This window comes from uncultured Flavobacterium sp. (assembly GCF_963922255.1).
In the GTDB taxonomy this organism is placed as follows: Bacteria; Bacteroidota; Bacteroidia; order Flavobacteriales; family Flavobacteriaceae; genus Flavobacterium.
The window spans coordinates 1-57671 of sequence record NZ_CAWUIC010000002.1 but is presented as its reverse complement, the minus strand read 5'-3'; the positions used below and the strand labels follow the sequence as shown (position 1 = coordinate 57671).

At 29.2% G+C, this 57671-nt stretch carries 56 protein-coding genes (1 of these 56 running past the window's edge); 33 read left to right on the top strand and 23 right to left on the bottom strand.

Going from position 1 to position 57671, the window contains the following annotated elements; translation table 11 throughout:
* The 5 genes from AABJ49_RS02330 to AABJ49_RS02310 all read left to right on the top strand — a co-directional run.
* Positions 1-2486: the 3' portion of a class I tRNA ligase family protein gene (locus tag AABJ49_RS02330; RefSeq protein WP_338375781.1), read on the top strand. 505 nt of this gene lie to the left of the window's left edge; 2486 of the gene's 2991 nt are visible here — the last part of the coding sequence; the start codon falls outside the window, past its left edge; it ends in the stop codon at positions 2484-2486.
* Between the two features lie 267 nt (positions 2487-2753).
* Positions 2754-3353: a hypothetical protein gene (locus AABJ49_RS02325; RefSeq protein WP_338375779.1), complete on the top strand. Its 600-nt coding sequence runs from the start codon at positions 2754-2756 to the stop codon at positions 3351-3353.
* Between the two features lie 62 nt (positions 3354-3415).
* Positions 3416-4081 carry a hypothetical protein gene (locus tag AABJ49_RS02320; protein ID WP_338375778.1) on the top strand — a complete coding sequence of 222 codons (666 nt, stop codon included), beginning with the start codon at positions 3416-3418 and terminating at the stop codon, positions 4079-4081.
* Positions 4082-4186: 105 nt separating this feature from the next.
* Positions 4187-4609 carry a hypothetical protein gene (locus AABJ49_RS02315; protein WP_338375776.1) on the top strand — a complete coding sequence of 141 codons (423 nt, stop codon included), beginning with the start codon at positions 4187-4189 and terminating at the stop codon, positions 4607-4609.
* Between the two features lie 77 nt (positions 4610-4686).
* Entirely contained in the window at positions 4687-5376 is a 690-nt protein-coding gene (locus AABJ49_RS02310; RefSeq protein WP_338375774.1) for a zinc metallopeptidase, read from the top strand.
* Positions 5377-5437: 61 nt separating this feature from the next.
* Here AABJ49_RS02310 and AABJ49_RS02305 read toward each other — a convergent pair whose 3' ends face one another.
* Together AABJ49_RS02305 and AABJ49_RS02300 are read right to left on the bottom strand one after the other, a co-directional pair.
* Entirely contained in the window at positions 5438-5908 is a 471-nt protein-coding gene (locus AABJ49_RS02305; RefSeq protein WP_338375773.1) for an Lrp/AsnC ligand binding domain-containing protein, read from the bottom strand.
* 97 nt (positions 5909-6005) lie between these two features.
* Positions 6006-7376, bottom strand: coding sequence for a saccharopine dehydrogenase C-terminal domain-containing protein (locus tag AABJ49_RS02300; RefSeq protein WP_338375771.1), 1371 nt, complete (start codon positions 7374-7376; stop codon positions 6006-6008).
* A gap of 121 nt (positions 7377-7497) precedes the next feature.
* On the opposite strand from AABJ49_RS02300, the gene AABJ49_RS02295 reads away from it, so the two are divergent.
* Together AABJ49_RS02295 and pckA are read left to right on the top strand one after the other, a co-directional pair.
* The gene (locus AABJ49_RS02295) at positions 7498-7881 is read left to right on the top strand and encodes a DUF423 domain-containing protein (RefSeq protein ID WP_338375769.1); all 384 of its coding nucleotides are present in this window, start codon (positions 7498-7500) and stop codon (positions 7879-7881) included.
* Positions 7882-7954: 73 nt separating this feature from the next.
* The gene (gene pckA, locus AABJ49_RS02290; protein ID WP_338375767.1) at positions 7955-9580 is read left to right on the top strand and encodes a phosphoenolpyruvate carboxykinase (ATP); all 1626 of its coding nucleotides are present in this window, start codon (positions 7955-7957) and stop codon (positions 9578-9580) included.
* A 67-nt stretch (positions 9581-9647) separates the two neighbouring features.
* Here the strand turns inward: pckA and AABJ49_RS02285 are convergent, their stop codons facing one another.
* Complete coding sequence (locus AABJ49_RS02285) at positions 9648-10406, bottom strand: uroporphyrinogen-III synthase (RefSeq protein WP_338375765.1); 759 nt, start codon at positions 10404-10406, stop codon at positions 9648-9650.
* A gap of 12 nt (positions 10407-10418) precedes the next feature.
* Positions 10419-11084, bottom strand: coding sequence for a DUF4271 domain-containing protein (locus tag AABJ49_RS02280; RefSeq protein ID WP_338375763.1), 666 nt, complete (start codon positions 11082-11084; stop codon positions 10419-10421).
* A 105-nt stretch (positions 11085-11189) separates the two neighbouring features.
* Here AABJ49_RS02280 and AABJ49_RS02275 point away from each other — a divergent pair, with 105 nt between their 5' ends.
* From AABJ49_RS02275 to AABJ49_RS02265, 3 genes are read left to right on the top strand one after another with little or no spacing between them, the layout of a single operon-like run.
* Complete coding sequence (locus tag AABJ49_RS02275; RefSeq protein ID WP_338375761.1) at positions 11190-11912, top strand: polyprenol monophosphomannose synthase; 723 nt, start codon at positions 11190-11192, stop codon at positions 11910-11912.
* Complete coding sequence (locus AABJ49_RS02270) at positions 11912-13255, top strand: dihydroorotase (RefSeq protein WP_338375759.1); 1344 nt, start codon at positions 11912-11914, stop codon at positions 13253-13255. The genes AABJ49_RS02275 and AABJ49_RS02270 overlap by 1 nt, the downstream gene beginning before the upstream one ends.
* A gap of 6 nt (positions 13256-13261) precedes the next feature.
* Positions 13262-13657, top strand: coding sequence for a DUF4296 domain-containing protein (locus tag AABJ49_RS02265; protein WP_338375757.1), 396 nt, complete (start codon positions 13262-13264; stop codon positions 13655-13657).
* On the opposite strand, the gene AABJ49_RS02260 is transcribed toward AABJ49_RS02265, so the two are convergent.
* Positions 13635-14627, bottom strand: coding sequence for an NAD-dependent epimerase/dehydratase family protein (locus AABJ49_RS02260; RefSeq protein WP_338375755.1), 993 nt, complete (start codon positions 14625-14627; stop codon positions 13635-13637). The two genes, AABJ49_RS02265 and AABJ49_RS02260, sit on opposite strands and share 23 nt — an antisense overlap.
* 85 nt (positions 14628-14712) lie before the next feature.
* Between AABJ49_RS02260 and AABJ49_RS02255 the strand changes: the two genes are divergently transcribed.
* From AABJ49_RS02255 to tyrS, 3 genes are all read left to right on the top strand, one after another.
* Positions 14713-15987: a hypothetical protein gene (locus tag AABJ49_RS02255; protein WP_338375753.1), complete on the top strand. Its 1275-nt coding sequence runs from the start codon at positions 14713-14715 to the stop codon at positions 15985-15987.
* 148 nt (positions 15988-16135) lie between these two features.
* The gene (locus AABJ49_RS02250; protein ID WP_338375751.1) at positions 16136-16687 is read left to right on the top strand and encodes a hypothetical protein; all 552 of its coding nucleotides are present in this window, start codon (positions 16136-16138) and stop codon (positions 16685-16687) included.
* Positions 16688-16830: 143 nt separating this feature from the next.
* Positions 16831-18135, top strand: a complete 1305-nt coding sequence (gene tyrS / locus AABJ49_RS02245) for a tyrosine--tRNA ligase (protein WP_338375750.1) — start codon at positions 16831-16833, stop codon at positions 18133-18135.
* A 70-nt stretch (positions 18136-18205) separates the two neighbouring features.
* On the opposite strand, the gene AABJ49_RS02240 is transcribed toward tyrS, so the two are convergent.
* The 5 genes from AABJ49_RS02240 to AABJ49_RS02220 all read right to left on the bottom strand — a co-directional run bounded on the left by AABJ49_RS02240 (position 18206) and on the right by AABJ49_RS02220 (position 24779).
* The gene (locus AABJ49_RS02240; RefSeq protein WP_338375748.1) at positions 18206-19186 is read right to left on the bottom strand and encodes an acyl transferase; all 981 of its coding nucleotides are present in this window, start codon (positions 19184-19186) and stop codon (positions 18206-18208) included.
* Between the two features lie 166 nt (positions 19187-19352).
* Entirely contained in the window at positions 19353-20165 is an 813-nt protein-coding gene (locus AABJ49_RS02235) for a T9SS type A sorting domain-containing protein (RefSeq protein ID WP_338375746.1), read from the bottom strand.
* Between the two features lie 104 nt (positions 20166-20269).
* Complete coding sequence (locus AABJ49_RS02230) at positions 20270-20608, bottom strand: T9SS type A sorting domain-containing protein (RefSeq protein ID WP_338375744.1); 339 nt, start codon at positions 20606-20608, stop codon at positions 20270-20272.
* Positions 20609-20714: 106 nt separating this feature from the next.
* Entirely contained in the window at positions 20715-21863 is a 1149-nt protein-coding gene (locus AABJ49_RS02225; RefSeq protein WP_338375742.1) for a hypothetical protein, read from the bottom strand.
* Between the two features lie 144 nt (positions 21864-22007).
* Positions 22008-24779 carry a TonB-dependent receptor gene (locus AABJ49_RS02220; RefSeq protein ID WP_338375741.1) on the bottom strand — a complete coding sequence of 924 codons (2772 nt, stop codon included), beginning with the start codon at positions 24777-24779 and terminating at the stop codon, positions 22008-22010.
* Between the two features lie 178 nt (positions 24780-24957).
* Between AABJ49_RS02220 and AABJ49_RS02215 the strand changes: the two genes are divergently transcribed.
* Positions 24958-25641: a response regulator transcription factor gene (locus AABJ49_RS02215; RefSeq protein ID WP_338375740.1), complete on the top strand. Its 684-nt coding sequence runs from the start codon at positions 24958-24960 to the stop codon at positions 25639-25641.
* Positions 25641-26684, top strand: a complete 1044-nt coding sequence (locus tag AABJ49_RS02210; RefSeq protein ID WP_338375739.1) for an ATP-binding protein — start codon at positions 25641-25643, stop codon at positions 26682-26684. The genes AABJ49_RS02215 and AABJ49_RS02210 overlap by 1 nt, the downstream gene beginning before the upstream one ends.
* On the opposite strand, the gene AABJ49_RS02205 is transcribed toward AABJ49_RS02210, so the two are convergent.
* Entirely contained in the window at positions 26667-27710 is a 1044-nt protein-coding gene (locus AABJ49_RS02205) for a glycosyltransferase (protein WP_338375737.1), read from the bottom strand. The two genes, AABJ49_RS02210 and AABJ49_RS02205, sit on opposite strands and share 18 nt — an antisense overlap.
* Positions 27711-27731: 21 nt before the next feature.
* Positions 27732-28550, bottom strand: coding sequence for a UDP-2,3-diacylglucosamine diphosphatase (locus AABJ49_RS02200; RefSeq protein ID WP_338375735.1), 819 nt, complete (start codon positions 28548-28550; stop codon positions 27732-27734).
* Positions 28551-28652: 102 nt separating this feature from the next.
* Between AABJ49_RS02200 and trmB the strand changes: the two genes are divergently transcribed.
* The 7 genes from trmB to AABJ49_RS02165 all read left to right on the top strand — a co-directional run bounded on the left by trmB (position 28653) and on the right by AABJ49_RS02165 (position 33359).
* Positions 28653-29327: a tRNA (guanosine(46)-N7)-methyltransferase TrmB gene (trmB, locus tag AABJ49_RS02195; RefSeq protein ID WP_338375733.1), complete on the top strand. Its 675-nt coding sequence runs from the start codon at positions 28653-28655 to the stop codon at positions 29325-29327.
* 9 nt (positions 29328-29336) lie between these two features.
* The gene (locus AABJ49_RS02190; protein ID WP_338375731.1) at positions 29337-29963 is read left to right on the top strand and encodes a LysE family transporter; all 627 of its coding nucleotides are present in this window, start codon (positions 29337-29339) and stop codon (positions 29961-29963) included.
* A 5-nt stretch (positions 29964-29968) separates the two neighbouring features.
* On the top strand, positions 29969-30304 hold the full coding sequence (locus tag AABJ49_RS02185; RefSeq protein WP_338375729.1) for an MGMT family protein: 336 nt from the start codon (positions 29969-29971) through the stop codon (positions 30302-30304).
* Positions 30305-30427: 123 nt separating this feature from the next.
* Positions 30428-31567, top strand: a complete 1140-nt coding sequence (locus AABJ49_RS02180; protein ID WP_338375727.1) for an Mrp/NBP35 family ATP-binding protein — start codon at positions 30428-30430, stop codon at positions 31565-31567.
* 79 nt (positions 31568-31646) lie between these two features.
* Entirely contained in the window at positions 31647-31886 is a 240-nt protein-coding gene (locus AABJ49_RS02175; RefSeq protein ID WP_338375725.1) for a NifU family protein, read from the top strand.
* An 85-nt stretch (positions 31887-31971) separates the two neighbouring features.
* The gene (locus tag AABJ49_RS02170) at positions 31972-33030 is read left to right on the top strand and encodes an NAD(P)/FAD-dependent oxidoreductase (RefSeq protein WP_338375723.1); all 1059 of its coding nucleotides are present in this window, start codon (positions 31972-31974) and stop codon (positions 33028-33030) included.
* Positions 33030-33359: a ferredoxin gene (locus AABJ49_RS02165; protein ID WP_338375721.1), complete on the top strand. Its 330-nt coding sequence runs from the start codon at positions 33030-33032 to the stop codon at positions 33357-33359. Before AABJ49_RS02170 ends, AABJ49_RS02165 begins: the two co-directional genes overlap by 1 nt.
* Before the next feature lie 36 nt (positions 33360-33395).
* Here the strand turns inward: AABJ49_RS02165 and AABJ49_RS02160 are convergent, their stop codons facing one another.
* Together AABJ49_RS02160 and AABJ49_RS02155 are read right to left on the bottom strand one after the other, a co-directional pair.
* Positions 33396-33743: a DUF6686 family protein gene (locus tag AABJ49_RS02160; RefSeq protein ID WP_338375720.1), complete on the bottom strand. Its 348-nt coding sequence runs from the start codon at positions 33741-33743 to the stop codon at positions 33396-33398.
* A 5-nt stretch (positions 33744-33748) separates the two neighbouring features.
* Positions 33749-34639 carry a DUF6607 family protein gene (locus AABJ49_RS02155; RefSeq protein ID WP_338375718.1) on the bottom strand — a complete coding sequence of 297 codons (891 nt, stop codon included), beginning with the start codon at positions 34637-34639 and terminating at the stop codon, positions 33749-33751.
* A gap of 113 nt (positions 34640-34752) precedes the next feature.
* Here AABJ49_RS02155 and AABJ49_RS02150 point away from each other — a divergent pair, with 113 nt between their 5' ends.
* The 3 genes from AABJ49_RS02150 to AABJ49_RS02140 are packed head-to-tail and all read left to right on the top strand — an operon-like array spanning position 34753 to position 38465.
* Positions 34753-36864: a TonB-dependent receptor gene (locus AABJ49_RS02150; protein ID WP_338375716.1), complete on the top strand. Its 2112-nt coding sequence runs from the start codon at positions 34753-34755 to the stop codon at positions 36862-36864.
* 20 nt (positions 36865-36884) lie between these two features.
* Positions 36885-37991: an HmuY family protein gene (locus AABJ49_RS02145; RefSeq protein WP_338375714.1), complete on the top strand. Its 1107-nt coding sequence runs from the start codon at positions 36885-36887 to the stop codon at positions 37989-37991.
* Between the two features lie 15 nt (positions 37992-38006).
* A complete protein-coding gene (locus AABJ49_RS02140; RefSeq protein ID WP_338375712.1) occupies positions 38007-38465 on the top strand; it encodes a DoxX family membrane protein in 459 nt (152 codons plus the stop codon).
* Positions 38466-38517: 52 nt separating this feature from the next.
* Here AABJ49_RS02140 and AABJ49_RS02135 read toward each other — a convergent pair whose 3' ends face one another.
* A complete protein-coding gene (locus AABJ49_RS02135; RefSeq protein WP_338375711.1) occupies positions 38518-39420 on the bottom strand; it encodes a metallophosphoesterase in 903 nt (300 codons plus the stop codon).
* 115 nt (positions 39421-39535) lie between these two features.
* Between AABJ49_RS02135 and AABJ49_RS02130 the strand changes: the two genes are divergently transcribed.
* A complete protein-coding gene (locus AABJ49_RS02130; protein WP_338375710.1) occupies positions 39536-40384 on the top strand; it encodes a carboxypeptidase-like regulatory domain-containing protein in 849 nt (282 codons plus the stop codon).
* On the opposite strand, the gene AABJ49_RS02125 is transcribed toward AABJ49_RS02130, so the two are convergent.
* The 7 genes from AABJ49_RS02125 to AABJ49_RS02095 all read right to left on the bottom strand — a co-directional run bounded on the left by AABJ49_RS02125 (position 40381) and on the right by AABJ49_RS02095 (position 46026).
* The gene (locus AABJ49_RS02125) at positions 40381-41163 is read right to left on the bottom strand and encodes a DUF3050 domain-containing protein (RefSeq protein WP_338375708.1); all 783 of its coding nucleotides are present in this window, start codon (positions 41161-41163) and stop codon (positions 40381-40383) included. The genes AABJ49_RS02130 and AABJ49_RS02125 overlap by 4 nt on opposite strands.
* A 171-nt stretch (positions 41164-41334) precedes the next feature.
* Positions 41335-42513 carry an acyl-CoA dehydrogenase family protein gene (locus tag AABJ49_RS02120; RefSeq protein ID WP_338375706.1) on the bottom strand — a complete coding sequence of 393 codons (1179 nt, stop codon included), beginning with the start codon at positions 42511-42513 and terminating at the stop codon, positions 41335-41337.
* 253 nt (positions 42514-42766) lie between these two features.
* Complete coding sequence (locus AABJ49_RS02115) at positions 42767-43897, bottom strand: hypothetical protein (RefSeq protein ID WP_338375704.1); 1131 nt, start codon at positions 43895-43897, stop codon at positions 42767-42769.
* Between the two features lie 52 nt (positions 43898-43949).
* Complete coding sequence (locus AABJ49_RS02110) at positions 43950-44375, bottom strand: hypothetical protein (protein WP_338375702.1); 426 nt, start codon at positions 44373-44375, stop codon at positions 43950-43952.
* 60 nt (positions 44376-44435) lie between these two features.
* Positions 44436-44669, bottom strand: a complete 234-nt coding sequence (locus tag AABJ49_RS02105; RefSeq protein WP_338375700.1) for a hypothetical protein — start codon at positions 44667-44669, stop codon at positions 44436-44438.
* Positions 44670-44673: 4 nt separating this feature from the next.
* Positions 44674-45399 carry a hypothetical protein gene (locus tag AABJ49_RS02100; RefSeq protein ID WP_338375698.1) on the bottom strand — a complete coding sequence of 242 codons (726 nt, stop codon included), beginning with the start codon at positions 45397-45399 and terminating at the stop codon, positions 44674-44676.
* A 54-nt stretch (positions 45400-45453) separates the two neighbouring features.
* Positions 45454-46026: a hypothetical protein gene (locus AABJ49_RS02095; RefSeq protein WP_338375696.1), complete on the bottom strand. Its 573-nt coding sequence runs from the start codon at positions 46024-46026 to the stop codon at positions 45454-45456.
* A 539-nt stretch (positions 46027-46565) separates the two neighbouring features.
* Here AABJ49_RS02095 and AABJ49_RS02090 point away from each other — a divergent pair.
* From AABJ49_RS02090 to AABJ49_RS02060, 7 genes are all read left to right on the top strand, one after another.
* Positions 46566-48188, top strand: a complete 1623-nt coding sequence (locus AABJ49_RS02090; protein ID WP_338375694.1) for a helix-turn-helix domain-containing protein — start codon at positions 46566-46568, stop codon at positions 48186-48188.
* Positions 48189-48315: 127 nt separating this feature from the next.
* Complete coding sequence (locus tag AABJ49_RS02085) at positions 48316-48525, top strand: hypothetical protein (protein WP_338375693.1); 210 nt, start codon at positions 48316-48318, stop codon at positions 48523-48525.
* Between the two features lie 8 nt (positions 48526-48533).
* Positions 48534-50204, top strand: a complete 1671-nt coding sequence (locus AABJ49_RS02080) for a S8 family serine peptidase (RefSeq protein ID WP_338375691.1) — start codon at positions 48534-48536, stop codon at positions 50202-50204.
* 2 nt (positions 50205-50206) lie between these two features.
* Positions 50207-52375: a lantibiotic dehydratase family protein gene (locus AABJ49_RS02075; protein ID WP_338375689.1), complete on the top strand. Its 2169-nt coding sequence runs from the start codon at positions 50207-50209 to the stop codon at positions 52373-52375.
* Positions 52376-53221 (top strand): thiopeptide-type bacteriocin biosynthesis protein, encoded by an 846-nt coding sequence (locus tag AABJ49_RS02070; protein WP_338375687.1) that lies wholly within the window; start codon positions 52376-52378, stop codon positions 53219-53221.
* 13 nt (positions 53222-53234) lie between these two features.
* A complete protein-coding gene (locus AABJ49_RS02065) occupies positions 53235-55433 on the top strand; it encodes a peptidase domain-containing ABC transporter (protein WP_338375685.1) in 2199 nt (732 codons plus the stop codon).
* An 87-nt stretch (positions 55434-55520) separates the two neighbouring features.
* Positions 55521-56846, top strand: a complete 1326-nt coding sequence (locus tag AABJ49_RS02060) for an HlyD family efflux transporter periplasmic adaptor subunit (protein ID WP_338375683.1) — start codon at positions 55521-55523, stop codon at positions 56844-56846.
* Here AABJ49_RS02060 and AABJ49_RS02055 read toward each other — a convergent pair.
* Positions 56821-57528: a methyltransferase gene (locus tag AABJ49_RS02055; protein ID WP_338375681.1), complete on the bottom strand. Its 708-nt coding sequence runs from the start codon at positions 57526-57528 to the stop codon at positions 56821-56823. The genes AABJ49_RS02060 and AABJ49_RS02055 overlap by 26 nt on opposite strands.
* Positions 57529-57671: the final 143 nt, after the last annotated feature.

The window sequence follows — 57671 nt, the reverse complement described above, 5'->3', positions numbered from 1 at the left end:
ATGCCAATGTAAATGCAGTTTGTGATGACAATATTGTTTCTTTTTCGTCAAGTGAATGGAACGCTTTTTCATCAGAAGAACAACAAAAAATACTTTTACAATACAGATTAACTTATTTAGCAGAAACCGAAGTAAACTGGTGTCCAGTATTAGGAACGGTTTTAGCCAATGACGAAATTGTAAACGGAGTTTCAGAACGTGGTGGTCATCCTGTAATTCGTAAGAAAATGACGCAATGGTCGATGCGAATTTCAGCTTATGCAGAACGATTATTACAAGGTTTAAACGAAATTGATTGGACAGAATCGCTAAAAGAATCGCAAAGAAACTGGATAGGAAAAAGTGTAGGAGCAATGGTTTCTTTCAACGTGAAAAATCACGATGAAGTAATTGATGTTTTCACAACTAGACCTGATACAATCTTCGGAGTAACATTCATGACTTTAGCACCAGAACACGAATTGGTTGCTCAAATCACAACTCCTGAACAAAAAGCAGCTATTGAGGCTTATGTAGAAGCCACTGCAAAACGTTCCGAAAGAGAAAGAATGGCAGATGTAAAAACCATTTCTGGAGTTTTCACAGGAGCTTATGCTGAACATCCTTTTACGAAAGAACCAATTCCAGTTTGGATTGGAGATTACGTTTTAGCAGGTTATGGAACAGGTGCAGTTATGGCTGTTCCCTGTGGTGACGAACGTGATTATGCTTTCGCGAATTTCTTCAAAGGAACAAACGGAATGCCTGAAATCAAAAACATTTTCGACCAAGATATTTCTGAAGAAGCTTTTGGAGCCAAAGAAGGTTTCAAATTGGTAGATTCTGATTTCTTAAACGGTTTAGGATATAAAGAAGGAACAAAAAAAGCCATTGAAGCTTTAGAAAACATAAAACAAGGTAACGGAAAAACAAATTACCGTTTGCGTGATGCTGTTTTTTCTAGACAAAGATATTGGGGTGAACCTTTTCCTGTTTATTATGTAAACGGTTTACCACAAATGATTGACAAAAAACACTTGCCAATTGCCTTACCAGAAGTTGAAAAATATTTACCAACAGAAGATGGACAACCACCTTTAGGAAATGCTATGGTTTGGGCTTGGGATAGTGTTCAGTGTTCAGTAGTTAGTAATCAGTTAATAGATAACAAAACTATTTTTCCTTTGGAACTGAATACAATGCCTGGTTGGGCTGGTTCTTCTTGGTATTGGATGCGTTATATGGATGCACACAATGAAGAAGAATTTGCCAGCAAAGAAGCCTTAGACTATTGGCAAAATGTAGATTTATACATTGGTGGAAGCGAACACGCAACAGGACATTTATTATACGCTCGTTTTTGGAACAAATTCTTAAAAGACAGAGGTTTCGCACCTACAGAAGAACCGTTCAAGAAATTGATTAATCAAGGAATGATTTTGGGAATGAGTGCTTTTGCTTACAGACTGACTTTTAGCTTTAATTCAAATGAAAAAATCATAGAAGACAACCCAAATTCTTCTGAATATTTTAAATCAATTTTTGTGTCTAAAAATATTTCAGATGATGAAATAAAATCGAGATTATTAGAGTTGATTAAAAGTGATAAGGATTTTGATTTTTTAAATAATCAGCTGAAGAAAAATAAAGTAGATTCTAATGTGAATATTTTTAAATATCCTATTCACGTTGATTTAGCTGTTATAAACGATATCACTAATGAATTAGATATTAAAAAATTCAAAAATCATCCATTATATGTTGATTATAAAAATGCTGAATTCATTTTAGAAGATGGAAAATACATCGTTGGTCGTGAAGTTGAAAAAATGTCTAAATCAAAATACAATGTAGTCAATCCAGATGAGATTTGTAATGAATATGGAGCTGATACTTTACGTTTATATGAAATGTTTTTAGGACCATTAGAACAAGCAAAACCATGGAATACTGCTGGAATTACAGGAGTTTTTGGTTTCCTAAAAAAATTATGGAGATTGTATTTTGATGATAATGGTTTAAATGTAACCAATGACGAACCAACTGCAGAAATGTACAAATCACTACACAAAACCATCAAAAAAGTTACAGAAGATATAGAGAATTTCTCGTTCAATACTTCGGTTTCCCAATTCATGATTTGTGTAAATGAATTAGCGACTTTAAAATGCCATCATAGAGCAATTTTAGAACCATTGGCAATCGTAATTTCTCCGTATGCACCACATATTGCAGAAGAATTGTGGAAACAATTAGGTCATGGAGGTTCAATAGCAACGGTAGAATTTCCAATTTTTGAAGAAAAATATCTAGTAGAATCTGAAAAAGAATATCCAGTATCTTTCAATGGAAAAATGCGTTTTACCATGAAATTACCTTTGGATTTAACTCCAAAACAAATTGAAGAAATCGTAATGGCAGACGAAAGAACCATTGCCCAATTAGCTGGAAATACACCTAAAAAAGTAATCATAGTTCCAGGAAAAATTATAAATTTGGTAGGATAGTTTCTTTTTAAAATCCAATTCTAAAACACAAAATCCCAAATGTTATTTTAAAAATAATGTTTGGGATTTTTTTATACTATTGATTTTTTCATTAAGTTTACTTGTTAAAATGCGTTTTTAAATAAAAAAAGCATTAAAAATCGTTAAAAACTTATATTCTATACAATAAAATCAAGTTTTTTACTTTACTATTTATAAGTCAAATCAAAACGGCACATTTTTGATTTTAACTTCAACACAATTTTTTTAAAACTAATCTAAAAAAACATGAAAAGAATAAAACAAAATTCAATTCTAGCATTCTTTATTTTGTGCACTTCAATAATTGCATTGCAAGCACAAGAAAAAAGTAACAAACTGACCAATGATTTAAATAATCTAATCGATAAATCTAATAGTTTCCAAGATTATAAAGTAATAAAAAAGGCATCAATTACAAATTTTCAAGCTTCATTAAATAGCTACATTAAGCAAGAACAAAGTATTCAAACGAATCTTGAAAATCAAATAAATGCTAATAATAAGGAAATTAAAGCTCTAGAAAAAGAGTTGAAAACCATTAAAAGTACCAATGAAAAATTAGCAGCAGAAAAAGCAAACATTAATTTTTTAGGATTTTCTATAAGTAAGGAGAGTTATTCAATCGCAATGTGGGCTTTGTTTCTTGGAGCATTAGCAGCAGCTGTGATTTTATTTTTGAGTTTTAAAAGAGCTAATAAAGTCACCAAAGAATCAAAATCATTATTAGCTGATTTAGAAGAAGAATATCAAAACTACAGAGGAGTTTGTGTGGAAAGAGAGCAAAGTTTAAGAAGACAACTTTTTGATGAGGTAAAAAAAAGCAAGGATCTTAAAAATGTTTCTTAAATGTAAATTAATTTGGCAGAATATTTGATAAGATTGCTACTTATAAATTTAAAAACTTTTTTATGAAAAAAATTATTTTTGTTTTGTTGTTAACTTATGGTTTTCAATCGTTTGCTCAGTCGGATAATGACTCAAATGAAAAAGTTGATGTTGATTTTTATTTTGGAATTGGTGCTCAAGTTCAAAGTAAATACGATTTAAACGATAAGCTAAAAGCCGCTAATTTGCCTGAACTAAATCAAACCATGCCAGAACTTCAAGTGGGTATGAATGTTTTTGGAGAAAAGCTTTCAGGTGATGCTGAATTTGGATTCTTGTTTTCAAAAAATGATAAAGGTAATTCAGAAAATCAAAACATTGGATTTACTTCTAGATTAAGAGTACATTATAATTTTATTAATGCTGAAAAAGTTGCTTTTACTGGAGGTTTAAATTTTGCCGCAACAGGTTCTGAAATTGATATTTATAATAAGAATAACGTCATTGATTTAAATGATTTGGAACCGTTAAATAATAGTGGACATGTTTCGTTAAGAAACCAAGTCTTTTTTGCTGGGCCATCTGTTTCGTTGTATTTATTAAAGAATAAGTCAACTAAAATAAGAGTCAATTTAGGATATGAAGTTGCTTTCACAAATGGGAAGTGGAAATCTGACTTTGCATCAGTTGACAACACCGTTAAAGAAAAAGGAAATAATAGATTTGTATTTGGAATTTCATTTTTATAAAAACACACAACAATATGACTTTAACCCAAATTTAGATGAGTTTGGGTTTTTTTGTAACTTTTTTTAAAATTTACGTATAATAAGTATAACTTAAAACTAATAATAATGAGAAGAAACTATAGTGGTTTGATTTTGGGAATCGTATTTTTTGTATTTATTTTAATTGCTTCAATGATGTTTGGCTTGCCAAGATATAATGTTTGGCAACAAGAAATGGCTGGAAAAGCTGAAATGGCAAAAGCAGAACAAAACCGAAGAATTTTAGTGGAAGAAGCTAAGGCTAAATTAGAAGCTGAAAAATTAAATGCCCAAGCTGAAATAGAAAGAGCAAAAGGGATGGCAGAAGCGATGAAACTTGAAAATGGTACTTTAAGTGAAACTTATAATCAATATTTATTTATTAGAACATTAGAAAAAATTGCAGATAAAGGAGATTTGCCGCAAATAATTTATGTGCCTTCAAACGGATTGTTACCAGTTATGGATGTGAATAAAGGGGTTAAGTCATCGGTAAAAACAAATCAATAAACGTCATTTTGTCATTTTAAAAGATTGGAACATAATTTGATATTTATTTTGTAACTTTAATTTTTAAAAATATAAAAATGGGATTAGGATATTTAATTATAATAGGAGCTATTTCTTTAGTAAGTTGGCTTGTAAGTTCTAAACTTAAAAGTAAGTTTGAATTTTATTCAAAAGTGCAATTAAGAAACGGAATGAGTGGTGCAGAAATTGCTGAAAAAATGTTGGCTGATAATGGAATTAGAGATGTAAGAGTTATTTCTACACCAGGAAGATTAACAGACCATTATAATCCAGCTGATAAAACTGTAAATCTATCTGAAGCTGTTTACAATCAAAGAAATGCTGCTGCTGCTGCTGTTGCTGCACACGAAGTTGGTCATGCCGTACAACATGCTCAAGCTTATAGTTGGCTAACAATGCGTTCTAAAATGGTTCCAATGGTTAATATTTCATCAAAATTATCGCAATGGGTAATTTATGGTGGATTAATATTAATGGCAGTTTCAAGTTTTGGAATCTATGTAGCAGTTGCAGGTTTAGTTTTAATGGGAATTGCGACTTTATTTAGTTTTGTTACTTTACCTGTAGAATATGACGCAAGTAACAGAGCATTAGCTTGGTTAAAAGGCAAAAACATGGTAAGTCAAGAAGAATATGCTGGAGCAGAAGATGCTTTAAAATGGGCTGCTAGAACTTATTTAGTGGCTGCTTTAGGTGCTTTAGCTTCATTAATTTACTTTGCTTATCAGATTTTAGCAAGAAGATAACCGATATAGTATTAAAAGTAAAAATCCGTTTCATGCTTATTGAAACGGATTTTTTTTATTATTACAACTGAATCTGTCTTTCAATTTGTTGGTCTAAAGAAATAAAAGTTTCTGTTCTTGAAACTCCTTCAATAGTTTGAATTCTTTTGTTTAACATTTGCATTAAATGTTCATTATCTCTACAAATAATTTTTATTAAAACACTCCAATTTCCGGTTGTGTAATGACATTCTAAAACTTCAGGTATTTTTTTTAATTCGCGAACAGCATCACTATTATTGGCAGCTTTTTCTAAATATATTCCAACGAAAGCTACAGTTGTGTAACCCAAAACTTTATTATTGACAATAAATTTTGAACCAGAAATAACACCAGCTTGTTCTAGTTTTTTTAAGCGTTGGTGAATAGCAGCACCAGAAATTCCAACCTTTTTAGCAATTTGAAGAATGGGTTTCCTGGCATCTTCCATTAGGTCGCGAAGAATTTCTTTATCTATTCCATCAATTTCAATTTGTAAGTGGTTTACTTTCATCTTATTTAAATTAGGAAGTAAAAATACAAATTAGATTTAAAATTTTAATAAAATTTTAAAAACAAAGCAATTCTTCATTCAAAGAATGTTCTGCTCTTCATTTTTTTATGTTCAAAGGATTGTATCCTAAATATGGAACTACAGTTTCTTTGAAATTCACACCATAATCTTCCAATTCTTTTAATATTGGTAAATAAATTTCTTTAGTAATTGGCATTTGAACACCATAAGTCGTGATTTCTTTGTTTAATATTTTCAATGTCGAAATTGCAACAGGTAAACCTACAGTTTTTGCCATTGAAGTATAAGTTTGATCATCACCTAAACAAACCATAGTGGCATCTATTTGATGTTTTTCACCGTTTAATTCATAGCCAAATTTATGATACATTACAATCATATCTTTGTCTTGAGGTTGTAAAGTCCATTGTTCAGTTAAGATTTTTTCTAAAATTTGAGCTGGAGTTGCATTTTTAAGACCAACTTTTTTATCAGCATTAAAAATATCTAATTCAACTAATTTATCCCAAATGATATCATCTTGTTCAATTTTTTGGATGTAACGTAATTTAATTTCAACTGTATCTGTTGGATGATAAGGTAAAAATGAATTGGTAAAATCCCTATAACTCATGTTTTCTGAATTCTCAATAGTATATGAGTCATCTGTCATTCCAAGTTGAACCAAAACATCCCAAGCACGAGAAAATCCTACTCTTCTCATAGTTCCTCTATAAACGGTCAAAGCATTGTCTAAGCCGTATACGCTTCTATATTTTAAAGAATCTCTATTGGCATAAGCTTCAAAACGTCCAAAGCCTTCTACTTCTAGGAATTCTGTTCTTCTAAATAATTTGTTGTAAGGAATATATTTATAGGTTCCTTCTTGAATAAATTTGGCTACACCACCTTGACCAGCTAAAACAACATTTCTTGGATTCCAAGTGAATTTGTAATTCCATAAATTAGTATCAGATTCTGGTGCTACTAATCCTCCACAAAAAGATTCAAATAAAATAACATTTCCACCTTTAGCTCTGATTTCGTCTAAAACTTTCATGGCACTCATATGGTCAATTCCTGGATCAAGTCCAATTTCGTTCATGAAAACTAAGTTGTTTTTTTTTGCTTCTGCATCTAATTCTTGCATCGCAGGACTTATATAGGAAGCTGTAACCAAATGTTTTTTAAATGAAATACAATCTTTAGCAATTTCAATATGCAGATGAGCTGGTAACATGGAAATTACTATATCAGCTTTTTCAACTGCTTTTTTTCTTTCACTTTCATTGAATATGTCTATTGCAATAGGTGTTGCGTTTTTATGATTATTGGTTTTATTTTTGGCCAAATCAATATTTAAATCAGCAATTGTTAAATGAAGATTTTCTGACTCAGATTTATCTAAAAGGTATTTTATTAAGGAAGAAGCCGATTTACCAGCACCAAAAAGCAAGATGTTTCTCATAGCAAATGTTATAAATATCACACAAATCTACACAATTGTTATATTTTTTAAAAGAATTTTATGATTTATATCACACTTCACAAGGATTTGATTTTATACCTTTGTACTATAAAATGATGTTATGTCGCAAAAGATAATACTTACCGCACTGATTATAGGAGCTTTGGCAATAGTTTTAGGAGCATTTGGAGCTCATGGCTTAAAAAAGTTTTTAACGGTTGAACAATTAAATTCCTTTGAAATAGGAGTTCGTTATCAAATGTATCATGCATTATTTTTGTTATTTGTAGCTCAGACAGGTTATGTTACAGATAATCAGAAAATGGTTGTTTTTTTGTTGACTTTGTTTGGAATACTCTTATTTAGCGGTTCAATCTATTTATTAGCTACTTCGACAATCACAAACATTAAAGCAAAATTTCTCGGACCTATAACTCCAATAGGAGGTTTACTGTTAATATCTTCATGGATTTACCTATTTTATTGCATTATTGCTAAAAAATAGTTTTAAAAGACAATATATAAAATAATATTTTTAATTTTGCATTCTCAACTAGAAGCAACATAACTAAATTTTTATGAATTCAAACACTCAATTTACGAAAACGATTTCGTTAGAAAAATACGGTATTAATAATGTAAATGAAATAGTTTATAATCCATCGTATGATCAATTATACAATGATGAATTAGATGCTAACTTAAAAGGATTTGAAAGAGGTCAATTATCAGAACTTGGAGCTGTTAATGTGATGACTGGTGAATTTACAGGTCGTTCTCCAAAAGATAAGTATATTGTAAACGATAGTGTTACTAAAGATACTATTTGGTGGACGTCTGACAAAGCAGCAAATGACAACAAGGGTATTTCTCAAGATACTTGGAATGCTTTGAAAGAAAACACAGTTAAGCAATTATCTGGAAAGAAATTGTATGTAATCGATGCTTTTTGTGGTGCCAATGAAAACACACGTTTAAAAGTTCGTTTCATCATGGAAGTTGCTTGGCAAGCACATTTTGTAAAAAATATGTTTATCAGACCCACTGAAGAAGAATTAGAAAACTATGGTGAACCTGATTTCGTAGTAATGAATGGTTCTAAAACATCATTTAAAGATTATGCGGCTCACGGATTAAATTCGGACGTGTATGTAGCTTTTAATCTTACGGAAAAAATCCAATTAATTGGTGGAACTTGGTATGGTGGAGAAATGAAAAAAGGATTATTCTCTATGATGAACTATTATTTGCCATTACAAGGAATTGCTTCAATGCATTGTTCTGCGAATAAAGGAAAAGATGGAGATGTAGCTGTTTTCTTTGGTTTGTCAGGAACAGGAAAAACAACTTTATCAACTGATCCAAAACGTGAACTAATTGGTGACGATGAGCATGGATGGGACAATGATGGTGTTTTTAATTTTGAAGGAGGTTGTTATGCAAAAACAATTGATTTAAGCAAAGAAAACGAACCAGATATTTTTGGTGCAATTAAGAAAGATGCTTTATTGGAAAACGTTACACTTGATGAAAATGGTAAAATTGATTTCAAAGATGGTTCTGTAACTCAAAACACAAGAGTTTCTTATCCAATTAATCATATTCAAAATATTGTTAAGCCAGTTTCAAAAGCAGGTCATGCAACAAAAGTTATTTTCTTAACGGCAGATGCTTTTGGAGTTATGCCTCCAGTTTCTAAATTAACACCAGAACAAACTAAATACTACTTCTTATCTGGATTTACGGCTAAATTAGCTGGAACAGAAAGAGGTGTAACTGAGCCACAACCAACTTTTTCAGCTTGTTTTGGAAAAGCATTCTTGTCACTTCATCCAACAAAATACGGTGAAGAATTAGTTAAGAAAATGGAACAAAATAATGCTAAAGCTTATATGGTTAATACAGGTTGGAACGGAACAGGCAAACGTATTTCAATTAAAGATACTAGGGCGATTATTGATGCTATTTTAGATGGTTCTATCGAAAAAGCAGAAACTAAAATGATTCCTGTATTTAATTTTGAAGTACCAACTACATTACATGATGTTAATTCTGCTATACTTGATCCAAGAGATACATATGAAGATGCTTCAGTTTGGACAGATAAAGCTACAGACTTAGCAAAACGTTTTATTGCTAATTTTGAACAATATACAGATAATGAAGAAGGTAAAAACCTTGTAAATGCTGGACCAAGAGTTTAGTAAAATATCTCAAAACAAAAAAGCCTTTCAATTTGAAAGGCTTTTTTTATGGGACAAAAAGAAATAATTATTTTCCTTTATTAACTTCTGTAATGTATTTTTCTAATGCACCTGTCATAGAAGGTGTTTCTGGTGCTGGTGCAAAAATATCTATTCGCAAACCTCTATCAATTGCCTCTTTCTTAGTTGTAGCTCCAAAAACAGCAATACGAGTGTTGTTTTGTTTAAAATCTGGAAAGTTTTTAAACAACGATTGAATTCCTATAGGACTAAAAAACGCTAAAATATCATAATAAACATCTTTCAAGTCTGATAAATCACTCATAACAGTTTTATAAAAAACACCCATTGTCCAGTTTAACTTTAAACCATCTAAAACTTGAGGAACATCATCATTTAAATTATCTGGAGCAGGTAATAAGAATTTTTCGTCTTTATATTTTTTAAAAATTGGTGTTAAATCAGCAAAATCTTTTTGACCTACATAAATTTTACGTTTTCTATACACTACATATTTTTGTAAATAAACAGCAATAGCTTCAGACTGACAAACATATTTTAAATCTTCAGGCACTTTGTAACGCATTTCTTCAGCAATTCTAAAAAAATGGTCAATAGCATTTCTACTGGTTAAAATAATGGCAGTATAGTTGTTTAAATCTATTTTTTGCTGTCTTACGTCTTTAGCAGAAACACCTTCTACGTGAATAAATGTTCTAAAATCTATTTTCACTTTCAACTTTTGTTGAAGGTCAAAATATGGAGAATTTTCTACTTTAGGTTCTGGTTGAGAAACTAAAATTGTTTTAACTTTTAAGTTTGACATATGCAATCTTATCTATTTTTTTGTAAACCAATGATATAGTAAATAATAAGGTCCTATTTCAAGGGTGCAAAGATATAAAATAAAATAAAATATTCTACTTAGAATTAGCTTTTGATAGGTGAGAATTGATAAAAAATAAAAATAAATCATCCCAATGCCTATGATTGCTAGGAATACTGAGATTATTCCTACGCTTAAAAAATTGTTATAATAAAGTAAAATTACTATTGGAAGGAAAATAAGCCCAATATATGTCCTAAAAGTTACTTTTTTTAGGTTGAAAATTTCTAAAAATTCTTCAATATCAAAAATATTTGCAACAATTTTCTCAATGTAAAATTTTATTAAAATAGCCACAAACAATGTTGTAAATATTTGGATAAAAGTAATCCAATTTGATTTTGTAGTAAAATCAAAATAACTCAATACAATTTGTATTAAAAAAGAAAATGAAATTAACTGTACAAAAAATAAAGAAATCGTAAAAGCACTATATAAATTAGAAGTGTCTTTGTATGTTGAAGTGTATTTTTTAGAAAAAGGCAATCTCAAAAATTCACTAAACTGAACTTCAGAAAGTGATTTTACAATTGCAATCACAACAAAGCATAGAACAAACAGAAAGGTTGCCCAATCTTTGTTTTCAATTATTCGTTCTTGTAATTGTAATGCTATCATAATAATGTGTAAAATTACAAAATTAACTTGATTTGAATTATTATAATTTTATTAATAAAAAATATATTTAAAAAGGTTTACTTTTGTAGAAATTAATAAGTCAAAATGGACAAAAGGATTGTCATAATTCCCACATACAACGAAATAGAAAATATCGAAAGCATCATAAATGCAGTGTTTCTTCTAAAAAATACGTTTGATGTGCTTATTGTTGACGACAATTCTCCTGATGGAACGGCAAATAAAGTTAAAGAAATACAAGCTCAATTTCCAGACAGACTTTTTATAGAAGTAAGAGAAAAAAAATCTGGATTAGGAACAGCATATGTACATGGATTTAAATGGGCGTTGGCAAATAATTATGATTATATCTTTGAAATGGATGCTGACTTTTCACATAATCCAAATGATTTAGAAAAGATATTTGATGCTTGTTTGGAAGGAGCAGATTTGTCAATTGGTTCTAGATATTCAAAAGGAGTTAATGTGGTAAATTGGCCTTTAAGCAGGGTTTTGTTGTCTTACTTTGCATCAGTGTATGTGCGGTTAATTACAGGCATGAAAATTGCTGATGCTACTGCTGGTTTTGTTTGCTATAAAAGAAATGTTTTGGAAGTTATTAATTTAGACAAAGTCAAATTTATCGGATATGCTTTCCAAATAGAAATGAAATACAGAGCTTTTGTCAAGAATTTTAAGATAGTTGAAGTTCCAATTATTTTTACAGATAGAACAAAAGGACAATCAAAAATGAGCGGAAGTATTATTAAAGAAGCTGTTTTTGGAGTAATATTACTAAGAATAAAAAAAATATTTAATACATTATAATGAGTTCAGTTTTAATAAAAAACGCTAAAATAGTTAACGAAGGTCAGATTTTTGAAGGAGATGTTTTGGTTGAAAATGAATTTATTGTTGAAATCGCCTCACAAATAAGTTCAAAATCTTCACAAACAATTATTATTGATGCAGAAGGAAACTATTTGTTGCCAGGAGTCATTGATGATCAAGTTCATTTTAGAGAACCTGGATTAACCCATAAAGGAAATATTGAATCAGAAAGTAGAGCAGCTGTTGCAGGAGGAATTACTTCATTTATAGAACAACCGAACACTGTTCCAAATGCAGTTACACAAGAATTATTAGAAGATAAATATCAAATTGCTGCCAAAACATCGTATGCGAATTATTCGTTTATGATGGGTGGAACAAATGATAATTTGGAAGAAGTTTTAAAAACAAATCCAGAAAATGTAGCTGGAATTAAATTGTTTTTAGGTTCTTCAACCGGAAACATGTTAGTTGATAATCCAGAAGTTTTAGAAAAAATATTTTCATCAACCAAAATGTTAATTGCCGTTCATTGTGAAGATGAAGCAACTATTAAGGCAAATACAGAAAAATACAAGGCTGAATTTGGTGAAGATATTCCAATGAAATATCACCCATTGATTAGAAGTGAAGAAGCTTGTTATTTGTCGTCTTCTAAAGCCATTGAATTGGCAAAAAAAACTGGAGCAAGATTACATGTTTTTCATTTATCAACCGCTAAAGAAATGGATTTATTTACTAATAAAATCCCTTTAGAAGAGAAAATGATAACGGCAGAAGTATGTATTCATCATTTGTGGTTTACTGATGCAGATTATGAAACAAAAGGCTCATTTATAAAGTGGAATCCAGCTGTAAAAACTCAAAAAGATAAAGATGCCTTATGGGAAGCTTTATTAGATGACAGAATTGATGTAATCGCTACAGATCATGCTCCTCATACTTTAGAAGAAAAGAAAAACACTTATTTAAAAGCTCCTTCTGGTGGACCATTAGTACAGCATGCTTTAGTTGCTATGTTTGAAAAACATTTAAAAGGAATGATTTCGATAGAAAAGATAGTAGAAAAAATGTGCCACAATCCAGCTAAAATTTTTAAAATAAGAAAAAGAGGTTTTATCAAAGAAGGATATTATGCAGATTTAACGATCGTTAATTCACATTCACCTTGGAATGTGCAAAAAGAAAATATTTTAGCAAAATGTGGTTGGTCTCCTTTTGAAGGGACTAATTTCAAATCGCGAATAATGCATACTTTGGTTAATGGTATAATAGTTTATTCTAATGGAAAAGTAGCGAAAGGAAATTATGGACAGCGTTTACTCTTTGACAGAAAATAGTTTAGTATGAAAAAATTAGTGTTTCTATTTATTTCAATAATATTTTTATCCTGCAACAACAAACCTGTTTCAAAGCCAGATAATTTGTTGAGCAAGGAAGTAATGGAAGATATTATATTTGATTTGGCAATTTTACAAGCAGCGGAAACATACATGCCACAAAAATTAAGTGACAAAAAAATTGTTTCAGAAGAATATATTTATAAAAAATATGAGATAGATAGTGCTACTTATTTTCAAAACTATAAGTATTATGCATCTGATATCAAAAACTTTAAGAAGATTTACAAAAAGGTAAATGATAGAATTAACGAAAACAAAATCAGATTAGATACCGTTTCAGTAAATAGAGTAAAACCAATTTCAACAGAACAAAACCCTAATATTCCTCAGACAGAGTAATTAGGTAATTTTTCATTTCTAAAAAAGTATAATTTAATTCTTTTTTGATTTTTGAATTATCATAGATTTCTACTGAGTGAGAAGATTTTGAAGTAGCTCTTGTGAAACTTCTTTTCTTACCGATAATTTTTGATAAAAACCAATCCAATCTCCAAGCTATTCTTGTAAGTGTTTTGTTAGCATAAATAGAAGGTTTTTTCACATTTAATCCATCAGCAATTGTATGTAAAATGAATTCTAAAGTTGGATTTTCTGCTACTAAAGTATATTGTTGGCCGCTAATTTTGCTTTTCATTAGCTGAATCATACAGTTCACAACATCTTCAACGGCTACAATGCCTGTTCTGCCTTTTGTATAGAATGGAAAACCTTTCTTTACGGATTTAAAAATAACACTACTTCCTTGTTCAGGAAAACCATAACCAAAAATAACACCTGGATTTACTATTACTACTTCCAAACCTTCCTGAAAACCTCTCCAAACTTCCATTTCGGCACCATATTTTGTTATGGCATAATCACCGTGTAATTTTTCGGGATTCCAATCTGTTTCTTCTGTAATCAAGACTTCTCCTTCTTTGGTGTCTCCTAAAGCGGCAATAGAACTAACGTGACAAAGTTTTTTTACACCAAAATCAATAGAACAGTTCACAACGTTTGCAGTTCCTTCAATATTTACTTTTCTTAACTTCTCTTCATCTTTCGGGTCAAAAGAAATCAAAGCAGCACAATGATAAACAATAGTTACATTCTCAAAAGCAACATTTAAAGAAGGAATGTCAGTAATATCACCTTCCACCCAATTAATTTTGTCAAATAAATCCAGTTGATTTTTATAAGCAAAAACATTCTTTACTTTTTCAATGTGTTTTGAATTTCGATATAAAGCTTTTACATCATTATTTTCTTGCAATAAAGAAATCAATAAATGTGAACCTACTAAACCTGTTGCTCCTGTAACTAATATCATTTGGTGAAATTAAATAAAAAGTCTAGAAAATTTTGCAAATTCTTTTTTTTTTTTTACTTTGTAAAAACCTTAACATCATACAATTATGAAAAACTTATTCAATCTAATCTTGCTTTTAGTTGTTTGCCCTGTTTTTGCACAGCATATTTGCGGAACCATTGATGAAGAACCTAGTAATGTGCAATTTAAAACAATTGCTAATCCAAATGCACCTAATTTAACAGAGCCTGTTGCTTATAATGTTTTTTTTCAGATAATTACAAATGATGATGGAACTAGAAATATACCAATTGCAGAAGCAGAAATGCAGGAAGCGATAAAAATTTTAAATACAAAATTTAATCAGTTTAATATTTTTTTTAAATATAGAGGTTATCAATATATTCCTAGTTCTTTTTTTATGAATGTGCAGTTGTATGATAATACAGGTATAGATAATTCTTATTATGATTTACTAAGCTTTGCAAGTAGTCAAGATTATTTAAAAACAGACGCTTTTAACATTTTTGTTACAGAAACAATTCTCAATGGTCAGCTATCAATATATAATGGAGTCACTAGTTTGTATTCTTCAAATTTATGTATAAAAGACACAAGATTAAACACTAGAACATTAGTTCATGAGTTGGGGCACTGTTTCGGTCTTTATCATGTGAATAATATAAATAATGGATTAACTGAAAATATAACAAGAGATGTTACAAGTCCTAATTATAATGCATTAACACATGGAGATAGGGTGCATGACACACCAGCTACACCATTGTCTTTACCTCCATATGAAATTAATAATTGTATCTGGACAGGTGTTCAATATGATCCAGTTGGCGAGCAGTATGGTAATATAGCATTAGATAATTTTGTGTTAAGCGTACCTTTAGCTTGTGATAATTTAAATGGAATTTTTACTACTGGTCAAGGCGAAAGAATGCGATGGAATATTTCTCATACTTATCCAGGATATGAAAATAAAAGAACTCCTATCGAAGAATTATATAAACCTTTTGAAGTTATAGATGTACCAGGAGATGTTGTTATCAGTGTTTCTGACGACATACCAGGAGATGGTATGGCTACTGTTTGTAGAAACATATTAAGACAACATAGATTTCAAAAAGGGTTTAGCTATGAATTTAATAACACATACAGTCCAGACCCTGTAAGTGCAACTATTAATGAAATTCCTGTAGTAAAACATAACACATATCAGTTTGGAGTCAAAATACTACAACTAGATAATCCTAATAGTACATATGGCAATTATATTCATAATGTAGATGTTGTTTGTACCAAAGGTCAAATCTGTACAAACGAGCCATATTTGGGAGGAAAAATTATAAGTGTTGGCAATATAGGTTAACCAATTATAGAAGAACAAAACTTAAATTCTCAACAAATAGACAATCCTGATTTAATAGATAATTTAGACAGTAATGAATATCATTTTATAACAAAAACCACCACTAGCGGAGTTCAAACACAAGAAGTAATTTATAAAACAGATTAAGATGAAAAAAAATATTTTATTAATAATAGTTATTGCGTTTTTGTGTTCTTGTTCAAATAATAATGAAGAAGTAGATAAAAATCCGTGCAATTTTCAAAATTTAGGAATAAATGAAAGTGCAAAATATCCGTTAACTCCCGAAAGTTCAACCGCTGTGTGGAATTGGAAAATAGCAAATGATACTTTAAAAGTACAAACCAGTTATTATTTTAATGGTTTTGATACATTTTTTCAGACCTATTATTTTAAAATAAACGACAAATGTGTTACACCACTTTTTGTAAAACAATATTATAGTGATGATACTATGTATCAAGAATATAGAAAAGCCAATTTTGACGTAATCATTGAAGAATATGCCTTTGGTGGAGATTTTAAATTTAGAGTAAATTCTTTTAGTAATATTTTTATTAACGATCAGCCTTATACTAATCCATCAAACCCTAATTACAATCCATATTTTTTTAAATCACCAAATGGTAATGAAGATATTTGGGTTATGCTAAATAATACTCAAGGAGCTTCAAATTATTATGACGGTTTTGGATTTTAATGTTACAAAAAAGAACAAAATTAAAAGTGTATTGAATTGACAATGCACTTTTTTTATTGTATTTTAAGGATTATCTTTGCACAAATTTAAGATAACCAAAATTTCAGCAAAATTATAAGATGCTGAAATAAATTCAGCATAAAATGAAAAATTTAGTAGAAGAATTACAATGGAGAGGCTTGGTACACGATATGATGCCAGGAACAGAAGAGCAATTATTAAAAGAACCTACTACAGTTTATATAGGATTTGACCCAACTTCAGATTCATTACACATTGGAAGTTTAGTTCCGATTATTTTGTTAAAACATTTACGTAATTTTGGACATAGACCTATTGCTTTAGTTGGTGGAGCAACAGGTATGATTGGTGATCCTTCTGGGAAATCTGATGAAAGAAATTTGTTGGATGAAGAAACATTAAATTTCAATGTAAACGGAATTAAAAATGTTCTTTCTAACTTTTTAGATTTTGAAGCAACAGATATAAATGCTCCAATTTTAGTGAATAATTACGATTGGATGAAAGAATTCTCATTCATTAATTTTGCTCGTGATGTGGGTAAAAGAATTACTGTGAATTATATGATGGCAAAAGATTCTGTAAAAAAACGTTTGTCAGGTGATGCTGGAGAAGGAATGAGTTTTACAGAGTTCACTTACCAACTAATTCAAGGATATGATTTTTACCATTTGAATAAAGAATACAACTGTTTGTTACAAATGGGTGGAAGTGACCAATGGGGAAACATCACAACAGGAACGGAATTAGTTCGAAGAATGAATGTAGATAACGAACAACGTTCAAAAGCTTACGCAATGACTTGTCCGTTAATTACCAAAGCAGATGGTTCTAAATTTGGAAAATCAGAAGGAGGAAATGTTTGGTTGACTGCTGATAAAACGTCACCTTACAAATTCTACCAATTTTGGTTAAATACTTCAGATGTTGATGCAGAAAAATATATTAAGATTTTTACATTTTTAGACAAAGAAACTATTGAAGCTGTAATTGCTGAACATAACGAAGCTCCACATTTAAGAGTTTTACAAAAACGTTTAGCCGAAGAATTGATGTTGTTAGTACATTCAAAAGAAGATTTAGACAGTGCTATTTTTGCTTCTGGAGCTTTTTTTAGTAAAGATATGTCAGATTTAAAGACATTAAATGAAAGTCAATTGGCTGAAATTTTTGAAGGAATTCCACAAGCAGAAGTTGCTATCTCAGATTTAAAAGAAGGAATTGACATCGTTACAATATTAAACGAAAAAACAGGATTTTTATCTTCAAATGGAGAAGCAAGAAGAGCTTTAAAAGAAAATTCAATTTCAGTAAATAAAGAAAAAGTTACAGAAGAATTTGTATTGAATTCAAATGATTTAGTAAGTAATAAATTCGTTTTATTGCAAAGAGGAAAGAAAAATTATTTTGTGGTGAAGTTTGTTTAATTGTTAAACTGTGAAATCGTTAAATTGTAATTCGATTAAACAAATAAACAGTTAGACGATTTAACAAAAACTAAACTACCATAAGGTTACATCCACGAATATCAGAATTATCAAAACGTCCCAGCACTTCGAAAGAATGGTTGGGATATTTTTTACCTAAGTCTTGTGTAGCTATAAACGAACACGAATTAATGTTTGCGAAATCAATCACATTAATGCCACCTGTTTTTCCTTCGTTTACATAAGATAAAGCGTCTTCTGTATCTCTAATTAAGATTTGCATCCAATTTGGACATTCAAAAATACCGTTTCCTAACGAATAAGCTTGTGATAACAATTCTGTCATGCCATATTCAGAATGAATTACAGGAACACCAAAACCTTGGCATAAAATCTCATGCAATTCTTCACGAATCATTTCTTTTCTTGTGCCTTTCATGCCACCAGTTTCCATGATAATGGTATTTTTTAATTGAAATTGATGCCTTTCAATCAAATCTAATAAAGCATAAGTGACACCAATTAAAAGCACATTTTGACCTGAATTGTCTAGTTCAATTAATTTCGCGATAAGCTCATCATAATTGTTTAAATAAAAACCACTGTCATCATGATTGCTACTTTGAATCAAATCATCAACCATGTGAATTAACGAAGAACCTTCTCGTTCTAAATAAGATGGAAGTAAAGCCAAAACGCAATAATCTTCAATATTACCATAGAATTCAGAAAATGCATTTCTATAACTTTCTTCATATAAAGAAACATTAGTGACTAAATGTTTGCTGGTTTGCATTCCAGTTGTTCCGCTACTTCTAAATGTTACTTGAATAGGTTCAAAAGAACTCAAAACTTCATGACTTTTAAAAAACTGAATAGGTAAGAATGGAATTTCAGTTATAGATTTTACATTTTCTTTATTCTTTTTTAAAAGGCTACAAAACTCTTGATATACCTTATTAGTATCAAATTGGAATCGAAAAACCTTTAGTGCGATTTTCTCAAATTCCTTTTTGGATGCGATTGTAAATATATCAGTTTTGGAAATCAATTTTCAGTTTTTAAAATGCAAATATAAGCAACCCTTTCAGAGTTTTAAACTCTGAAAGGGTTTTTGTTAATCCAGATTGTAGTAAAACAAAAAAAGCACCAACGTAATGTTGATGCTTTTTATAAGTATGTTTTTGAGATTCTGAAACAAGTTCAGAATGACAAATTTATTTTACTACTAATTTTCTTGTAGCTGTTTTTCCGTCTTCAGTAACTTTTACGATGTAAACACCAGCGTTTAAGTTAGAAACGTTTACAGTGTTATTAGTAACTTTTGTATTGATAACTTGTTTTCCTAACACATCAAAGATAGCCACGTTCATGTCTAAATTTGCAGCAGAAGTAATGTTTAATACATTTCCTGAAACTGGGTTTGGATATAAAGCTAAACCAGCTATTGTATCGAAGTTTTTAGTTGATAAAACAGGTCCTTGAGCTAAATCACCAGGAGTGTCATCAGTTATAACAATCCATGCCATAGATGTTTCATCATATTCTAAAGAATATCCAATAGGAGTAGTACTAGTTTCCATTACCAAAATGTCAACAGAGTTTAATCCCATTGCAGCACCATCTACTGCTGTAGCTGTCATAACTCCTTCGTAGCTTAAATATTGAATATTGGTTGATCCTGTTTTAGATAAAGCAATTGCATCTGGAGCACCATTCTGTATTCCACTTGTAAAAGTAGTAAATACAACTGCGCCAAAGCCAGAACCTTCATTATCAATAACTCCACTCAATGCAATAGTTTCGTAAGAAGTATTGTTATTTCCATTATACAATGTTAAAGTATAAGTTGATAAATCTGTTCCTGCAGGACCAGCAACTTCAATAAATTCACCTACATCAGTTCCAGCATTATCATAATGAACTTCATTGATGTAAACACCATCAACATTTCCTGTTATACCAACATTCGTTTGAGCAAAACCCATTGAAGACAACAAGATTAAAGATAAAAAGTAAAGTTTTTTCATTTTTTTTGATTTTATATTTGATACAAAAGTAACTTTTTTTTGGTTAACATAAAAGGAGTTAACAAAAAAATAATATACAACTAACACAAAAATTTTAGCTATAACTACTTGACTATAAGTTTTCTTGCGGTGCTAGCTTCTTTTTCTTTAATTTTAATAATGTAAACTCCAGCGTTTAAGTTTGAAATATTAATTTCTTTTACACTTGTAGTAGTGTCAAACACCTTTTTGCCCAGAACATCATAAATTTGAATTTCTTTTTCTAATCCTAATTTCGAGGTAATGTACAATTTTCCGTTAGAAACGGGGTTCGGGTAGATTGATAATCCTTCAATAGTAGGTTCTTGAGAATTACCCATAGCAGACTTGCTTTCTTGCGAATAACTTTCGAAAGTAAGAAAGCAAAATGCTAAAATTAGAGTTAAAACGTAATTTTTCTTCATTTGGGGATGAATTTTATTAGTGTAAATATACAAAAATATTAATACAAAAAGTATACCACAAAAAAAATCCCTCCGAAGAGGGATTTTAAATTATTTTTATCTTTGATTAGAATCCAGCAGTCCAACCAGTAGTCCAACTTGGAGTTGCACCATTTGATCCAGCACCAGTAGCAGTACCTTGAGTCATATATGTTGTATTAGAACCATTGTATTCTGAAAAGTCACCAGAAATATTTGAGAATTGGATTGGGCTAAAAGTTACGAAACCAGCATTAACATTTGCAACTGCAGGAGCATCTGTTGCAACATTGATTTTAATTCCTTTAGCGAAATCTTGAACATATATATTTTGTGCTGTCCATCTTCCACCACCTTCTTTGATGAACATTGCGTGTTCTGATCCTGCTAAAGCTCCTTTTACAATAGAGATATTTCTTAAAGTTGCATTTGTTGTAGGTAATGCAGCTCCATTGTCTCCATTATTTGAACCTTCAATTCCAGCTTTTGCAACGTCTTTTATGTAAGCATATTCTATAGAACCAGAGAAACCATCAGCAAAATCGATAGCATCATCTTCACTGTGTAAAGCAATTAAATACTTCGCATTTACAGATCCACCAAAAAATTCAATTCCGTCATCTCCACTTTTGTATGCTTGAACATATTCAAATGTAGTACCAGCACCAACTCCAAATAGAGATACACCGTTAAATTCTTTATCACCATTAAAAGCAGCACCAGTATATTCTACTCTTAAATATTTGATAACTCCAGAGCTATCATTAGTTTCAGTTCCTCCATAAGTTAAATCTCCAACTTCAGAAGTAGCAGTTTCACCATTAGCACCACCTTTGTTTGTGTTAGCTCTACCGCAGATTACTAATCCACCCCAGTCACCAGTTGCTTTGACAGCTTTTCCACTTGTCATTACTACAGGGCTTGTTGCAGTTCCATTAATATAAATTAAACCATCTTGAGCAACAGCTATATAAGAAGAAGTTCCACCTGTAGCTTCAATTCTTGTACCAGCAGGAATAGTTAAAGTAGCTCCAGCTTTAATTACGAATGAGCCAGTTAATTTGTAAGTTAAAGATGGATCTAAAGTAGCAGATTGACCTGCTGTTAATTCTCCTTTGAAATCATCAGCGTTAATGTTAATTATACCACTAGTAGCTGGTGTTGAATCATCATCTCTTGAACAAGATGTAAATGTTAAAGCAGCAATTGCTAACGTAGATAAAATAAGTTTTTTCATTGTGTTTTTATGTTATTTAATTTGTTATACAAATGTAATAGCGCAGTGCTATTATAGTTTTACCTGTATGTTAAGTGTTTATTAAAAATGAAAAGAGAGGTTTAAAAAAACCTCTCTAATATTTATTTAATGTTAACTAATTGTTTAGAATGAATATTTCATAGAAAAACTAAAGTTTCTACCTTTCTTATAAGAGTCAACAATAACATTTTGTACTTCTTGTTTTCTTTCAATTGTTGGATTAGTTAGGTTTTTTGCACTAATTCCAAATCCAATATTTTTATTTAACTTGAATTTTAAAATAAAATCCAACGTTATAACTTCACTATCTACTAAATCTCCTTTTAAAGATGACCCTAAAGAATATATTCTATCAGAGAAATAAGCACTAGATAATGTAGCTGTTAAAGACTGTTCTTCTGAAAATTCTTTATTTAAGCTAATGTCGGCATTAACTAATAAATCAGAAGCCCCTGTTAGTCGTGAGTTTTTATTTGTAAAGAAAGAAGTAAATGTTCCTTCAGTTTCTCTAAATACCTTATCAGAATCTAAATCTTGATCAGTGTGCAGATATGAGATATTTAAACCAGATGCTATATTGGTTTTTGAATCATTTTTTCCTTCAACATTATAAATGTCTTTTCTAATTTCTAATTCGGCTCCAATACCAACTGCTTTTTCTCCAGAATTTACCCAAGAAATATCATTTGTTGCAGAAGCAATAATTACTTCATTTATTGGATTTAATATATATTTTCCAAAACCTGTTAATGAAATTACTTCACCACCTTTAGGGAAGTATTCCCATTTCAAATCAAAATTGTAATCAGTAGAGTTGTAAAGATTTGTATTTCCTTGGTATGATTGTCCAACCTCTTCAAATAAGAAAGGAGCTCTTTCTTTAAATTGAGGTAAAGTATATGTTTTACTAGCTGCTAATTTTAAATTTTGTTTTTCAGTTAATTCATATTTTGCTGATAAAGAAGGTAAATATTCCATTGTATCAAATAGAGTTTTCCCTTGCTTCAAAGAAGTGTCATAAAAAATATCTTGAATTATGTATTCAGAACGAAATGCACCAATAACATATAATTTAGGTGTGAATTGGTATTCAATTGCACCAAATCCAGCAGAAATAATTTGTTGACCGTTAAAATTTTGTGGAACCAAAGCGTTTGACGTTGAAATATCTCCTCTAAATGTTCTTAGAGAAAAGAAATTAGCATCAAGATTTGCTTGATTAAAATAACCATCAAGATTATTTATATCGACTGTTGGTTGTGAATCAAAATTGCTTCTTGTTATTGCTAAATTAATTTGAGTGGCATCAAAATTAATTTCTTTATATCGAGCACTATAACCTCCAATTAACTTTCCTTTATAATCTCCATCTTCATTTTTTGCAAATTTGTATGATAAATTTAAATTACCAGCAACTTCATCGTCGGTCATTTCTTGATAAAATCTGTGATTATCTGACTGATTAATGTCAGAAGCCACTAAACGAGAATTTGGATCGTCAAATTGAAAAGGGACAATTGTGTTTTGCATACGATCCGGAACCACATTAGTCAAGGTATTGTATGATAATCCCCAGTCTAATTTAACTCTTTCACCAAATTTATGATCACCTAAAAGTTGGTTTACTAATAAATATGTTCTATCAAATGTAGAACGACGAATAAATCCACCACCATTTTGTGCAGTTCCGTTAGCATCTATAATTCCATTAAACTCTTCGTGGTTTTGAGAAGCTGAATTAATTAACATTGAATTTATACGAAGATTGTGGTTTTCGTTAATTCTATAATTAATATTAGCCATAGCATTTGAATTGGTTTGATAGTTATATGCTTTTCTATTAAGATCTTTAACAGCTAATCCTTGAACATTAACACTACCTCTTCTTACACCTTCTTTATAAGTGTATGCATTGTCAAAAGAAGCATTAACAAAGAAGCTTAATTTGCTGTTTTCTCCAAAAGAGTAGGAATCTCCCCCTCTAACATATAAAGAACTATTTGCTGGTGTAGCAGCTTGTTTATCCCAACTGGTAGAAAAGTTATATGCCGATAAAGGATCATTAGGGATAGGCTCGTTACTAAATCCATGAAAACTTGGACCGTCTTGTAAGTAGAATTTATCTTGTTGCATCGCGTTTGAATTTCCACCAAACCCAGTTCCAACTTCTAAAGTACCATCACCTTTATAATTCTTTGAGACGATATCAACATTTGCTCCAGCAAAGTCTCCATAATTTTTATAATTATACGTTTTATCAATACCAATATATTCTACAATATCAGTTGAGAAGATTTCAAGATTTATATTCTTTTTTGAAGGATTGTTTGAGGGTAATGGCAATCCATTTAAAGTTGTAGAATTATACCTGTCTCCCAATCCCCTAACATAGATACTTCCTGAACCTTCTTGTTTAGTAATTCCTGTTGTTTTAGTTACAGCAGCAGCCACATCACTAATACCTTTGTTTGAGATTTCTTCAGCTCCAATTGATTGTTTAATTTCAACAGCTTTTTGTTGCTCTTGCAATAATGCCTTAACACTTTCTTGTGTAACTGTTGCAGTTAATACAACATCTTCTAGTGTTACACCTTCTGTTTCTAGAGTGTAATTAATTACTTTTTTCTCATTAGCTTTTACAGAAAAAGGAATTTCTACCGATTTATATCCAAGAAATCCAATTACTAAAGTATGGTTTCCTGGAGAAACCGTTAAACTATATTTTCCATTCTCATCTGTTGATGTACCATTTGAAGTACCTTTCAACATTACATTAGCAAAAGCTAGAGGTTCGTTATCGTATTCTTTATCTAGTATAAGACCAGAAACTGTAGCTTTTTGTGCAAAACAGAAAGAAGATAATAATAAGGTAAATAATAAAAATTGTAGTCTCATTTTGTGATTTTATATTTTGTGCAAAGAACGTGTCAGTAAATTACTTTAGTGTTACTCGTTTGTTATGAATAGGTTTATCAGATGTTACCATAAGGTTACTGCATTAAATAATTGTTAACAGCTTAAAAGATTTTATTTTATCTTTACATTTGTCGAACAAAACCAAAATTTTTGTTACATGAAAAAAAGAGAAATTAAAATTCTATTAGTTGATGATGAGCCAGATATTTTAGAAATAGTAGGTTATAATTTATCACAAGAAGGTTACCAAGTTGTAACAGCATCAAATGGTAAAGAAGCTGTCACAAAAGCCAAAAAAGAAATTCCTCATTTAATAATTATGGATGTGATGATGCCAGAAATGGATGGAATTGAAGCCTGTGAAAATATTAGAAAACTACCTGAATTAGAACATACAATCATTACTTTTCTAACAGCTCGTTCTGAAGATTATTCACAATTAGCAGGTTTTGATGCTGGAGCTGATGATTATATTTCAAAACCTATAAAACCAAAAATTCTTGTTAGTAAGGTAAAAGCTTTATTAAGACGTTTAAAAGAAAAAGAAGAAAAAGAAGATATTTTAAATGTAAACGGCATTGAAATCAACAGAGAAGAATATAAAATTGTTAAAGACGGTAAAGAGATAATTTTACCAAGAAAAGAATTTGAATTATTCTATTTGTTAGCTTCAAAACCAGGCAAAGTGTTTAAAAGAGATGAAATACTTGATAAAGTTTGGGGTAATGAAGTAATTGTTGGTGGAAGAACTATTGATGTTCATATTAGAAAGCTTCGTGAAAAAATTGGAGATGATTTCTTTAAAACAATTAAAGGAGTTGGTTATAAAATAGAATTTTAATGCTATTTAATTTCAAAAAATCATATAAATTTGCCACAATATCTTCTTTATACATAAGTCTGTTTTTAGGTGTATTGTTAGGAATAACTCACTTTTCCATAACAGAAATACCACTACTTTATTTCGTCTTATTTATAATAGTCACTTTTTCTTTCTCTTTTCTAGTATTGCAATATCGTGTAGAAAAATTTATATATAAAAGGGTTAAAAAGATTTATGATGATGTTTCTCTTTTAGAAAATAGCTCATTCAGAAATCAGTCTATTACTACTGATATGGCAACTTTGACCAAAGAAGTTCAGAAGTTTGCTAAAGATAAAAAGCTTGAAATTGAAACCTTAAAAATTCGAGAAGAATACAGACGAGAATTTTTAGGAAATGTCTCTCATGAATTAAAAACACCTCTTTTTACTGTTCAAGGATATTTGTTGACACTGTTAGATGGTGCAATGGACGATAAAAATATTCGTAAAAAATATTTACAACGTGCTGAAAAAGGGGTTGAACGTCTTATCTATATTGTAAAAGACTTAGACATGATAACCAAGCTTGAAACAGGAGATATTAATCTTGAATTATCAGAATTTGATATAGTAGAAGTAGTGCAAAATGTTTTTGATTTATTAGAAATGCGTGCTTCAAAGAAAAACATTACACTTACTTTTGATGTTAAATACAAACAAAAAGTTTTAGTTTTTGCAGATCAAGAAAAGATACAGCAAGTAGTAACCAATTTAGTAATGAATTCCATTAAATACGGTAAAGAAAACGGAACAACTGAAGTTAGTATTGAAGATTTAGTCAACAATAAAGTTATTGTTAGAATTACTGATAACGGTGAAGGAATTGAAAAGAAACACATTCCAAGGTTGTTTGAACGTTTTTATCGTGTTGACAAAAGTGGAGCTCGTACCGAAGGTGGTTCGGGATTAGGTTTAGCAATAGTAAAACATATTGTTGAAGGTCACGATGAAAAAATTTATATTGAAAGCGAATTTGGTGTAGGTTCTGAATTTTCTTTTACCTTAGAAAAGGTCAAATAATTCTTTCCAAGTAATTTTTTTGCTATAATTATTAAAACCTTTATAAAAATCAATTTTGTCTAGTTTTTTGAAAGTAAATTTCTCTTGTTTACACGTGGGAATAATTCCTTCCTTGTCAAATTTTTTTGCTAAATATTCTTGTTCATATTGACCAGGAGTTGGAATAAAAAATGCTTTCTTATTCAATTTAGCCAAATCCATAACAGTTGTATAACCAGAACGACAAAGAATATGATTGCTTTCATTAAATGTTGCTTCCAATTCAGCACTATTCATGAAATTGTAAAAAGTAACGTTTCCTTTTTCTTCTTTTTTCTGATTTTTTTCAACGATTCCTTTAATAAAAACAACTCTTTTAGAATAATTTTCTAATTCAAGAATAATTTTTTCTTCTAAAATAGTTCGTTGAGGTTCTGGACCAGAAAGTAAAACCATTAAATCATATTTTATGGGCATTGGTTTTTTGCACAACCTACTTAATGGTCCTATGTATTTTACATTTTTTATTGATTCAGTTGGATGACCTAATTTTCCGGATAAATTTGGAGTTTTTTCTACATCTGGAACCCAACATTCATCAAATTTTTGAATGTATTTTTTATGTAGTTTTGTAGTAATCCATGAAGTATTTCCGGTTAAAACATTTAATTGATGCGTCATAAATACAGAAGGAACATCTTTAGAATAAACACCTAAACGGTTATCTGAAATTATTCCATCAAAATTATAAGCTTTTAGAATTTTATTAATTTTTCTTCTTTCTTTTTTAATAGTTGAAATAATTTTTGGCAATTGAGCAATCATTTTCCATTTGAAATGTTTACCTTTTTCTGCATATTGAATATCATAAGAGGGCAATTCAAAAGAAATAAGTTTAGGAAATTCTTTCTTTAATAATTCTAAAGCAACTCCATCTGAGGCAATTATAGGTTCATAACCATTATCCAATAATCCTTGAATAATTGGAATACATCTCGTGGCATGACCTAAACCCCAATTTAGAGGAGCAACTATTATTTTTTTCATTGAAAAGAATTCTTTACAAATTTAATTTTTTAAAGCAGAAATAAATTGTTCGGCTAGTTTATTTTCATATTCAAAATGTTCTTCTTCAACAGCTACTTTATGAATATCGTGTCTGTATAACTTCCATTTTTTATTATTGTATTCTAAAGCGGTTAAATTTTCTATCCAATCACCAGAATTTAAATACATTGTTTCTCCTTTGTCCGTCTTAATTCTATCCATTTTTGGTTCGTGAATGTGACCACAAATTACATAATCATACTTGTTTTCAATGGCCAATTCTGTACAAACATTCTCAAAATTTGTTATGAATTTCATGGCAGATTTTACATTGTTTTTTATTTTTTTGGAAAGCGAATAAGGTTCTTTATTCATTTTAGATAAAACCCAATTAATAAAACGATTAATTAGGATCAACATATCATAACCCCAACCACCTAATTTAGCTAGCCATTTAGCATGAGTAATTGATGAGTCAAAGACATCACCGTGAAAAACCCAAGCTTTTTGACCATCTAGCTCTAGTACTAATTTATCGAGTAAGCTAAGATTGCCTAAATGCAAGTCAGTAAATTTTCTTAAAAATTCATCATGATTTCCGGTTAAATAATACACTTTCGTTCCTTTTGAGCTTAGAGAAATTATTTTTTTAATAACTTTTAAATGACTTTGGGGAAAATAAGATTTTCTAAATTGCCAAATATCTATAATATCTCCATTTAGAATTAATGTTTTTGGTTTTATAGAAGATAAATAATTTAGCAATTCTTTAGCATGACAACCATATGTTCCAAGATGAACATCAGAAATAACAACAAGTTCTACTTTTCTTTTCTTCAAAACAAAATATTTTTACAAAAAAAGAACTTTTAAGATGGAATAAAGTTATATAAAGATTATCAAAACTTTATTTTTAGTAATTTTACCAAAAAAATAAATTTCGTGGGAAGTAAGAATAAATTAAAACGTTTTAAAGAAAACGAGACATTTGAAAATGTTTTTCAACCAACAAGAGAAGAAGTAACTTCAGGAAATTTTCCGTTAAAAGGAAAATGGAATAGTGAATTTTTCAAAAATGACAATCCATTAGTTTTAGAATTAGGTTGTGGAAAAGGAGAATATTCAGTAGGTTTAGCAAAACATAGTCCAAATAAAAATTTTGTAGGTATTGATATCAAAGGTGCACGATTTTGGAGAGGAGCAAAAACAGCTGTTGAAGAAGGAATGAAAAATGTAGCTTTTTTAAGAACTCAGATCGAATTAATTGAAGACTGTTTTGCTGAAAATGAAGTAGACGAAATTTGGATTACTTTTCCTGATCCTCAAATAAAATATAAACGTACAAAACACAGAATGACTAATACTGAGTTTCTACAACGTTATAAAAGAATTTTAAAGGATTCGGGCATCATGAATTTGAAAACAGATAGCGAATTCATGCACGGTTATACTTTAGGATTGTTACATGGAGAAGGTCATGAAGTAATATATGCGAATCACGATGTTTATGTAAATGAAGGTTCACCAGAAGAAGTAACAAGCATTCAAACGTTTTATGAAAATCAATATCTAGAAAAAAATAAAGCGATTACATACATTAAATTCAGAATTAAATAACAAGTATTTATGAGTATAATTCTACCCTTTATTTTAGGTTTTTTAATTGCAGCAGTTGGAATTGTAGCACCAGGAATGTTAAATATGACAATAGCAAAATTAAGCATAACTGAAAATAAAAAACAAGCCTTGCTTTTTGCTTATGGTGCTGTTTTGGTAGTGTTGATTCAATGTTTCACAGGACTTTACTTTGCTAAATTCTTAGACAGTCATCCTGTAATTAGTGATAATTTAAAAAAGTTTGGAGTCGTTATTTTTATTATTTTGACGATTGCTTTTATTTATGCAGGTTTAAAATCAAAAAAACCACAAGTAGAAGTAGAGATAAAAGACAAGAAAAACCGACTTATTTATGGAATTACGTTGTCATCTTTAAATATGTTTGCCATTCCGTATTATGCTTTTGTGAGTTTAACATTAGCTTCCAAAAATGTATTTGATTTTTCTTTATTGTCAATTGTAATTTTCTCAATTGCAGCAGCTTTAGGAACGTATTTTATTTTCTATTTGTATGCTATTTTATTTAAAAAAGTAGAACATAAAGTAGGTTTTATTACCAATAATATCAATTTTTTAATTGCAGCTGTTACCGGAATTGTAGCCATTTCTTCTTTATATAAAATGTTTTCAGCCTAAATAATTTGCCAATAAAAAGCCTAAATAACGATAATTTTTTTGAACGGGTTTATGAAGTAGCACGACAAATTCCTTATGGGAAAGTTACTTCTTATGGAGCGATCGCAAAAGCGCTTGGAGCAGCTCGTTCTGCAAGAATGGTTGGCTGGGCAATGAATGCCTCACATAATATGGAAGATATTCCAGCTCATAGAGTTGTAAATAGAGTAGGATTACTTTCAGGTAAACATCATTTTGACGGAACAAATCTAATGCAACAATTATTAGAATCAGAAGGAATTAAAGTAGTGGATAACCAAATCATAGATTTTGAAAAGCACTTTTGGGAACCAGATTTTTAGGATTTTCCGTTTGAATTGAATTATAAATTCTCCCAATTCAATTATAAGAAAACTTTAAACCTTGTTGCTTTCAAACTTGTAAACTTCTAACTATCTTTGCAATTCATATTTAGTTTAAATAAAATGAAGTTAGATAGAAAAGAAATTCTTAAGGCACTAGAAACTATTACAGTAGCTGGTGAAGGTAAAAATATGGTAGAAAGTGGTGCCGTTCAAAACGTTATCACTTTTGGTGATGAGGTTGTTGTTGATTTAGTTTTGTCAACACCAGCTCTTCACATAAAAAAAAGAGCTGAAGTGGACATCATGAAAGTGATACACGAGAGAGTTTATGAAAAAGCAAAAATTAAAGTAAATATTAAAGTTGAAGCACCTGAAAAACCTGAAAATCCTAACTTAATTAAAGGAAAACAAATTCCAGGAATCAGTAATATTATTGCAGTTGCTTCAGGAAAAGGTGGAGTTGGGAAATCAACTATCACAGCCAATTTAGCGGTAACTTTAGCTAAAATGGGTTTCAAAGTTGGGGTTTTAGATGCTGATATTTACGGGCCATCAATGCCAATTATGTTTGATGTGGAAACGGCAAAACCCAATTCAATAGATGTAGACGGTAAATCAAAAATGGAACCTGTAAAAAGTTATGGTGTAGAAATGCTTTCTATCGGATTCTTTACAAAACCAGATCAAGCTGTAATTTGGAGAGGACCAATGGCAGCAAAAGCATTAAACCAAATGATTTTTGATGCACATTGGGGAGAATTAGATTTCATGTTAATCGATTTGCCACCAGGAACTGGAGATATTCATCTATCAATTATGCAATCGCTTCCAATAACTGGAGCAGTTGTTGTTAGTACACCCCAAGCTGTAGCTTTAGCAGATGCAAAAAAAGGAGTTTCAATGTTCTTGTCAGAAGCTATTAAAGTTCCAGTTTTAGGAATTATTGAAAATATGGCTTATTTCACACCTGAAGAATTACCTGAAAATAAATATTACATCTTTGGAAAAGAAGGTGCCAAAAACCTAGCTGAAGATTTAAATGTTCCAATGTTAGGAGAAGTTCCGTTAGTGCAAAGTATTCGTGAAGCAGGAGATTATGGTCGTCCAGCAGCTTTACAAACGGGTTCGATTTTAGAAGGAATTTTCGAAGAAATCACTAAAAATGTAGTACAAGAGACTATTAACAGAAATGAAAATTTAGCACCAACAGAAGCAATAAAAATCACTACAATGGCAGGATGTTCTGCTGTTAAAAAGTAATCAGTGTTTAGTCTTAGTAAGCAGCTTTTAAATAGCTAATTACTAATTACTAGTCACTAATCACTAAATATTTATAAATATGAATGAACAAGATTTAAAAGTTAATGTTGAAAAAGCTTTAGATGAGATTAGACCTTTTTTAATATCTGATGGAGGAAACATTACCTTAATTGATATTGTTGACGGCAAACATGTAAAAGTTCGTTTAGAAGGAGCTTGCAACAGTTGCAGTATTAACCAAAGCACAATGAAAGCTGGAGTTGAATCGACGATTAAAAGAGTAGTTCCTCAAATTGAAACCGTAGAAAATATAGCATAATCAGAATTAGTATGATAAAAATCATATTTATTTTGAGCTTAACTTTGCAACTTTGCAATATCAAAACTTTGCAACTTACTAGAACATGATTGAAACAGATATATTAATAATTGGAGCAGGTCCAACAGGCCTTTTTGCTGTGTTTGAAGCAGGATTATTAAAATTAAAATGCCATATTATTGATGCTTTACCTCAACCAGGTGGACAATTAGCTGAATTATATCCCAAAAAACCAATATTTGATATTCCAGGTTATCCAGAAGTATTAGCGGGTGATTTAGTAACCAATTTAATGGAACAAATAAAGCAATTTCAACCAGGTTTTACACTTGGAGAAACGGCTGAAACCATTGAAAAATTAGAGGATGGAACATTTATAGTTACTTCGAATAACGGAACGCAACATAAAGCTAAAGCAGTTGCCATTGCTGGTGGTTTAGGTACTTTTGAACCTAGAAAACCATTATTAAAAGATGTTGATTTTTACGAACAAAACGACAGAGGAATTGATTATTTCATCAAAGATCCAGAAAAATATCGCAACAAAAATGTGGTAATTGCTGGTGGAGGAGATTCTGCGTTAGATTGGAGTATTTTCTTAACTAATGTTGCATCATCGGTAACTTTAGTTCATAGAAGAAACGAGTTTCGTGGTGCTTTAGATTCAGTAGAAAAAGTGCAAGAGTTAAAAAACGAAGGAAAATTAAAACTTATAACTCCTGCAGAAGTAGTTGGTTTTTGTGGATCAGAAAGAATAGAATCTATCGATATTGAAATCAATGGAGCTAGAATGAATGTGGAAGCCGATTATTTTATTCCACTTTTTGGATTGACTCCAAAACTAGGAGCCATTGCTAATTGGGGATTAGAAATTGAGAAAAACGCTATCAAAGTAAACAACGCTTTAGATTACCAAACCAACATCGACGGAATTTATGCCATTGGTGATGTAAATACGTATCCAGGAAAATTAAAATTGATTCTTTGTGGTTTTCACGAAGCAACGTTAATGTGTCAAAGTGTTTATAACAGAATCAATCCAGGAAAACGTTATGTGTTAAAATACACAACTGTTTCAGGAGTTGATGGTTTTGATGGAACAAGAAAAGAAGCTGAAAAAGCAGTGGTTAAATCAATCGACTAATGACAGATATTACCATAAAAATCACCGATAGAAATGGAATTCAACACGAAGTTCAAGCACCAACTGACATGAACATGAATGTTATGGAACTAATTCGCTCTTATGAACTGGCAGAAGAAGGAACAGTAGGTGTTTGTGGTGGAATGGCCATGTGTGCCTCTTGTCAATGTTATGTGTTGAATGATGTATTAAAAACAGAACGCAATGATGACGAAGAAGCAATGCTGTCAGAAGCTTATCATGTAAAAGAGAATAGTAGGTTAGGTTGCCAAATTCATATTGATGAAAATCTTGACGGTCTCGAAATTGAAATTGCACCAGAACAATAAAAACAAAAAAGCGAGATGAATTCATCTCGCTTTTTTTTAGTTTAAATGTATTGGGTAATCTATATCAGTCATAGAAAGATATTCCTTAGGCTTTGTAATATCTAGTAAAACCAAAAGTTCAAAGACTTCGTATCGTTCTAACAAGATCATAAAGTTAGTTTGCAAAGTGGGTATCGGAATCTTCTTTTGATAAATAGAGTTTTCATATTCTTTTTCCCAATAATCACAATCAATATTTTTTAAATACATAAACAAACTATCCAATTCTTCAGGGGTTAGATTGAAGTTTAAATTTTTATAAGAAAGTTGATAGGCTTTTAATTTGGCACAATATACCAAAAAACCATTTCTATTTTTCGTTAAGTATCTAAAATGATTGCACATGTTTTTTATTTTACAAATGAATCGATAATTTTATCTGTTTCGCCTTTACTTGCTGTTGGTTTTAAGTCAAATAAGTGCATAAATAAAGGCTTTTTATCTACGCTACTTTCTAAGTTAATGTCTTTGTCAGCATCAAATACTGATTGCCATTTGGTTCTTACATTTTTCCAAAGTGCTCCATTTTCTTTCCACCAATTTTGCGCAGCTTTACATTTAGAATCTTCAACTTTTACATATAAATCTAATCCTTTTTCTTGAGCTAATTCAGTGTCATTTCCCTTGTCATCACGAACTAATTTTCGGTTGTCTTGTTCGTGTAACCAACCATAATCTGTTATTTCATGAATGTTTCTTCTTTCCATAACATTATAGTCATTTCTTATGGTGTGTTCTCTTCTTGGTAAAGGAGCATCGGTAACATTCATCCAATAATCTTTTCCATCTTTATGAATCCATGTTCCTGTTCCTTCATATCTTGGACTATCATCCACTTGATATACTTTTTGTGTCCATTGTCCTTTCACATCTTTTGAATTTAATTTTTCATACTTCCAAGTTTTGTCTTTAAAGAACTGATAAAATTCTGTGTTTTCATACATCCAATCTTGTCTCCAATGTTTGATAATCATTTCATCATTGACAATTAATAAATGTTGTAAAACCAATTTGCTTGGTGAATCTTCTACTAGTTCAACCCATTCTAAAGCATGATCTTTTTTAGTTGGAGAAGCTTTGTAAGTTGAATCTTTAGTGGTTTGAAAAGTTTCCGTAAAATTGAATTCTACTTCATAACAACCACACATTTTTTTAATAGACGCAATGTCTTTTTGTTTGTCTTGTGCGTAACCAGCAGATAATGAAATTGTTGCTAATAAAAGAGCAAATGTTTTTTTCATGATATTGTTTTTAGTTTTAAAATTTCTGGTACAAAAATATTAAATTAATTTAGAATAAATAAAAATAACATATATATTTGCACAAATAAATTTATTAAGACTAATTCTAAATAATGAAAAACTTACTGTTTCTTTTCTTTTTTATCACTTTTTCAAACTTAATTTTTTCACAAGAAATAAATGTTGATTCCTTAAAAATTAACCAGTTAAACGAAGTGGTTTTAACAGCTCAGATTGAACCTCAATCTTTAAAAAAATCAGTTCATAATGTAAAGGTTATTTCAGCAGAAGATATAGCAAACTTAGGAGCAAATAACTTAGGCAATATTTTAAATCAATACATAAACATAACCGTAAGACCAAGTAGTAGTTCTGGTAAATCAACCGTCTCTATGTTTGGTTTAGATGGTGGATATTTTAAAATTTTGGTGGATAACGTGCCTTTAGTAAATGAAACGGGTTTAGGAAATAACACAGATTTATCACAAATAAATTTAAATGATATTGAGCAAATAGAAATTATTGAAGGATCAATGGGTGTGACACATGGAGCAAATGCTGTTTCTGGAGTTTTAAATATCATTACAAAAAAATCTACCAAAGAAAAATGGAACTTAACTGCAACGGTTCAAGAAGAAACGGTTGGAAAAGAATTTGCTCTTTTTGAGGAAGGAAGACATATTCAAAACCTGAAAATTTCTCACAATATTAACGACAATTGGTTTGTGAGTTTGGGTTCTAATAGAAATGATTTCAAAGGTTTTTTAGGAGAAAGAAACGGAAAAGACTATACTATTAACGATGGAACTCGTGGTTATAATTGGTTGCCAAAAGAACAATGGCAAAACAATGCGTTACTATCGTATAAAAAAAATCAATTTAGAGTATTTTACAAATTTGAATGGCTTGATGAAGTAATAGATTTTTATGGTTCTGCCGCACAATCGGGTTTTAATACGCAATATGGTTCTTATAAGTATGGCGATGATGAAAGGTATTATTCCACAAGATTTTACCATCATTTAAATGCTGTAGGAAAACTTTATAATCAACTAAATTATAACATTTCCTTTTCGCATCAGTATCAAAAAAGAGAAGTTGAATCCTATCGATATAATATTTCTGATGATGTTGAATTAAATAATTTCAAACAAAAAGACCAATCGATGGAAGTTTTCTATTCTATTGGAACGTTAAGTAACTTTTTTAAAACCAAAAAAGTTGATTTTCAATTAGGTTATGAAGCTGTAAAAAATAATGGGTTTGCAATTGTTGACGAAGAAGATAATCAGAAAAAAAACGTTTGTAAAAACATTGATAATATTGATTTTTTTGCCATTTCTGAAATCAACTTATCAGAATCATTTTCTGTTAGACCTGGAGCAAGATATTCTTTTCAATCTTTATTCGAAAATCAATACGCGATTTCGTTAGGAAACCGATTGTTACTTCCTAAAAGATATGAAGTTAGAGCTTCAATTGGAAAATCATATAGAACACCAACGTTTAATGAACTTTATACTCAAATTATTTTTGACGGACATTATTTTGTGGGGAACGAAGATTTAATTCCAGAAACCAGTACTTCTTATGAGGCAAGCATAAAAAAACGATTTGATTTAACTCAAAAAGTAGAATTAAAATCAAATTTTAATGTGAGTTATCTAAATGTTGATGATAGAATTACAAGTGCTTTAACGGGTTTTGAAGGAGCAACTCCTATTTATGAATACATCAACATCAGTAAGTTTAAAAGTATAAATTTTGCTTTGTCCAATGCTATTCAATCTGAAAATTGGAAGTTTTCTTTAGGTGGTTCTTTAACAGGAATATCAAGGAAAATAGAAAATTTAGAATTTGTGTCAGATGATGAATTTTTATACAATTTTAATCTGAATTCAAGTATCTCTTATACAGTTCCTAAATGGAAAACTACCTTTTCAACCTACTATAAATTCACAGGAAAAACACAACAATATATTTCAACTACTGATGGCTATGTTTTGTCAGAAATTGAACCTTACAGTTGGTTAGATGCATCGGCAAGAAAACTATTTTATAAAGATAGAATAGAACTTACTATTGGAGCTAGAAATCTTTTAGACATAAATAACGTAAACCAATCTAACCTAAATCAAGGAGCTGGACATGCTGTTTCTTCTCAAGTTTTATTGGCCTACGGAAGAAGTTATTTTTTAAAACTAACCTATAATTTAAATTTTTAATAACCATAAATATAATAATCATGAAAAAACAATTTTACATTTTATCACTAATAACGCTCGTCTTTACATCATGTTCTAGTGATGATTCAAATCCTGTTGTTGAAGAAGGAGTTCTTCCAGTTTCAGAAGCTGTAGTGTCACCATTATTAGGTGGACCAAATCAACAAAATCAAGTATATATTGATTTAAGTTCTAATCAACAGACTGCAATTTCAAGAGATTCATGGGATTTAGGATTTTCTACTGGAAGTGATTTTAGAGTTATCATAAACGGTTCCATAAAAATGGCGGTTAAACAAACAACTTCTACAGATATATCAGAAGTTCAAAATGAAGATGGATCAGTAGCGGTAGGATTTTCAACCTATTCTACAATGGGTTATGTTGATAATCCAACGGGTATTTTACAAGGAGCTGGTTCTGGAGAAGGAACAGCAATTGCTGAAATTTCATCAAATAATGATGATAACAAAGTTTATTTAGTGAATTTAGGATACGAAGTTGGAACAACAACACCAACAGTTGGTTCTGTTTCTACTGATGGAGGTGCTCGTGGTTGGAAAAAAATTAGAATCACTAAACAAGGCAACGATTATGTTTTGCAATATGCTGATTTAAATGCTACAACGGCTCAATCTGTTACCATTTCAAAAAATACAGATTACAGTTTTGTATTTGTAAGTTTAGACAACGGACAAACAGTAAATGTGCAACCAAAGAAAAATCAATGGGACTTAAATTTCACAGGATTTACTAATTATTTTCCCTTTGGAGCTTCAAATATTACTTATTATTATTCGGATTTTGTAACTACAAATATGTTAGGAGGAACACAAGTTTATGAAATTGTTGTAGCAGATGCAACACAAACAGAAGCAGAATTTAATAGTTTTTCATCTACAAATGTGGTGGAATCAAATTTTACAGTTTCTGCAACTGATCAAAGGGTTATTGGTTCCAATTGGAGAAATGGTGGTGGACCAAGTTCTTTACCAAGTATAAAAGACGATCGTTTTTATGTAGTGAAAGATGTTGAAGGCAATCTTTATAAACTTAGATTCTTAGCCTTAACAAACGATGCTGGAGAAAGAGGTTATCCAGTTTTTGAATATAAAATATTAAACTAATCAAATTATAGAATTATGAAAACAGTTAAAATTTTAATCATTATTTTAAACTTATATGTTGGTGGATTTATGATTTATGGAAGTTTAGGGAAATTCAAACCTACTCCAAAACCCACAGAAATTATCGAGAAAGTACAAAGTGGAGAAGAAGTAGCTCCAAGTGAAGATATTTTAAAAATCAAAAATTATATTTTTGGAATGAAGCAATCTGGATTCTTTTGGCCATTCTTAGGAATCATGGAATTCTTTGCAGGATTTTTATTAGTAAGCCAAATTTTTTCTAGAATTGGAGCTATTGTAGCCATTCCTTTAACAGTAAATATCTTTTTATTTCATCTCTTTTTAGAAGGTCATGAAATAGGTGAGCTTCTACAAACGTTAGCTTTATTGATTGCCAATATTGTTTTAATTGGTTCAACCTATAAAATTTGGAAACCTTTGCTCTTTGATAAAGAACTTGTAAAGGTTAGTTAAGTTGTGTTAGTTTTTTAGTAAGTAAGGTTGTCCGAATTTAGTTTTGACAGCCTTATTTATTTTTATAATCTTCTAATCGAGCTGGTCCTTCTAAAATTTCTTTTACAATTTGAAGCGTTCCATCTTCTTTGGTGTCAATAAACCATTTTATTAGAGAGATATTTCCAGCAGCGACTTCTATTCCAGTGATGCTTCTTGGATGTACACAACTTCCATCATTGAAATAATGCAAAGCATTTTCACTCGGACTTGGGAATCGCGGTCTGTGTGTGTGACCAGTAATTGTGATTTTATTTCCATTATCAGCAATCCATTTTTTAATTCTTCTTTCCACCTTAATTAATTCAACATAATTTTTGGCTGGACTTGTTGGATCTTTAATTCCCCAAACTTGCAAAGGTTTCCATAAAACACGTACCAAAAAACGGTTGAATTTCCAACCCACAGAATTCATAAAATCAGCTTGATGTCCATGTGCTAAAAACAATTCTTGATTGGTTTCTTTATGTTCTAAAACTATGGCTTCATTATATTCTATGCCAGGAAATAAAGGGACATTTTTATTTTCTTTTGGGTCAAAATATTCAAACAATAATTTTTTTACAGTGGTTGGGTTTTTATAAACAAAATCGTGATTGCCAAAAATCAAATGCAAACGATTTTGATTAAAGAATTTTTGCATTAGTAAATACACATTTTTATTGGCTTCAAAAATGTCTTTAAAAAACATGTTTTCCCATAATTCATCTCCATCACCTAATTCTATATAGGAATAACCTTCTTTAAAATAATGATTTAAAGCGTGATAATAAATATTTCGATTATTAGCAAAATCATCCGCAAAACTACTATCACCGCGATGACAATCACTAAACAAAATAAATTTTGAAGTGTTATCAAAACCTATTCGTTTGGCTTCTTTATATGCTTTGTCTAATCTGGTTTGTGAGGACATAAATTTTAAAATTCCAATTTTTTAAATAACAAATTCCAAAAAAGGATTATTTCAAAATTAGTGATTTTATATTTAATTATTTTCTATTTTTAACAATGATGAATTTTAATTTTTAATGATGAAATACTTAGTTATACTTTTAATAATCTGTACCAACTCGTTTTCACAAAACATCAAAGTATCTAATGCAGTTGAAAAAGAAGCAATTCCGTATGTGAACATTTGGTCACAAACTTCTAAAATTGGAACTTCTACAGATGAGAATGGTGAGTTTTCTATTGAAAATTTTAAAACAAATGATTCATTGATTTTTACAGCAATTGGTTTTGAAACAAAGAAAATGATATTGACAGAAAACGTGAAGTCAGTTTACTTAACTCCACAAGTTAATCACTTGAAAGAAGTTGTTTTGTCACCTAAGAAAGTAATAAAGTCTAAATCAAAAAAGATTAAAAAAGCAAAGTATAATGTGTCTTCTTCTGAGCAGAATTTAATAACAATTACAGCTAAATTTATTCCATACAAAATTGAATATGAAAACACACCATTTTTAAGTTCAATTAATTTATATACATTTTCATTAAATCCTGAAGCTTTCATTTTACTTCACTTTTACAATGTTGACGAAAGTGGAAAGCCAAAGGATTATTTAGTTTCAGAAAATGTTTTATTTAGGCCAAAAAAAGGAAGCAATTTATCTAAAATTGATATTTCAGATTTAAAATTAGAAATACCTGAAAATGGATTATTTATAGGAATTGAAGTGCCAAAAATTGAACATAATCGAACAAAAGCATCTAAAGAAAATTATGCAGAATTTAAAATTAAAGGATATGCTATTTATGAACCTTTATTTAGAATGTCAGATGCTGAAGAAGTAAAAGATACATGGAATTATAGCAATGGTGAATGGAAAGTAAATACATATTTGTCTTTAGGTATTCAATTAGAATTAACCAATTAACAAGTCAGTTCAGAATGTAGAATTTGTTCTTCAATAGCATTCCAAAGACCAATTCTTTTTTCCAAAGCATCAATAGAAACAATTTCTACTTCTTTCCATTTTTTTTCATCTGTTCCACATAATTCATCAATCATTTGCATAGCCATTGGACCATGTTCGTCTGCATCTAATTCAATATGTCTTTCAAAATAATAAATCAATTTAGACAAATCCGTTTCAGGGAAATTATTTTGAAAATTCTTTAAAATTTCAGTAAACATATTCGGAATCAAATCTTCTCTTCCAAAAGTAAAAGCAGCAGCAATTTCATGAGGTTTTCCTTGTTCGATTACTCTAAAAGTAAAATCTAAAAACGCTTTCACATTTGGATGTAAACTACTTTGTTTTATAGAAACAAATATGTTTTTGGTGCTTTCAACTTCTCTTAAAAACGCATTGATTTCAGAGGTTTTTGCGCCACATTGATTCATCGCATCCAAATACATTTCATAATGACTTTCGCGTCTTCCATCCAAAGACAAATCCGTTTCTTCAGCTACTACAATTTCATTAATCAAATAACGAATTTCTGGATTTCCAATAGGCATCCAAGGAGTAGTCGTCCATGTCAACGTGTTTTGAAGTGCTTTTAACAAAGACATAAAATCCCAAACAGCATATACATGATTTTCTAAAAAATGATGTAAATCTTCAATAGATTTCACGTTGTCATACAAAGAATGATTTAATAATTGCTCTTTATAAGGATTTATGACTTTATTTATTGTAGTTGTATTCATGATGTTTCGATTTCTAATAAAATATACGCAAAAACCAAACCAAATGGTTTTAATTGCTTTACAAAAGTAAAAATGCTTCCTGAGAACGAGAAGCATTTTATATAAAAATTATTTATTGTTTAATTTAAATATTTCCACTTTTGGAATTTGGAATTTTCTTTTTGGAATTTCTTATTTAAATGCAGGAATTCCAGTAATATCCATTCCAGTAATCAATAAATGTATATCGTGAGTTCCTTCATAAGTAATTACAGATTCTAAATTCATACTATGACGCATAATTGAATATTCACCAGTAATTCCCATTCCACCTAAAATTTGTCTAGCTTCACGAGCAATATTGATTGCCATGTCTACATTATTTCTTTTAGCCATTGAAATTTGAGCTGTTGTTGCACGACCTTCATTTCTAAGAACACCTAATCTCCAAGTTAACAATTGTGCTTTAGTGATTTCAGTAATCATTTCAGCTAATTTCTTTTGTTGTAATTGCGTTCCAGCGATTGGCTTGTCGAATTGGATTCTTTCTTTTGCATAACGCAAAGCTGTATCGTAACAATCCATCGCAGCACCAATAGCACCCCAAGCAATTCCATAACGAGCTGAATCTAAACATCCAAGAGGAGCACCTAAACCAGATTTGTTAGGTAATAAGTTTTCTTTTGGAACTTTTACATTGTCAAAAATCAATTCACCAGTTGCAGAAGCACGTAGCGACCATTTATTATGTGTTTCAGGAGTTGAAAAACCTTCCATTCCTCTTTCTACAATTAGACCGTGAATTCTTCCTTCTTCGTTTTTTGCCCAAACAACAGCAATATCAGCAAAAGGAGCATTGGATATCCACATTTTTGCACCATTTAAAAGATAATGATCACCCATATCTTTAAAATTAGTAGTCATTCCACCAGGATTTGAACCATGATCAGGTTCAGTTAACCCGAAACAACCCATGAATTCTCCAGTAGCTAATTTTGGTAAATATTTTTTTCTTTGTTCTTCGTTTCCGTATTTCCAAATTGGATACATTACCAATGAAGATTGAACAGAAGATGTAGAACGAACACCAGAATCACCCCTTTCAATTTCTTGCATGATTAAACCATAAGAAATTTGGTCTAAACCAGCTCCACCATATTCTTCTGGAATATAAGGACCAAAACCACCAATTTCTCCCAAGCCTTTTATGATTTGTTTAGGAAATGCAGCACGTTGAGCATAATCTTCAATGATAGGAGAAACTTCTTTTTTCACCCATGCACGAGCAGAATCACGAACTAATTTGTGTTCTTCGGTTAATAAATCGTCTAAGTTATAGTAATCAGGTGCTTGAAATAAATCTGGTCTCATATCTTTTGTATATTGTATTGTTGTATAATGTATATCGTAAAATGACTCACGAAATCGTTTGCAAATTTACGTAAAGAAATTTAACAAATTAAAGAACGAATGTTATAATTTTTTTGAAGTTTTTTCAAGCTTTCTATTATATTATCTTTTACTATGTTACAAACATGTTCTTTTTATCCATAAATAAAATAGACTTCTTAAATTTTTTATCTAAGAAGTCTATGAATTAATTGAATTTACTATTATTGTAAATCTATTGAAACTCATTAATTCCATATAATATTTCTTTCATTTTTGTTCCATTTATTTCCACAGGTCTATAAGCTACATTAAATTTATCAATAGCTATGTCAATATCAGATTTTAGTCTTTTATATTCTAAAGGTAATTTACTTTCACACTGTTTTTCGTTTTCATAACTGTTGAGAATAATACTAAATTTTTGATAAAATTTTTCACCTTCATTTATAAAGTTATTATATTGTGTAATAAACTGAATTAATCTATCAATAGGAAATTCAAGATTGATGAGCATTTTATTCTTTTGTACACCTTCTGCTTTTTCCATTGCTATTAAATATGCATCTAATTGACTACTTACTTTATCCCAATCATCATTATTTCTACATTCTTCTAAACTCACTATATAATTAATAGATTTTGTATAATCTTTAAACAAGGTTTCAATGTCACTTTTTATTGAATTATTAGAAGCTTGCAAATAGGCAGTTTCAAAATAGATTGTATTTAAATCTGTTTGCATTCGCAATGTAAAATCTAAAATACAATCTATTTTGGCTAATTCTGCTTCTTTTTCTTCTTTAGACAAACCAGAAACCATCATGTTTGAAAACGTATTAATAACTGAAACCAACGTATTAGTTCCTAAAACAGAAGTTAAATCAAATCCTTGTTTTTTGTCTCTTTTATCTTTTACCAATTGTTTTACCTTTTCAAATTCAGGATACTGATTAGGATTTGCCATTTTAGATATTTCTGAAAAAGTTCTTACAGAAGCAAAATGATGATCTAAACTCAGTACTTTTTCGTATAATATTTTAATGATTTGTAAACCTTTTATATAACGTATCTTAGAAATGTCACTAATATTGTCTAATTGCGTTTTTTGATAATTTTCTTTAAGTTGGTCTTTTAGAATAAGTAATTCTAATTTCTCTTCCATTATTTTTGTCAAAATTAATTTAGAATTAACTCCATCAATTTGTTTTTGAATCGCAGTTAGTTGTAAATCATATTTTAGTTGAGTTCCCTTAATTTCTATATACATCTCATGAATTACCTTGTTCGTTTCTTTGTCAAAAGAATCAAGAGCAAAAGTTTGTGTACTATAAATTAAGAAAAAAAGTACTACTATATTTTTCATCTTTTTATATTTTAAGTGATTAAGTAGTGAGATTGAAAATTGGTTTTTCAATTTAGCGTTCTACAAGCTCCAATATAAATATTGCATTTTCACTTTTTAAAGTAACACTATAATTCTTTGCTTTTATAGTATTATATTTAGTTTCAATGGCTAAAGTTCTTAAAAGTTCTCCGTCAATAGTAATATTACTATCATCATCAATAGGGAAAACTTTATTAGTTAACATTTCTTCCCATTCTTTAGCACTAAAACCTGTTTTATCTAATGTAACTTCTAATTGATTTTTAGATATTTTAGTTACAGCGGCTGTTGTTCTTTCATTTGATTGTTCAAAAACAGAACCCAAACAACGACCAGTTCCACCTTTGCAATCTTTTAAATGATTAGCATCTTCAATGTAAATAATTTTGCCTTCTGTTTGGGCAATAGTGAGCAGTGGCAATAGCATTAGCATTGCCATGATTATTATTTTTTTCATGGTTTTTTTAGGTTTTAAAATTAAAAAAAAGGTTCAATCTAAAGTTCTCAAACAAACAGGTTATTTTGTTTCTTTTAAATCTTTTTTATTTTTAATAAAATTAATCATTACCGTTAATACAATTAAAGATGATGGAATAACGGATAAGAGTAATATGTTTAAAGGCAAGGGTTTTTTAAATAAATCTGTAACTCCTATTATCAGCATTGAAATAGAAACTATCCAAATTAATAGAATGATTAAGAATTGTGTTTTTGTTGGTTTATTAAACCAGTTAATGGGATTAGTTTTCATTTTGTTATTCAATAACTTCGTTGTAACCTATTTTCAACAAACCTTCTTTAATTCCTTCATAATGTCCTTTGCCGAAGATAATTGCAATTTTCTTTCTTTTTTCGATTGAAATTTGTCTTAATACTTCTTCATTTCTAGAATTTAATATTACATCATCTCTAATGTCTTTTGTTAAATCTAAAGGACACTTTGGAGATTCATATACTGAAACTTCGAAATCGCAGGGCTCTAATATAATTAATTGATATTTTTTCTCATAATAGTTAATAATTTCTGCTAATGATAAATCTACATTAGCACTATTTTCATTGGATAATCCAAGTAAACTATATTCAGGCTGACTAATAAGGTTCTTTTTTAGTTTAATTTTTTCTTTCTTAAAAATCGAATCTAAAGAACCCATATAGCCATCTTTTTGAAATGGAATTTTTGTAAGTTTAATAAACTTCCTATTTATACTATCCGAACTATTGCTCTTTTTTATAAGTTCATAATAAAAATAAAACCCTGATTTTTCTAAAGAATCAATCTTTAATTTCAAATCTTTATAGAATAAATCAGTTCCAACATGAGCCATCTCAAAAAAACAAACCTCAGAATTATCTCTATTAAATTTATTAATAGTTATTTTATCATCATAAATACCTTTTTTTTCTAAAGCATAATTAACTAATGATGACTTACAACTTAACAAAGAAAAAAAAAGAATAAAAGAAAAAAAATATTTCATAATATAATATTAAAATGAGTTGCCAAAAATATTTTTTAGCAACTCATTGGTTTATTAACCTAGTATTGCTTTAATAATGGCTTCAACAATAGCATTTAGTACGGCAGTTCCTCCTTCTTCACCAAAAACAGTTGTTAAATGGCATTTTAAACAAAAAAAACAGCATCTAAAATTATTATTTGAATCATTCAATATTTTGTCGAAGTCAACTGAAGGCCCTCCTTTTCCACCAGTGTTCTTTGTATTACTAATAGATATTCCAAACAATTCTCCTTCATCTTTACTAGAGTTGTCTAGTAAGTATTTAAATGCAAGTGCAACTTCAGTGCCATCATAAGATTCAATAATTTTATCATTACTAGTTTTGTTTGACAAATAATTATACGCAACCTTTAACATATTTATTCCTTCTTTGGTCATTATACCTTGAGGACTATAAGGCCCAGTAGAGTTTTTTATAAATTCTTCAAAACTTCTTGAATCATTATATGAAGGCTCTAATGCATTTTTAAATTCAACCATTACTTTTGCGGCATAGGTTCTTGCCTCTTCTTTAGAGGGTTCTTGAGCATTAGCATTCATTCCAAAAATCACTACGGCAATTAAGCCAAAAATTAATTTTTTCATTATATTTGTTTTTTAATATTATTACAGTCACTTTTTATGTCCGTCAAAACATTATATAAGGTGGCTGTTTTTTTATGGTTGGTTTTCTCTTACACTACAACAAAGCCAACCTTTCCTTGTTATGATGTTTCATTAAAAATAAGTTATCGATAACTTGTGCTCTTTTTTTAAGGTAAATAATAGCTTAAACATCCTTTTTTATAGTGGCCAACATTTTATATCAAAACAAAACTAAAATTTGTTTCGTTTTGATTTTTCAAATTTAGTAGGGTAATTTTTGTTTTGCAAACAAAGTAACACGCAATTCATGAATTTCGAGTCGAAATTCATGAATTACATAAAAAAAATTTAACCAAAAACCTCAATATAAGCGATTTATGTTTTTTTGAAATATGTAATAAATTTCAAACTTAAAGCGTTATTTTAGCAAAAAAATATTTATTATTCCCTAAATGCCTCTAAACAAAATTTTTTATTTAGTATTATTTATACTCTTTAATCTTTTCTCTTATGCTCAAACTCAAAAAGAGTTGGAGAAGATGAGATATAATGATATATACGACATGTTTTTTGATTATGACGATAATTTAATTATTCAAGCCGAAATAGCAGATTTTTATGTTAATAAAGGGGTTTCTGAAAAAAATAAGATTGAAATCGCAAGGGGTTATTATTTATTCTCACTTTTAGACCGAAAAAATGATAAGATTAAATCTTTGAGTTATTTAGATAGTGTAATTAAATATTCTTATAATCAAGGAGATTTCTTTTTTCCAATTATTGCATATAATGAAAAAGCTAAATTAAATACACAATTATACGAATATGAAAAAACTATAATAAATTATCTTAAAGCTGAAAAATATGCAAAAGATAGAGATGACTATGATAATTATTATAAAACAAAATATTTAATAGGGGTTTTTAAATCAGAAATACTAGGAGAAGTAAATGAAGCATTAGATTTATATTTAGAATATAAAAAATACTTGAAAAAAAAAGATTTAAATGATCCATATTATTCGTATTCTTACAAAAGATTATTATTTGTACTTGCGGATGCTCATAAGTCAATCAAAAATATTGATTCATCGACTTATTATAATAGATTAGGATATATAATTTCAAATAAAACAAATGATGAATATACAAAAAACCTATTTGTTTTAAATGAAGGAGCTAATCAAGTAATAAATAATTCTTTTGAAACGGCTTTAGATAGTATTAAAAAAGGATATCCTTTTATGATAAAAAATAAAGACAATGGTAATATCCTAGCTTCATATTATTATTTTGGAAGATGCTATGAAGGTCTTGGAAATGAAGATTTGGCCATTAAATATTATAAAAAAGTTGATTCTTTATATCAAACTACTAAACAAATTAAACCAGAATTTATAAGTGGTTATAATTATCTAATATCCTATTATAAAAACAAAAAAGATAAAACAAAGCAGTTAGAATATTTAACTACTTTTATGAAGATTGATAGCACTTTACAAAAAGGATATAAAAAATGGAATAAATTATTAAAAGACAAATATGATTTTCCACATTTATTAGAAGACAAAGAAAATTTAATTTTAGAATTGAAAAGAAAAAAAGACAATGTTTATTATTTAATAATTTGTTTATTATTGGTTTTGTTTTTTGTAGCTTTTTTTGGAATTCGACAAAGTCGATTAAAAAGTATTTATAAAGAACGATTTGAGAGTATAGTAGATTCAAATAATCAAGAAAATAAAAACCTAGAAATTGAAAAAAATCAGAATAATGTTGATATAAAAAATGAAAATTTAGGCATTTCAAATGAAATTATAGAATTAATATTAATTGAATTAAACAAATTTGAGCAAAATAAAAACTATTTAAAAGCTAATATTACTATTAATAGTTTAGCTCAAGAATTCAACTCAAATTCTAAATATCTTTCTTCAATAATAAACACAAAAAAAGGAAAAAGTTTTGTCAATTATATAAATGACTTGAGAATTGATTATATAGTAAACGAGTTAAAAATAAATAAAAATTTACGTAAATATACTATTATTGCAATAGCTGAAGAAACTGGTTTTAATACTGGAGAATCTTTTTCAAAAGCTTTTTTTAAACGAACTGGGATTAAACCTTCATATTTTATAAAAAAATTAAATGAGTTGTAATTTATTAATTTTTAATAATAAAAACAACACGACATTCATGAATTACGTGTAACATGTAAAATTTTAGATGTTTTCTATTAATAGATTACTTTATATTTGGCTCATTAACTTTTAAAAATGAAAATAAATGAAAACAAATGAAAACAAAAAATTCTCCCTTGAAAAATTTGAAGTAGCAAAATTAAACAACCTTAGACTTATCTCTGGAGGGGATTCTTCTAATATTTGCACTACAACTGATACAAATGATCCTGATGGAACAGGTCGAGCAGGAGGTAATGATCCAGTAAAACCAACAATTTCTCAGAACCCTGACAAACCAAAAACTACTATTTAAAGAAGTTGATGTTTAAAAAAATAAAAATATTGTTATTTTCAACTTTGTTTATTTGTTGTTCTTCAATAAATAAACAAAGTTTAGATCTTTATAATACCAATTTTAATAAAAATTGGTATTATAAAGATTATGCTTTAGACAGCATTTTAGGAATTTCATTAGATAAGTGGTATTTAGAGAACAGAAGAAAAGAAACCAATAATGAAATAATAGTTGCTGTTTTAGATACTCAAATAGATTTAAATCAAGAAGATTTACAAGGTCAATTGTGGATCAACAAAAAGGAAATTCCTAACAACGGTATTGATGATGACAACAATGGTTATATTGATGATATAAATGGTTGGAATTTTGTAGGCAAACCAAATGGAGGTTATTTGATTTATGGTAATTTTGAATATGTGAGAGTTATTCAAAAATGGGATACTATATTCAAGGATAAAGAAGAATTACAAATTTCGAAAGACTTAAAAAGTGAGTATAGTAATTATAAACATGCAAAAGAATATTTAAAATACTATATAAATTATTACTCTAATTTGATGAAATCTATTGATTTTAATTTAAATGTTTTTGAAGAATCTAAGGATACTCTTAAGCGTTTTTTTCCAAATGAAGATTATAGTTTATCTGACTTAGATAGTTTATATAATTTAAAGAAAATAAACGACAAACCTTTTTGGCAAAGAAGAAATGATAATGATAAAGATTTAGGAGCACTTATAGATTATATGAGAGTTTGTTATCAGAATAATGAGAAAACTTTAGAAGATGTTATTTATTCAAAGTCTCAAATGGACTCAATACTAGAACAAAATTTAAATGTTAATTTTATTGATAGAAAGTTTTTTAAAGATAATCCCGAGATACTTGAAAAGGGTTATGGGAACAATATTGTTAATTCATTTAAAAAACTTCAAGACCATAGCACTGAGGTCTCAAGTGTAATTGCTGGAAATAGAATAAACAACAAAGGAACTAAAGGCTTCCATCAAAATATTAAGATAATGCCACTAGTAACATCAATTTCAGGTGATGAGCACGATAAAGATATTGCAATGGCAATTTATTACGCTGTTGATAATGGAGCTAAAGTTATCAATATGTCTTTTGGAAAAGAATTTTCATTAAAACAAGAATGGGTTACACAAGCAATAAAATATGCTGAAAGTAAAGATGTTTTAATTATTCACTGTTCTGGTAATAATAGTAATGATTTAGATGCTTATTCTTATTATCCAAATGATGTTAACTATGGAGAATCAGAAGAGTTTGCATCAAATTTTATCAATGTAGGTGGTTTCTCTAAAAGAACAAATAATTTTTTTCTATATAAACGGTCAAATTATGGAAAACAAAATGTAGATATTTTCGCTCCTGGAGAAGAAATATATGTTGCTATACCTGATAATCAATACAAATATGACACGGGAACATCTTTAGCTGCTCCTATGGTTTCTGGTACAGCAGCATTAATCTGGTTGTATTATCCAAACCTAACCGTGCAAGAATTAAAAAATATAATTTTAGAAAGTGGTGTGGTAATTGATAAAATGGTAATTAAACCCGGAACAAAAGATGAATTAATTCATTTTTCAGAACTATGTAAAACAGGTAAAATACTCAATACTTACAATGCTATGAAAATGGCAGAAAAATTGAGCAAGAATAAAAAATAGAAATGAATAATATTTCCTATTTTAATACCTATGTATTGAGAACTTCGACTTTACCTATTTCGTTTTACACTTCATTATTAGAAGATTATTCATCCCAAAAATTATGCAAAACAGTTGAAAAATCAATTGTAAAAAACGCAATAAAACTTGCTTCACCAGAACTAATTCAAGAACTTGAAAAACACAATCAAAATCCAAGTATTTATTCAAAAGAAAAAGCTACTAACTTAGAACTTTCTTTATTAAAATATATAGCTCGCATGTCATCTAGAGCTACTCCTTTTGGTTTATTTGCTGGATGTACTACTGGAAATATTGCTGATGAAACAAATATCCTTCTTTCTAATGAGTTATACACTCATACCCAATTTGATATGCAGTTTTGGATTGCATTAGTACAAAAACTTAGTCAAAATAAAAGCTTACAAAAACAATTACTTTATTTCCCAAATACTTCACTTTATAGTATTGGAGATTTTTATAGATATGTTGAGTATAAATATGTAGATAATAAAAGAGAGCATAGTATTTCTTCTGTTCGTAAGAATCTTTTTTTAGAAATTATTATAGATAAATCTAAACTAGGTTTAAATTTAGAAGATTTGGCAAATTTAATAATTGATTCAGAATCTGAAAAAGAAGAAGCAATAGTATTCATAGGAGAACTAATTAATAATCAAATTTTAGTAAACAATTTAGAAGCAACTGTTACAGGTAAAGATGAAGTAGAACGTGTAATTGAAATTTTAAAAAACACTAATGTTGTAGATAAAAAATATAAAACAATAAACGAAATTAATAAAGTCTGTAAATCTTTAAAACAACCTCATGATTTTAATAATAAAAATATAACTTTTATTCATGAAAAAATAAAGGAATTAGAAATAGATTTTGAAGAAAAGTATTTACTACAATCCGATTTGTATACAAAAACAGTATCACATACTTTGAGTAAAAGTAACATACAGAAACTTAATAAAGCCATTGCTTTTTTGGGCAATATTCAAGAATTATATCCTAATCAAAATTTAGAAAATTTTAAAAATGCTTTTCAAAAAAGGTATGAAAATAAAGAAATGCCTTTGGCTTTAGTTTTAGATACCGTAACAGGAATTGGATATTTGCAAAATTTAGGAATAAATGATTCGCATCCTATTTTGGATAAGTTTAATATCTCAAGAGGAAAATCAAAAGAATCAACAGAAAATTGGACTTCTAATGAATATATTTTAGAACATAAATTGCAAACTTGTATTTCTAATAAAGAAACCTTTATTAATTTAAAAGAAGAGGATTTCAAAAATATAGATTCTAAAACACTTAACCTTCCTTCTACATTTTCTGCAATGATAGAAATTATAAATCAAAAAGATAAAGAAGTACTTATTTTAGATTCATTAGGAAATTTTAGTGCTTCGAAACTAATTGGAAGATTTTGTAATGGTAATTCTGAAATTAATAATCTAGCAAATCAAATAATTGAGAAAGAAACATTATTAAATGAAAATGTTGTACTTGCAGAGATTGCTCACATTCCAGAATCTAGAACAGGAAATATTTTAAGAAGACCAGTTCTAAGAGCTTATGAAATTCCTTATTTATCTAATAGTACTTTGCCTATTGAAAATCAAATTGAAATAAATGATTTGACAATTTCCGTTAAGCACAATAAAATTGTACTTAAATCAACAAAATTAAATAAAGAAATAATTCCTTGTTTGTCTAATGCTCATAACTATACTAATAATACTTTACCAATATATCAGTTTTTATGTGAGTTGCAAGGACAAAAAAGTAACCCTGTCTATAAGTTTAATTGGGGAATTTTAAAAAATCACTATACTTATTTTCCAAGGGTTATATACCAAGACGTTATTTTGTCTAAAGCTAGATGGTTAATCTCCGAAACCGAATTAAAATCAATTAAAACTTTTAATGATTTTGAAAATTGGAGAATTAAAAAACTTTTACCAAAGTATGTAAATATTGTAAAAGGAGATAATACTTTATTATTAGATTTAGAAAAAGAAATTTGTTATAATTTGCTTAAAAAAGAAATGAACAATAAAATCACTCTCGAAGAATTTTTATTTACTGATAGTTCAGTTGTAAAAGATGAACAAAAAAATGATTATGTGAATCAATTTATTATTTCATATTATAGTAATTAAATGCAAAGAGAATTTAATATAGGTAGCGAATGGTTGTACTATAAAATTTATTGTGGTGTAAAAACTGCCGATATTATATTATTAGAACACCTTAATAAAAAAATTAAATTTCTAAAAGAAAATAAAATAATAAAAAAGTGGTTTTTTATTCGTTACAATGATCCTGAAAATCATATTAGACTGCGATTTTTATTATTTAAAAATTCAAATCTTAATGAAGTTACAAAAATTCTTCAACAAACCTTTGAAGAACTTCAGAGTCAAAATATTATTTGGAAAATTCAAACTGATACTTACGTTAGAGAGTTAGAAAGATACGGTGTTTCAACTTATGAAGAAACAGAAACTATTTTTGAGACAGATAGCGCACTAATGTTAAATTATTTAAGTTTAAAAAATCAGTTTTCAAATGAAACCACTATTCTATTATTCAGCTTTTTAGCTATTGATAGTTTTTTAAATTTATTTGAACTTTCTAATCTTGAAAAGTTAAACTTATTAAATTCAATGCAACTATCTTTTAAGCTTGAATTTAATGCAGATAAAAATTTAAAAAAAGAATTAGACAAACATTATAGAGAACTTTCTAATGAAATTGAATTAGTCCTAGAAAAAGATAAAGAAGAGTATTTTCAACTATTTGAAAAAATTGATTGCAAATCAAATAAATTAAAAGGAAGCATTCCAATATTAATTGAAAATTTAGAAGTTGATATTTTTTCTTATTTGAATAGTCAAATTCATATGATGATAAATCGACAATACACTTCTAGACAACGCGAATATGAATTGATTATTTATGATCATTTGCATAGATTTTATAAAACTCAATTTTTTAAAAGTTAATGATTCAATTTCAATGTTAAAGAATTTCCCCCATTACACCCAAACAGAAAGCAAAGACTGCGGACCAACATGTTTAAAAATAATAGCCAAACATTACGATCGAGTACTTAATATTCAAACCTTACGGGAGTTGTCAGAAACCACTCGTGAAGGAAGTAATTTATTAACTTTAAGTGATGCCGCAGAAAATATTGGTTTTAGAACTTTAGGGGTTAAATTATGTGCCAATGATTTACATGAAACACCTTTACCATGTATTTTACATTGGAATAAAAATCATTATGTAGTTTTATATAAAATTAAAAAAGACAAGTATTTTATTTCAGACCCAGCTCATGGATTATTAGAATACAATCAAAAGGAATTCATTAAATTTTGGATAGGAAATAATGCAGACGAAACTACAAAAGAAGGAATTGTTTTATTGCTAGAACCAACACCAAATTTTTATGAAAAAGAAAATGATGACAAAGACGATAAAAAAGTTTTTGGCTTCGGAATGTTGTCAAAATATGTTTTAAGATACAAATCATTTATTGTTCAATTAATCATCGGGCTTTTTGCGGGAAGTCTATTACAATTGATTTTTCCGTTTTTAACACAAAGTGTTGTGGATGTAGGAATTCAAAATCAAAATATTCATTTTGTTTACTTGGTTTTAATTGCTCAATTATTTTTATTCTTTGGAAAAACAGCTTTAGAATTAATAAGAAGTTGGATAATTCTTCATCTTTCAACTCGAATAAATATATCTTTAATTTCCGATTTTTTCATCAAATTAATGAATTTACCCATTTCATATTTTGATGTCAGAATGACTGGAGATATCATGCAACGTATCAACGATCATCATCGAATAGAACGAATATTAACCACATCTTCATTAAGTGTTTTATTTTCTTTTATTAATATGATAATTATGGGAGCTGTTCTAGCTTATTATAATTTATCCATTTTTGTTGTATTCTTTATTGGAAGTTTTTTATACTTTCTGTGGGTAACTTTATTCCTAAAAAGAAGAGAAAAATTAGATTATAAAAGATTTTCAGAAGTCAGTCAAGAACAAAGTAAAGTCATTGAATTGATTAATGGAATGCAAGAAATTAAACTTCACAATGCAGAAAAACAAAAACGTTGGGGTTGGGAATACATTCAAGCAAGACTTTTTAAAGTTTCTATGAAAAATTTGGTTTTGGAACAAACACAAAGCATTGGTTCTAATTTTATCAATGAATTAAAAAATATCATCATCATTTTCTTATCAGCCAAATTAGTTATTGACGGACAAATTACTTTAGGTATGATGATGGCTATTACAAGTATTGTTGGAAATTTAAACGGACCAATTGTGCAATTAATTGGATTTATTCGCGAATTACAAGATGCTAAAATATCATTAGCACGTTTATCCGAAATTCATGAAAAAGAAGATGAAACCCAAAACGATTCCGAAAAAACAAAAGAAATTCCAAAAGATGCTGATATAACGATTAAAGATTTATCTTTTCGATATGTTGGTTCAGATATTCATGTATTAGAAAATCTGAATTTGACTATTCCAGCCAATAAAATTACAGCCATTGTTGGTACAAGTGGTAGTGGAAAAACAACTTTAATGAAATTATTATTGAAGTTTTATGAACCTCTAAAAGGGGAAATTAATGTAAACAAAACCTCATTGAACAACATCACTCAAAAAGCTTGGAGAAATCATATCGGTTCAGTAATGCAAGAAGGATTTATATTCAATGATACCATTGCAAATAACATTGCTATTGGTGAAGATGTTATTGATAAAGAACGATTACAATATGCAGCTGATGTGGCCAATATTAAAGAATTCATAGAAGATTATCCATTGAGATATAACACAAAAATTGGTTCTGAAGGAGTTGGAATGAGTACAGGGCAAAAGCAACGTTTGTTAATAGCAAGAGCAGTTTATAAAAATCCAGAAATGCTGTTTTTTGATGAAGCAACTAGCGCTTTAGATGCCAATAACGAAAAAGAAATCATGGAGAAATTAGACATCTTTTTCAAAAACAAAACTGTTGTTGTAATTGCTCATCGCTTAAGTACTGTGATGAATGCAGATCAAATAGTAGTTTTAGAAAAAGGGAAAATAATTGAACTAGGGACACATGATGGGTTAGTTGCCTTAGAAGGAAGTTATTTTAAATTAGTAAAGAATCAATTGCAGTTAGGAACATAAGATTGAAGAATGTTGAGTAACGATTTTGGATATTTGAAGAAAAAAATCCTAGAAAATCCGTGTAATCTGTGGTAAAAAAATAATAAAATGCCAGAATATCAAGACATAGAATTAAGAAGCGAAGAAGTACAAGAAATATTGACTCGCGTACCACATTGGATGATTCGATGGGGAAATATCATTATATTAGTAATCCTTTTGATAGTAATGTTGTTTGCTTATGTTATCAAATATCCTGATATGATTGCTACACAAATTACGATAACAACTCAAAATCCACCTGAAAAATTAGTATCAAGAACAAGTGGGAAAATAGATAAAATTCTAGTAGAAGATCGAGTAGAGGTTAAACCTAATACACCATTAGCCATAATAGAAAACACAGCAAATTATAATGATGTTTTTAAACTGAAAGAATGTATAGATACAATTTCAATTAATAAAACTCAATTTAATTTTCCATTCGAGAAGTTTTCGGTTTTACAATTAGGTGAAATTCAAAACGCATTCACCATTTTTGAAAAAGATTATGTTGCTTATGATTTAAATAGAGACTTAAAGCCCTTTTCAATTGAGAAAAATGCTCAAAGTTTAGAATTAAATCAACTAAAAGAAAGATTATTAATAGCTGAACAACAATACGAAATAAGTATTGAAGAATTAGAATTGAAAAAGAAAGAATTTGCAAGACAGAAACATTTATTTGAAAAAGGTGTTATCTCTGCTCAAGAATCAGAAAATAGTAAAAGGGATTATCTTCAAACTGAAAAAAATGTTAAAAATATAAGTTCACAATTATCACAAATGCGTTCTTCAATTAATGATTTAAATCGAAACTCTGGAAACACAAGAGTAAATGAAACAAAAGAAAATATCAACTTACTTAGAAATGTATTGCAATCTTTTAATCAACTTAAAAAAGCTATAAATGATTGGGAATTAGCTTATGTATTGCGTTCTTCTGTCAAAGGACAAGTCTCATTCATGCAAATATGGGTTGAAAACCAAACTATTAATGCTGGAGAGCAAGTTTTCACGATTGTACCAACAGACAATAAAAATTACATAGGAAAAGTAAAAGCACCAGCTCAAAATTCAGGAAAAATAAAAGTGAATCAAGATGTAAATATTAGATTGGCTAATTTTCCAGATAGAGAATTTGGAATTATAAAAGGGAAAGTAAAATCTATTTCCCTAACACCTGATAAAGAAGGAAATCTGTTAATCGATATTTCATTGCCCAATGGTATTGAAACTTCCTACGAAAAGAAAATAATTTTCCAACAAGAAATGTCAGGAACAGCTGATATAGTTACTGAAGATTTGCGCTTGATTGAACGATTATTGTATCAATTTAGAGATGTTTTTAACAGACCAAGTCAAATTACTACATCTTCAAATAAAAATCCCTAGTCAAATTAATATATTCATCAGTATATTCATGACGATTGATTTCTATAACCAATTCATCAGCTACCAAAACAGATAATTCGTAACGTTTAAAAGCTAATAAACTTCTAACTATTGGAGTTTTGTGTGAACCTCTAACATGTGTTGCTTTTACAGGATAAAGTTCTACTTCAGCACATAAATTCAGAAAGCATTCTTCTTCTTTAAAAGGAATTATTACAGCAAAAATGCCATTTTCTGATAATAATAAATCTGCTGCTTCAATCAATTCTTCAAAAGGCATGGCATCTTGGAAACGAGCTAAATCTCTTTGAGTATTGTCGGTTTTAAAATCTTCAGCGTAAAATGGTGGATTGGAAATAATAATGTCATATTCATCTTCAGGATCTTCAACTAATTCGTCCAAAGCGGCATGATAACAAAATAAGCGATCACTCCAAGGAGAATTTTCATAATTTGCAACACATTGCTCATAAGCATCTTCATCAATCTCCACAGCATCAATTTGATCAGCATTTGTTCGTTGTGCTAACATCAATGATAAAATCCCTGTTCCAGCACCAATGTCTAAAATTGTTTTTGGGTTGTTGTCAATAGGACACCAAGCACCTAGCAAAACACTATCTGTACCCACTTTCATGGCACAACGGTCTTGTTCTACAGAAAATTGTTTGAATTTAAACATTTGATTTTTGATTGAAGATTAACGATTTTTGATTTTAGAATAAAAAATCATACTTCTACGTAACTAATATTGTAGATGAAAACTAATTACTGAACACTGAACACTGAACACTGAACACTATAAATAAAGTTCCACCAATCCTT

What these genes read in the sequence shown, in the direction of transcription:
- AABJ49_RS02130 (WP_338375710.1), top strand. Translation starts at nt 39,536, where the DNA reads ATGATGAAATACTTAGTTATACTTTTAATAATCTGTACCAACTCGTTT.
- AABJ49_RS02160 (WP_338375720.1), bottom strand. Translation starts at nt 33,743, where the DNA reads ATGTGCAATCATTTTAGATACTTAACGAAAAATAGAAATGGTTTTTTG.
- AABJ49_RS02095 (WP_338375696.1), bottom strand. Translation starts at nt 46,026, where the DNA reads ATGAAAAAATTAATTTTTGGCTTAATTGCCGTAGTGATTTTTGGAATG.
- AABJ49_RS02125 (WP_338375708.1), bottom strand. Translation starts at nt 41,163, where the DNA reads ATGAATACAACTACAATAAATAAAGTCATAAATCCTTATAAAGAGCAA.
- AABJ49_RS02140 (WP_338375712.1), top strand. Translation starts at nt 38,007, where the DNA reads ATGAAAACAGTTAAAATTTTAATCATTATTTTAAACTTATATGTTGGT.
- AABJ49_RS02190 (WP_338375731.1), top strand. Translation starts at nt 29,337, where the DNA reads ATGAGTATAATTCTACCCTTTATTTTAGGTTTTTTAATTGCAGCAGTT.
- AABJ49_RS02325 (WP_338375779.1), top strand. Translation starts at nt 2,754, where the DNA reads ATGAAAAGAATAAAACAAAATTCAATTCTAGCATTCTTTATTTTGTGC.
- AABJ49_RS02255 (WP_338375753.1), top strand. Translation starts at nt 14,713, where the DNA reads ATGAAAAACTTATTCAATCTAATCTTGCTTTTAGTTGTTTGCCCTGTT.
- AABJ49_RS02060 (WP_338375683.1), top strand. Translation starts at nt 55,521, where the DNA reads ATGCCAGAATATCAAGACATAGAATTAAGAAGCGAAGAAGTACAAGAA.
- AABJ49_RS02175 (WP_338375725.1), top strand. Translation starts at nt 31,647, where the DNA reads ATGAATGAACAAGATTTAAAAGTTAATGTTGAAAAAGCTTTAGATGAG.
- AABJ49_RS02100 (WP_338375698.1), bottom strand. Translation starts at nt 45,399, where the DNA reads ATGAAATATTTTTTTTCTTTTATTCTTTTTTTTTCTTTGTTAAGTTGT.
- AABJ49_RS02225 (WP_338375742.1), bottom strand. Translation starts at nt 21,863, where the DNA reads ATGAAAAAACTTATTTTATCTACGTTAGCAATTGCTGCTTTAACATTT.
- AABJ49_RS02155 (WP_338375718.1), bottom strand. Translation starts at nt 34,639, where the DNA reads ATGAAAAAAACATTTGCTCTTTTATTAGCAACAATTTCATTATCTGCT.
- AABJ49_RS02260 (WP_338375755.1), bottom strand. Translation starts at nt 14,627, where the DNA reads ATGATATTAGTTACAGGAGCAACAGGTTTAGTAGGTTCACATTTATTG.
- AABJ49_RS02250 (WP_338375751.1), top strand. Translation starts at nt 16,136, where the DNA reads ATGAAAAAAAATATTTTATTAATAATAGTTATTGCGTTTTTGTGTTCT.
- AABJ49_RS02220 (WP_338375741.1), bottom strand. Translation starts at nt 24,779, where the DNA reads ATGAGACTACAATTTTTATTATTTACCTTATTATTATCTTCTTTCTGT.
- AABJ49_RS02310 (WP_338375774.1), top strand. Translation starts at nt 4,687, where the DNA reads ATGGGATTAGGATATTTAATTATAATAGGAGCTATTTCTTTAGTAAGT.
- AABJ49_RS02090 (WP_338375694.1), top strand. Translation starts at nt 46,566, where the DNA reads ATGAGATATAATGATATATACGACATGTTTTTTGATTATGACGATAAT.
- AABJ49_RS02065 (WP_338375685.1), top strand. Translation starts at nt 53,235, where the DNA reads ATGTTAAAGAATTTCCCCCATTACACCCAAACAGAAAGCAAAGACTGC.
- AABJ49_RS02165 (WP_338375721.1), top strand. Translation starts at nt 33,030, where the DNA reads ATGACAGATATTACCATAAAAATCACCGATAGAAATGGAATTCAACAC.
- AABJ49_RS02305 (WP_338375773.1), bottom strand. Translation starts at nt 5,908, where the DNA reads ATGAAAGTAAACCACTTACAAATTGAAATTGATGGAATAGATAAAGAA.
- AABJ49_RS02210 (WP_338375739.1), top strand. Translation starts at nt 25,641, where the DNA reads ATGCTATTTAATTTCAAAAAATCATATAAATTTGCCACAATATCTTCT.
- AABJ49_RS02085 (WP_338375693.1), top strand. Translation starts at nt 48,316, where the DNA reads ATGAAAACAAATGAAAACAAAAAATTCTCCCTTGAAAAATTTGAAGTA.
- AABJ49_RS02170 (WP_338375723.1), top strand. Translation starts at nt 31,972, where the DNA reads ATGATTGAAACAGATATATTAATAATTGGAGCAGGTCCAACAGGCCTT.
- AABJ49_RS02265 (WP_338375757.1), top strand. Translation starts at nt 13,262, where the DNA reads ATGAAAAAATTAGTGTTTCTATTTATTTCAATAATATTTTTATCCTGC.
- AABJ49_RS02080 (WP_338375691.1), top strand. Translation starts at nt 48,534, where the DNA reads ATGTTTAAAAAAATAAAAATATTGTTATTTTCAACTTTGTTTATTTGT.
- AABJ49_RS02070 (WP_338375687.1), top strand. Translation starts at nt 52,376, where the DNA reads ATGCAAAGAGAATTTAATATAGGTAGCGAATGGTTGTACTATAAAATT.
- AABJ49_RS02180 (WP_338375727.1), top strand. Translation starts at nt 30,428, where the DNA reads ATGAAGTTAGATAGAAAAGAAATTCTTAAGGCACTAGAAACTATTACA.
- AABJ49_RS02135 (WP_338375711.1), bottom strand. Translation starts at nt 39,420, where the DNA reads ATGTCCTCACAAACCAGATTAGACAAAGCATATAAAGAAGCCAAACGA.
- AABJ49_RS02285 (WP_338375765.1), bottom strand. Translation starts at nt 10,406, where the DNA reads ATGTCAAACTTAAAAGTTAAAACAATTTTAGTTTCTCAACCAGAACCT.
- AABJ49_RS02275 (WP_338375761.1), top strand. Translation starts at nt 11,190, where the DNA reads ATGGACAAAAGGATTGTCATAATTCCCACATACAACGAAATAGAAAAT.
- AABJ49_RS02280 (WP_338375763.1), bottom strand. Translation starts at nt 11,084, where the DNA reads ATGATAGCATTACAATTACAAGAACGAATAATTGAAAACAAAGATTGG.
- AABJ49_RS02270 (WP_338375759.1), top strand. Translation starts at nt 11,912, where the DNA reads ATGAGTTCAGTTTTAATAAAAAACGCTAAAATAGTTAACGAAGGTCAG.
- AABJ49_RS02320 (WP_338375778.1), top strand. Translation starts at nt 3,416, where the DNA reads ATGAAAAAAATTATTTTTGTTTTGTTGTTAACTTATGGTTTTCAATCG.
- AABJ49_RS02055 (WP_338375681.1), bottom strand. Translation starts at nt 57,528, where the DNA reads ATGTTTAAATTCAAACAATTTTCTGTAGAACAAGACCGTTGTGCCATG.
- AABJ49_RS02110 (WP_338375702.1), bottom strand. Translation starts at nt 44,375, where the DNA reads ATGAAAAAAATAATAATCATGGCAATGCTAATGCTATTGCCACTGCTC.
- AABJ49_RS02105 (WP_338375700.1), bottom strand. Translation starts at nt 44,669, where the DNA reads ATGAAAACTAATCCCATTAACTGGTTTAATAAACCAACAAAAACACAA.
- pckA (WP_338375767.1), top strand. Translation starts at nt 7,955, where the DNA reads ATGAATTCAAACACTCAATTTACGAAAACGATTTCGTTAGAAAAATAC.
- AABJ49_RS02295 (WP_338375769.1), top strand. Translation starts at nt 7,498, where the DNA reads ATGTCGCAAAAGATAATACTTACCGCACTGATTATAGGAGCTTTGGCA.
- AABJ49_RS02230 (WP_338375744.1), bottom strand. Translation starts at nt 20,608, where the DNA reads ATGAAGAAAAATTACGTTTTAACTCTAATTTTAGCATTTTGCTTTCTT.
- AABJ49_RS02205 (WP_338375737.1), bottom strand. Translation starts at nt 27,710, where the DNA reads ATGAAAAAAATAATAGTTGCTCCTCTAAATTGGGGTTTAGGTCATGCC.
- AABJ49_RS02075 (WP_338375689.1), top strand. Translation starts at nt 50,207, where the DNA reads ATGAATAATATTTCCTATTTTAATACCTATGTATTGAGAACTTCGACT.
- tyrS (WP_338375750.1), top strand. Translation starts at nt 16,831, where the DNA reads ATGAAAAATTTAGTAGAAGAATTACAATGGAGAGGCTTGGTACACGAT.
- AABJ49_RS02145 (WP_338375714.1), top strand. Translation starts at nt 36,885, where the DNA reads ATGAAAAAACAATTTTACATTTTATCACTAATAACGCTCGTCTTTACA.
- AABJ49_RS02235 (WP_338375746.1), bottom strand. Translation starts at nt 20,165, where the DNA reads ATGAAAAAACTTTACTTTTTATCTTTAATCTTGTTGTCTTCAATGGGT.
- AABJ49_RS02150 (WP_338375716.1), top strand. Translation starts at nt 34,753, where the DNA reads ATGAAAAACTTACTGTTTCTTTTCTTTTTTATCACTTTTTCAAACTTA.
- AABJ49_RS02315 (WP_338375776.1), top strand. Translation starts at nt 4,187, where the DNA reads ATGAGAAGAAACTATAGTGGTTTGATTTTGGGAATCGTATTTTTTGTA.
- AABJ49_RS02300 (WP_338375771.1), bottom strand. Translation starts at nt 7,376, where the DNA reads ATGAGAAACATCTTGCTTTTTGGTGCTGGTAAATCGGCTTCTTCCTTA.
- AABJ49_RS02120 (WP_338375706.1), bottom strand. Translation starts at nt 42,513, where the DNA reads ATGAGACCAGATTTATTTCAAGCACCTGATTACTATAACTTAGACGAT.
- AABJ49_RS02115 (WP_338375704.1), bottom strand. Translation starts at nt 43,897, where the DNA reads ATGAAAAATATAGTAGTACTTTTTTTCTTAATTTATAGTACACAAACT.
- AABJ49_RS02215 (WP_338375740.1), top strand. Translation starts at nt 24,958, where the DNA reads ATGAAAAAAAGAGAAATTAAAATTCTATTAGTTGATGATGAGCCAGAT.